The sequence below is a fragment of the Arthrobacter sp. P1_C12_2 genome (genome assembly GCF_056406415.1).
The window spans coordinates 56298-113968 of the sequence record NZ_JBFUAF010000006.1; the positions used below are offsets into that span (position 1 = coordinate 56298).

Annotated in this window: 44 protein-coding genes, 2 tRNA genes, 1 pseudogene and 1 riboswitch (1 of these 48 only partly in view); of the genes and pseudogenes, 30 read left to right on the plus strand and 17 right to left on the minus strand. The window is 68.5% G+C overall.

The annotated features are described in order from the left end of the window. Positions 1 to 36: 36 nt before the first annotated feature. From AC1DZQ_RS08425 to AC1DZQ_RS08435, 3 genes are all read right to left on the minus strand, one after another. Positions 37 to 909, minus strand: coding sequence for a DNA-methyltransferase (locus AC1DZQ_RS08425; RefSeq protein WP_223913905.1), 873 nt, complete (start codon positions 907 to 909; stop codon positions 37 to 39). 8 nt (positions 910 to 917) lie between these two features. Then, positions 918 to 2681: a DEAD/DEAH box helicase gene (locus AC1DZQ_RS08430; protein ID WP_476963092.1), complete on the minus strand. Its 1764-nt coding sequence runs from the start codon at positions 2679 to 2681 to the stop codon at positions 918 to 920. 328 nt (positions 2682 to 3009) lie between these two features. After that, positions 3010 to 4527, minus strand: a complete 1518-nt coding sequence (locus AC1DZQ_RS08435; protein WP_476963093.1) for an RNB domain-containing ribonuclease — start codon at positions 4525 to 4527, stop codon at positions 3010 to 3012. Positions 4528 to 4568: 41 nt separating this feature from the next. Between AC1DZQ_RS08435 and AC1DZQ_RS08440 the strand changes: the two genes are divergently transcribed. Next, positions 4569 to 5240: a ferritin-like fold-containing protein gene (locus tag AC1DZQ_RS08440; RefSeq protein ID WP_476963094.1), complete on the plus strand. Its 672-nt coding sequence runs from the start codon at positions 4569 to 4571 to the stop codon at positions 5238 to 5240. 19 nt (positions 5241 to 5259) lie between these two features. Here AC1DZQ_RS08440 and thiE read toward each other — a convergent pair whose 3' ends face one another. Further along, the gene (gene thiE / locus AC1DZQ_RS08445) at positions 5260 to 5955 is read right to left on the minus strand and encodes a thiamine phosphate synthase (RefSeq protein ID WP_476963095.1); all 696 of its coding nucleotides are present in this window, start codon (positions 5953 to 5955) and stop codon (positions 5260 to 5262) included. Between the two features lie 26 nt (positions 5956 to 5981). Next, positions 5982 to 6102: riboswitch (TPP riboswitch) on the plus strand. Between thiE and thiO the strand changes: the two genes are divergently transcribed. From thiO to AC1DZQ_RS08465, 4 genes are all read left to right on the plus strand, one after another. Beyond that, positions 6096 to 7409 carry a glycine oxidase ThiO gene (gene thiO, locus AC1DZQ_RS08450; RefSeq protein ID WP_476963096.1) on the plus strand — a complete coding sequence of 438 codons (1314 nt, stop codon included), beginning with the start codon at positions 6096 to 6098 and terminating at the stop codon, positions 7407 to 7409. Its footprint overlaps the riboswitch before it by 7 nt. Then, positions 7406 to 7642, plus strand: a complete 237-nt coding sequence (gene thiS, locus AC1DZQ_RS08455; protein ID WP_476963097.1) for a sulfur carrier protein ThiS — start codon at positions 7406 to 7408, stop codon at positions 7640 to 7642. The genes thiO and thiS overlap by 4 nt, the downstream gene beginning before the upstream one ends. A gap of 5 nt (positions 7643 to 7647) precedes the next feature. Then, positions 7648 to 8472: a thiazole synthase gene (locus AC1DZQ_RS08460; protein ID WP_476963098.1), complete on the plus strand. Its 825-nt coding sequence runs from the start codon at positions 7648 to 7650 to the stop codon at positions 8470 to 8472. A 58-nt stretch (positions 8473 to 8530) separates the two neighbouring features. After that, positions 8531 to 9202 carry a 4a-hydroxytetrahydrobiopterin dehydratase gene (locus tag AC1DZQ_RS08465; RefSeq protein ID WP_476963099.1) on the plus strand — a complete coding sequence of 224 codons (672 nt, stop codon included), beginning with the start codon at positions 8531 to 8533 and terminating at the stop codon, positions 9200 to 9202. Between the two features lie 27 nt (positions 9203 to 9229). On the opposite strand, the gene AC1DZQ_RS08470 is transcribed toward AC1DZQ_RS08465, so the two are convergent. From AC1DZQ_RS08470 to AC1DZQ_RS08480, 3 genes are all read right to left on the minus strand, one after another. Further along, complete coding sequence (locus AC1DZQ_RS08470) at positions 9230 to 9532, minus strand: hypothetical protein (protein WP_476963100.1); 303 nt, start codon at positions 9530 to 9532, stop codon at positions 9230 to 9232. 61 nt (positions 9533 to 9593) lie between these two features. Continuing rightward, positions 9594 to 9818 (minus strand): DUF3107 domain-containing protein, encoded by a 225-nt coding sequence (locus AC1DZQ_RS08475; protein WP_476963101.1) that lies wholly within the window; start codon positions 9816 to 9818, stop codon positions 9594 to 9596. A gap of 62 nt (positions 9819 to 9880) precedes the next feature. Next, complete coding sequence (locus AC1DZQ_RS08480) at positions 9881 to 10594, minus strand: TetR/AcrR family transcriptional regulator (protein ID WP_476963102.1); 714 nt, start codon at positions 10592 to 10594, stop codon at positions 9881 to 9883. 88 nt (positions 10595 to 10682) lie between these two features. Between AC1DZQ_RS08480 and moeB the strand changes: the two genes are divergently transcribed. Then, positions 10683 to 11906 carry a molybdopterin-synthase adenylyltransferase MoeB gene (gene moeB, locus AC1DZQ_RS08485; RefSeq protein WP_476963103.1) on the plus strand — a complete coding sequence of 408 codons (1224 nt, stop codon included), beginning with the start codon at positions 10683 to 10685 and terminating at the stop codon, positions 11904 to 11906. Between the two features lie 102 nt (positions 11907 to 12008). Further along, positions 12009 to 13046 carry an SDR family NAD(P)-dependent oxidoreductase gene (locus tag AC1DZQ_RS08490; RefSeq protein ID WP_476963104.1) on the plus strand — a complete coding sequence of 346 codons (1038 nt, stop codon included), beginning with the start codon at positions 12009 to 12011 and terminating at the stop codon, positions 13044 to 13046. Between the two features lie 34 nt (positions 13047 to 13080). Here AC1DZQ_RS08490 and AC1DZQ_RS08495 read toward each other — a convergent pair whose 3' ends face one another. Then, entirely contained in the window at positions 13081 to 14451 is a 1371-nt protein-coding gene (locus AC1DZQ_RS08495; protein WP_476963105.1) for a glutamyl-tRNA reductase, read from the minus strand. 170 nt (positions 14452 to 14621) lie between these two features. Between AC1DZQ_RS08495 and hemE the strand changes: the two genes are divergently transcribed. From hemE to hemL, 10 genes are all read left to right on the plus strand, one after another. Next, positions 14622 to 15791 carry a uroporphyrinogen decarboxylase gene (gene hemE / locus AC1DZQ_RS08500; protein WP_476963106.1) on the plus strand — a complete coding sequence of 390 codons (1170 nt, stop codon included), beginning with the start codon at positions 14622 to 14624 and terminating at the stop codon, positions 15789 to 15791. 4 nt (positions 15792 to 15795) lie between these two features. Continuing rightward, positions 15796 to 17289, plus strand: a complete 1494-nt coding sequence (hemG, locus tag AC1DZQ_RS08505; protein ID WP_476963107.1) for a protoporphyrinogen oxidase — start codon at positions 15796 to 15798, stop codon at positions 17287 to 17289. Positions 17290 to 17564: 275 nt separating this feature from the next. After that, the gene (locus AC1DZQ_RS08510; RefSeq protein ID WP_476963108.1) at positions 17565 to 18335 is read left to right on the plus strand and encodes a hypothetical protein; all 771 of its coding nucleotides are present in this window, start codon (positions 17565 to 17567) and stop codon (positions 18333 to 18335) included. A 145-nt stretch (positions 18336 to 18480) separates the two neighbouring features. Continuing rightward, complete coding sequence (gene hemQ, locus AC1DZQ_RS08515) at positions 18481 to 19227, plus strand: hydrogen peroxide-dependent heme synthase (RefSeq protein WP_476963109.1); 747 nt, start codon at positions 18481 to 18483, stop codon at positions 19225 to 19227. Next, a complete protein-coding gene (locus AC1DZQ_RS08520; RefSeq protein WP_476963110.1) occupies positions 19224 to 20516 on the plus strand; it encodes a ferrochelatase in 1293 nt (430 codons plus the stop codon). The genes hemQ and AC1DZQ_RS08520 overlap by 4 nt, the downstream gene beginning before the upstream one ends. Continuing rightward, positions 20513 to 21511, plus strand: a complete 999-nt coding sequence (gene hemC / locus AC1DZQ_RS08525) for a hydroxymethylbilane synthase (RefSeq protein WP_476963111.1) — start codon at positions 20513 to 20515, stop codon at positions 21509 to 21511. Before AC1DZQ_RS08520 ends, hemC begins: the two co-directional genes overlap by 4 nt. A gap of 20 nt (positions 21512 to 21531) precedes the next feature. Beyond that, positions 21532 to 22485: a uroporphyrinogen-III synthase gene (locus AC1DZQ_RS08530; RefSeq protein ID WP_476963112.1), complete on the plus strand. Its 954-nt coding sequence runs from the start codon at positions 21532 to 21534 to the stop codon at positions 22483 to 22485. Further along, entirely contained in the window at positions 22482 to 23465 is a 984-nt protein-coding gene (gene hemB / locus AC1DZQ_RS08535) for a porphobilinogen synthase (RefSeq protein ID WP_476963113.1), read from the plus strand. Before AC1DZQ_RS08530 ends, hemB begins: the two co-directional genes overlap by 4 nt. After that, a complete protein-coding gene (locus AC1DZQ_RS08540) occupies positions 23462 to 24550 on the plus strand; it encodes an LLM class flavin-dependent oxidoreductase (RefSeq protein ID WP_476963114.1) in 1089 nt (362 codons plus the stop codon). Before hemB ends, AC1DZQ_RS08540 begins: the two co-directional genes overlap by 4 nt. Before the next feature lie 29 nt (positions 24551 to 24579). Further along, complete coding sequence (hemL, locus tag AC1DZQ_RS08545; protein WP_476963115.1) at positions 24580 to 25911, plus strand: glutamate-1-semialdehyde 2,1-aminomutase; 1332 nt, start codon at positions 24580 to 24582, stop codon at positions 25909 to 25911. Positions 25912 to 25990: 79 nt separating this feature from the next. Here the strand turns inward: hemL and AC1DZQ_RS08550 are convergent, their stop codons facing one another. The 4 genes from AC1DZQ_RS08550 to AC1DZQ_RS08565 all read right to left on the minus strand — a co-directional run bounded on the left by AC1DZQ_RS08550 (position 25991) and on the right by AC1DZQ_RS08565 (position 29548). Next, on the minus strand, positions 25991 to 26728 hold the full coding sequence (locus AC1DZQ_RS08550; RefSeq protein ID WP_476963116.1) for an amino acid ABC transporter ATP-binding protein: 738 nt from the start codon (positions 26726 to 26728) through the stop codon (positions 25991 to 25993). Then, entirely contained in the window at positions 26725 to 27489 is a 765-nt protein-coding gene (locus AC1DZQ_RS08555) for an amino acid ABC transporter permease (protein ID WP_476963117.1), read from the minus strand. Before AC1DZQ_RS08555 ends, AC1DZQ_RS08550 begins: the two co-directional genes overlap by 4 nt. A 3-nt stretch (positions 27490 to 27492) precedes the next feature. After that, positions 27493 to 28428 carry an ABC transporter substrate-binding protein gene (locus AC1DZQ_RS08560; RefSeq protein ID WP_476963222.1) on the minus strand — a complete coding sequence of 312 codons (936 nt, stop codon included), beginning with the start codon at positions 28426 to 28428 and terminating at the stop codon, positions 27493 to 27495. Between the two features lie 409 nt (positions 28429 to 28837). Continuing rightward, positions 28838 to 29548 carry an exonuclease domain-containing protein gene (locus AC1DZQ_RS08565; RefSeq protein ID WP_476963118.1) on the minus strand — a complete coding sequence of 237 codons (711 nt, stop codon included), beginning with the start codon at positions 29546 to 29548 and terminating at the stop codon, positions 28838 to 28840. A 97-nt stretch (positions 29549 to 29645) separates the two neighbouring features. Between AC1DZQ_RS08565 and AC1DZQ_RS08570 the strand changes: the two genes are divergently transcribed. From AC1DZQ_RS08570 to AC1DZQ_RS08580, 3 genes are all read left to right on the plus strand, one after another. Continuing rightward, positions 29646 to 30062, plus strand: a complete 417-nt coding sequence (locus AC1DZQ_RS08570) for an MGMT family protein (RefSeq protein ID WP_476963119.1) — start codon at positions 29646 to 29648, stop codon at positions 30060 to 30062. A gap of 83 nt (positions 30063 to 30145) precedes the next feature. Beyond that, a complete protein-coding gene (locus AC1DZQ_RS08575; RefSeq protein WP_476963223.1) occupies positions 30146 to 33415 on the plus strand; it encodes an ATP-dependent helicase in 3270 nt (1089 codons plus the stop codon). Continuing rightward, positions 33412 to 37032, plus strand: a complete 3621-nt coding sequence (locus AC1DZQ_RS08580; protein ID WP_476963120.1) for an ATP-dependent helicase — start codon at positions 33412 to 33414, stop codon at positions 37030 to 37032. Before AC1DZQ_RS08575 ends, AC1DZQ_RS08580 begins: the two co-directional genes overlap by 4 nt. A 500-nt stretch (positions 37033 to 37532) precedes the next feature. On the opposite strand, the pseudogene AC1DZQ_RS08585 reads toward AC1DZQ_RS08580, so the two are convergent. After that, a pseudogene (locus AC1DZQ_RS08585) lies at positions 37533 to 38471 on the minus strand (macrolide 2'-phosphotransferase); the annotation flags it as partial. A gap of 337 nt (positions 38472 to 38808) precedes the next feature. Between AC1DZQ_RS08585 and nudC the strand changes: the two are divergent. The 3 genes from nudC (at position 38809) to AC1DZQ_RS08600 (ending at position 42694) form a co-directional block, all read left to right on the plus strand. Continuing rightward, the gene (gene nudC, locus AC1DZQ_RS08590; RefSeq protein WP_476963224.1) at positions 38809 to 39786 is read left to right on the plus strand and encodes an NAD(+) diphosphatase; all 978 of its coding nucleotides are present in this window, start codon (positions 38809 to 38811) and stop codon (positions 39784 to 39786) included. 161 nt (positions 39787 to 39947) lie between these two features. After that, the gene (locus AC1DZQ_RS08595; RefSeq protein WP_476963225.1) at positions 39948 to 42050 is read left to right on the plus strand and encodes an ATP-dependent DNA helicase UvrD2; all 2103 of its coding nucleotides are present in this window, start codon (positions 39948 to 39950) and stop codon (positions 42048 to 42050) included. Next, positions 42050 to 42694: a M48 metallopeptidase family protein gene (locus tag AC1DZQ_RS08600; RefSeq protein WP_476963121.1), complete on the plus strand. Its 645-nt coding sequence runs from the start codon at positions 42050 to 42052 to the stop codon at positions 42692 to 42694. The genes AC1DZQ_RS08595 and AC1DZQ_RS08600 overlap by 1 nt, the downstream gene beginning before the upstream one ends. Before the next feature lie 7 nt (positions 42695 to 42701). Here the strand turns inward: AC1DZQ_RS08600 and AC1DZQ_RS08605 are convergent, their stop codons facing one another. Then, positions 42702 to 44207 carry a zinc-dependent metalloprotease gene (locus AC1DZQ_RS08605; protein ID WP_476963122.1) on the minus strand — a complete coding sequence of 502 codons (1506 nt, stop codon included), beginning with the start codon at positions 44205 to 44207 and terminating at the stop codon, positions 42702 to 42704. 256 nt (positions 44208 to 44463) lie between these two features. On the opposite strand from AC1DZQ_RS08605, the gene AC1DZQ_RS08610 reads away from it, so the two are divergent. The 4 genes from AC1DZQ_RS08610 to AC1DZQ_RS08625 all read left to right on the plus strand — a co-directional run bounded on the left by AC1DZQ_RS08610 (position 44464) and on the right by AC1DZQ_RS08625 (position 49654). Next, positions 44464 to 45612 carry a YlbL family protein gene (locus AC1DZQ_RS08610; protein WP_476963123.1) on the plus strand — a complete coding sequence of 383 codons (1149 nt, stop codon included), beginning with the start codon at positions 44464 to 44466 and terminating at the stop codon, positions 45610 to 45612. Between the two features lie 214 nt (positions 45613 to 45826). After that, complete coding sequence (locus AC1DZQ_RS08615) at positions 45827 to 48838, plus strand: UPF0182 family membrane protein (protein WP_476963124.1); 3012 nt, start codon at positions 45827 to 45829, stop codon at positions 48836 to 48838. A 236-nt stretch (positions 48839 to 49074) separates the two neighbouring features. Continuing rightward, positions 49075 to 49148 (plus strand) — tRNA-Met (locus AC1DZQ_RS08620). A 432-nt stretch (positions 49149 to 49580) separates the two neighbouring features. Continuing rightward, positions 49581 to 49654 (plus strand) — tRNA-Met (locus tag AC1DZQ_RS08625). A 94-nt stretch (positions 49655 to 49748) separates the two neighbouring features. Here the strand turns inward: AC1DZQ_RS08625 and AC1DZQ_RS08630 are convergent. The 3 genes from AC1DZQ_RS08630 to AC1DZQ_RS08640 form a co-directional block, all read right to left on the minus strand. Then, positions 49749 to 51173, minus strand: coding sequence for a cryptochrome/photolyase family protein (locus AC1DZQ_RS08630; protein ID WP_476963125.1), 1425 nt, complete (start codon positions 51171 to 51173; stop codon positions 49749 to 49751). Between the two features lie 195 nt (positions 51174 to 51368). Beyond that, the gene (locus AC1DZQ_RS08635) at positions 51369 to 52160 is read right to left on the minus strand and encodes a PspA/IM30 family protein (RefSeq protein WP_476963126.1); all 792 of its coding nucleotides are present in this window, start codon (positions 52158 to 52160) and stop codon (positions 51369 to 51371) included. Between the two features lie 143 nt (positions 52161 to 52303). After that, positions 52304 to 54358: a TPM domain-containing protein gene (locus AC1DZQ_RS08640; protein WP_476963127.1), complete on the minus strand. Its 2055-nt coding sequence runs from the start codon at positions 54356 to 54358 to the stop codon at positions 52304 to 52306. Positions 54359 to 54655: 297 nt separating this feature from the next. Here AC1DZQ_RS08640 and AC1DZQ_RS08645 point away from each other — a divergent pair, with 297 nt between their 5' ends. From AC1DZQ_RS08645 to AC1DZQ_RS08655, 3 genes are all read left to right on the plus strand, one after another. Next, entirely contained in the window at positions 54656 to 56401 is a 1746-nt protein-coding gene (locus AC1DZQ_RS08645) for a S1C family serine protease (RefSeq protein ID WP_476963128.1), read from the plus strand. A gap of 273 nt (positions 56402 to 56674) precedes the next feature. Next, a complete protein-coding gene (locus AC1DZQ_RS08650) occupies positions 56675 to 57475 on the plus strand; it encodes an electron transfer flavoprotein subunit beta/FixA family protein (RefSeq protein WP_476963226.1) in 801 nt (266 codons plus the stop codon). 16 nt (positions 57476 to 57491) lie between these two features. Continuing rightward, positions 57492 to 57671, plus strand: partial view of an electron transfer flavoprotein subunit alpha/FixB family protein gene (locus AC1DZQ_RS08655; RefSeq protein ID WP_476963129.1) — the start only. Its footprint extends 771 nt past the window's final position; 180 of the gene's 951 nt are visible here — the first part of the coding sequence; its start codon is at positions 57492 to 57494; its stop codon lies off the right edge, out of view.

Genomic DNA, 57671 nt, shown 5'->3' on the forward strand with positions numbered 1-57671 from the left:
GCAACGGGCGGGCGGCGCAACGGGCGGGGCGGCGGGTCAGAGCGTCGGGAACGACGTGAACTGCGCTTGCGCGGCCAGGCGCTTGGCCATGACGTCAATGGCCGGCTGGTTCTGGTCCACGCACACGAACCTGCGGTCGAGTTTCGCGGCCACGGAGCCGAGCGTGCCGGAACCGGCGAAGAAGTCCAGGCACCAGTCGCCCGGCCGGCTCGAGGCCGCAACCACGCGGCGGATGAGCCCCTCCGGCTTCTGCGTCGGGTACCCGGTCTTCTCCTTGCCGGTCGGCGAAACGATCGTGTGCCACCACACGTCCGTGGGCAGCTTGCCGAGCTCTCGCTTGGCGGGAGTGACGAGTCCGGGCGCCATGTAGGGCTCACGGTCCACCTCGGCGCTGTCGAAGTGGTACTTCGCCGGGTTCTTGACGTAGACAAGGATGTTGTCGTGCTTGGTGGGCCAGCGGTACTTGGCCCGTGCACCGTAGTCGTACGCCCAGATGATCTCGTTCAGGAAGCATTCGCGGCCGAAGATCGCGTCCAGCATGACCTTTGCGTAGTGCACCTCGCGGTAGTCCAGGTGCAGGTACAGGGTGCCGTCGTCGGCCAGGAGCCGCCAGGCCTCAACGAGCCGGGGCTCGAGGAAGGACCAGTAGTCGCTGAACGCGTCGTCGTACTTGTGCAGCGCGCCCTTGATGGTGTCGTAGGACCGGCCCTTGAACCCGACGCGGTCACCCTCGCCGCCGGCGTTGAGCACCATCCTGGTTTCCTGGCGCCGCTGGACCCGGCCGGTGTTGAAGGGCGGGTCCACGTAAATCAGTGTGAAGGCGCCGTCCGGCAGCGTGGGGAGGTATTCCGCGTTGTCCGCGTGAACCACCAGGTTGCTGCCGTCCGGCGCCCAGACGGTGTCAGTCATGGAGGGGATTAGGCCTCGGCGCCGCTCGGCTGTGTGTCGCCGCCGGCCACTACCTCGCCGTTGCGCCGGCGGGTGCGGGTCCGGCGCCGGGCACGGGTCGCCCGGTCCACCTCTGTGGGGGCCTTCGCGGGTGCGGCGGCAGCAGCTTCCGGCCCCTGTCCGCTGGCGGTGGACGCCGTGGCGGCGTCGGCCTCAGCGGGACGGCGACGGCGGTCGCCGGAGCGTCCGCCGGCTTCGGCGCCGCTGCGGCGCGAGTCACGGCCGCCGGTGCGGCTGCCCTCGCGGGCGCCGTCACGGCCACCGGTCCGGCTGCCTTCGCGGGCGCCGTCGCGGCCGCCGGTGCGGCTGCCCTCGCGGGCGCCGTCCTTTGCGCCGGTGCGGGAGTTCTTCTTGCCGGTCTCGCCGAGGTCCTCGAGGACCTCCGCGTCGACGCCGGCCAGCACACGCTTGTCGCGCGGGAGCCGGCCCTTGGTGCCCTCGGGGATGTCGAGTTCCTCGAACAGGTGGGGCGAGGACGAGTAAGTTTCCACGGGCTCGGGGTAGCTCAGGCCAAGGGCCTTGTTGATGAGCCCCCAGCGCGGCATGTCGTCCCAGTCAACAAAGGTCACGGCGGTGCCCTTATTGCCGGCACGGCCGGTGCGGCCCACCCGGTGCAGGTAGATTTTCTCGTCTTCGACGCACTGGTAGTTGATCACGTGGGTGACGTCGTCGACGTCGATGCCACGGGCGGCGACGTCGGTAGCCACGAGGACGTCCACCTTGTTATTGCGGAAGGCGCGCAGTGCCTGTTCGCGGGCGCCCTGGCCGAGGTCGCCGTGGATGGCGGCCGCGGCGAAACCGCGGTCCACGAGTTCCTCGGCCACCTTCGCGGCGGTGCGCTTGGTCTTGGTGAAGATGATGGTGCGGCCGCGGCCCCGGGCTTGCAGGATGCGGGCTACGACTTCCACCTTGTCCATGCTGTGGGCACGGTAGATCAGCTGGCGGATGTCGCGCTTGGTCAAGCCTTCGTCGTCCGGGTCCGCAGCGCGGATGTGGGTCGGCTGGGTCATGTAGCGGCGGGCCATGGCGATGACCGGGCCGGGCATGGTCGCGGAGAACAGGAGGGTCTGGCGGACCGCGGGCGTGCCGGCGATCAGGGTTTCCACGTCCGGCAGGAACCCGAGGTCCAGCATCTCGTCGGCCTCGTCGAGGATGACCATCTTGACGTTCTTCAGGCTCAGGTGCTTCTGCTTGTAGAGGTCGATCAGGCGGCCCGGGGTGCCGACGACGACTTCGACGCCGTTCTGCAGCGCCTCGACCTGCGGCTCGTAGGCGCGGCCGCCGTAAATGGTGGCGACGCGGGCGTTGCGCTTCTTGGCGGCGTTCTCGAGGTCCTTGGCCACCTGGACAGCGAGTTCGCGGGTGGGCACGATCACCAGGGCCTGCGGGGCGCCGGGAACGGCCAGCTTGTCGAAACCGGCGTCGTCACGGCCGACGACGCGCTGCAGCGCCGGGATGCCGAAGCCGAGGGTTTTGCCCGTGCCGGTCTTGGCCTGGCCGATGATGTCATGGCCCGCCAGTGCGACCGGCAGCGTCATGGCCTGGATCGGGAAGGGGTGGGTGATGCCGGCGTCGGCCAGGGACTCCACGATGTCCGCGCGGACATTGAAGTCGGCAAAGGTTTTTTCGGCAATCTCGTGCGGCTTTTCGTCCGAGATGATGGTCTCTTCAGGCTCGATGGTCTCCGTGCCGGACTCATCGGTCAGAAGCTGGTGCGTGTGCAATTCACTCACAGGGGAGTTTCCTTATTCATTTTGGGCTGCGCTGCTTGCTCAACGGGGCCGGCCATGGTGGCCGTTCCGGAGCACGCTCAGGCGCGCAAGCATTTCCAGTGGAAGCCGATCGCGGGCTATCTAAATGCTGGCACTGGGACCAGCGGGTGTATCTCAAGATCGCGTAGGGGCGGGCTTGTTGAATTCGAAAATCATGGAAATCAACGACCGGGCATCCATATCTACCTCTCCAGTCTAGCTGTACAAGGCCCGGTTCCCCGACTCGACCCGTGATCGCGCCCCGGGAGCGTGCCGGCCGCGGACCGATAGCGGTCCGTCGTCGTGACCGTCAGCCTACGAGCTCCAACTGGATTTCGCGTGTGGCGATGTCCGAGGACACCACCCGGACCCGGACCTGGGTGCCCGGTTCCAGTTCGCCTGGGCATCGTGCGGTCACGGCGGGCTCGGCGATCTGGACGATCCCGGACGGGCCGTTCCCGTTGCCGTTGGCCTTGCCACCGTTCCCGTTCCCGTTCCCGTTTCCGTTGCTGGTGCCGTTGGCGCTGGTGTTCCTGGCCGGCTTGGGACCGGAGATGACGACGGCGTCGAATTCCTGGCCGACGTGGTTGACGAGCAGTGCCGCCTCCACGGTGTCCAGCGACAGCCGCTCCAGTTTCGCGGCCAGCTGGTCCGAGGTGCCCATGATGGCCGGGAGGGACGGCAGTGCCGCCCGGGCCCACGCCGGAACTTCGGTGCCGTTGCTCAGGGCCTCGCAGATCACCAGCACGAAGCGGTCCACCAGCCGCCGCAGCGGCGCCGTGGAATGGGCGTACGCGGCGCCGATGGCGGACTGGACAGCGGCTCCGGGCACCGTGCCGTCGAAGTACGTGTACCCGGCACCGCGGAAGAGCATCCCGGCCGAATGCACAATGGCCAGCTGCCGGGGGTCTGTCGGGTCCAGGGTCCGCAGGTACTCGCCGTAGCGCATTTCCCCGTCCCAGGGCTTGCCGAGGGCGTGGGTCTGGCGGTGGAAGTGCCGCAGCGACGCCTCGTCCGGGGCGGGCATGGTGCGCAGGATGCCGACCTTGCCCTGGAGCATGAGCGCGGCGGCGGCCATCCCGGTCATGAGTGAAATCTGGGCGTTCCAGTCCTCCACCGGCAGCGCCGGGGCCGCCACGATCCGGTAGCCGCCGTCGGGCAGTTGCTGGATCTCCTGTTCCGGCATATTCAGGCTCGCGCCGCCGCGCAGGCGTTCCAGTTCTACCCGCTTGATGCCTACTTCTTTCAACAGCTGCAGCACGGGCGCCGCGGTGCTGGCGTCGAGCTCGGCCTGGACGCCCTTGTAGTTGAGCTTCGCGCGGCTGCGGACCTGTGCCCGGCGCACGAGGACTGAGGTGACCTCGGCCGCGGCGTCGAGCTCGAACTCCCAGACGAACGCCGCGCACAGCTGCCCGGCGAGCAGGCTGCCGGCGGCCTCGCTGATGATCTCCGGATGCAGCGGAATCCTGCCGTCCGGGGTGTAGAAGGTCTGGCCGCGGCGGCGGGTCTCGGCGTCGAGCGCCCCGCCCGGGGCGACAAATGAGGGGACATCGGCGATCGCGTAGAAGACCTTGTAGCCCCCGTCGCCCCGTTCGATAAACAGGGCCTGGTCGAGGTCGGTGGACGATGCCGGATCGATGGTCACGAACTCGACATGCGTCAGGTCAAGGTCCGGGAGCTTGTGCTCGGCGACCGCCGCCTCCGCGTCGCGCAGCACGTCCTCCGGGAACGGGCCGGGCAGTTCCAGCGTGGTGCGCAACGCCTTGAGAGCCCCGGCAAGCTGGTTCTGCTGCTCGTGGACACTGGGGGTCAGACGATGATGGGACACGAAAATCAGGGTAGCCCGATTTCCGCTATTAGTCTTGGATGATGAGCGCAACTGCGGACGATCCGGCCCTCTACAACAGTTTTCTTTCGGAGCTGCTGGGAGTCTTGGCGTACGGCGAGCTTTCCGCCTTCGAGCGGCTGTCCTCGAGTGCCCGGTATTCGCCCACGCTGCATGACCGTGAGGTGCTGGGCAGAATGGCGGTGGTCGAGTTCCAGCATTACGAACTCGTCCGGGCCCGGCTCGAGCACATGGGCCTGGACACGGAGGCCGCCATGCTGCCGTTCCAGCCCTCGGTGGACCACTTCCACGAGCGCACGCGCCCGGCGGACTGGTACGAGGCGCTCATGAAGGCCTACGTGATTGACACAGTCGCCGCGGACTTTTACGGCGTCGTTGGCCGGTACGTGGACGCCGGAACCCGGGAGCTGATCGGGCAGGTCCGCTCCACCGGCGAGTCCACGGCCGTGCTGCAGGAGCGCCTCAAGGCGGCCCTGGCCGATGACCCCCGGCTGGCGTCGCGCCTCGCGCTGTGGGCCAGGCGCCTGCTGGGCGAGGTCCTGAACCACGCCCAGCGGGTCAGCGCTGAGCACGCGTTCCTCGGCGGCCTGTCCGGGCTGGACGACGCCGGCGCCCGGGAGATGATAAACGGCCTGGCGGCCGAGCTCGCAGCGAACCACGCGCGCCGGATGGCAGAGCTGGGTCTCGCCGGATAGGTTCAGGCCGGGAACCTGCCTAGGATTCTGCGGCGTCCAGCGCCGCCAGCAGTGCACCTGCGGCGTGGGCCGGATCAGCGGCGTCGGTGATCGCCCGGACCACCACGATCCGCCGGGCGCCGGCGTCGACTACCTGCTCCACGTTGCTGAGGTCGATCCCGCCGATCGCGAACCACGGCATGACGCCGTCGACCTTACCGGTTCCCTCCGTGTCCGCCCGGCCGATCGCCTGGGCGGCGTAGCGCACCAAGTCGAGGCCGACGGCGGCGCGTCCCGGCTTGGTGGGCGTCGCCCACACGGGGCCTACACAGAAATAGTCGAGTCCTTTGCGGCCGGGCGAGGCAGCAATGGCGGCGTCCACCTGTTTCGGGCTGTGGGTGGACAGGCCGATAACGGCATCTTTGCCCAGGAAGCCGCGGGCGGCGTCGAGCGAGATGTCCTTCTGGCCGACATGAAACACAGGAGCCCCGGACAAGGAGGCGATGTCCGCCCGGTCATTGACGGCCCACAGCCGTCCGTGACGCAGCGCTGCGGCGTGCAGGACCTCCAACAGTTCCAGTTCCTCGGACGCCTCGAGCGACTTGTCGCGCAACTGGATGATGTCCACGCCGCCGGCGAAGGCGGCGTCCACGAAGTCCTCGAAGTCGCCGCGGTCCCTGCGGGCGTCGGTGCAGAGGTAGAGGCGGGCGGTGGTGTGGAGGGGGTCCTGGCTCATGGGACCAGCCTAGTTCCTCTAAACTGGGCGCATACCGCGGGAGCCCGCAGCAGCCATGTCGCCGCTGCACGGCTGAGAGGGCGTCAGAGCCGACCGCTTGACCTGATCCGGCTAGTACCGGCGTAGGGAAGGAATTTTTCATGGGCACACGAGCCGGCCGTTCAGCCGAAGCCGCAAATGACGCCGCCGCCCAGGTTTGTGACACCGGGCCTGATTCTGCAGAGACAATCACCGCGGGGGATATCAGTGCCGACGTGGCCGTGATCGGCGGCGGCGTGATCGGCCATGGCATCGCATTCGAGGCCAGCCGGGCAGGCCGCTCCGTGGTCTTGATTGATGATGCTCCCGGCAGCGGAGCCAGCTGGGCCGCGGCCGGCATGCTGGCCCCCGTGAGTGAGCTGCACTACCAGGAGGAGCAGCTCCTGGAACTGATGCTTGAGGCCTCCCGGCTGTGGCCAGGATTCGCTGCCGCAATCGACGCCGGTGCCGGCGGCACGGAATCCCCGCTGGGTACCGGCTATTTGACGACGGCGACCCTCGCGGTCGGGGCCGACGCGGCGGACCGGCGCGCGCTCGCGGACCTGAGGGACGTCCAGCTGGCCTGTGGCCTCAGCGTGGAACCACTGACAGTGCGCGAGGCACGCGGCCGGGAACCCCTGCTGAGCCCCGGCATCTCGTGCGCCTTCGACATCCCGGCCGACCACCAGGTGGACCCCCGCCTGCTGATCGCCCGGCTCGCCGGCGTCCTCGGCGCGGAGAGCGGCGGCAGCTTCGTCCGGCGCCGCGCGGCAGGCCTGCTGTGGCAGGACGGACAGGTGGGGGGCGTTCGGCTGGCCGGCGGCGGTTCTGTGCGGGCTGCGGAAACCGTCGTCGCCAACGGGCTCGATGCCCCCGGGCTCGGGGAGCTGCCCGCCGGGCTGGCGCTGCCGCTGCGGCCCGTCTATGGCGACATCCTCCGGCTTCGCGTTCCCCCGCATCTGCAACCGCTGCTCACGGCCACCGTTCGGGGCATGGTGCGCGGTGTCCCCGTGTACATCGTCCCCCGCCAGGACGGGACCGTGGTGATCGGAGCCACCCAGCGCGAGGACGGACCATCGGATCCGCACGCGGTGTCCGCCGGCGGCATCTACCAGCTGCTGCGGGACGCCCAGCAGCTGGTGCCCGCGGTCGCCGAGCTGGAGCTGGTGGAAGCCACGGCCCGGGCCCGGCCCGGCACACCGGACAACGCCCCCCTGCTGGGGCGGGTGGCACGACCGGACGGCGGGGACGTCCCGGGACTGATCATCGCCACAGGTTTCTTCCGGCACGGCGTCCTGCTGACCCCCGCGGCGGCCGCAGTGTGCCGGCAACTCATGGACGGGACTCCGGACCCGCGCTGGTCCGGGTTCCGCCCCGACCGTTTTTCCCGCATCCCGGATTTGTCCGGGGACAGCCCCAAGAAGGAAGCAGCATGAACATCAGACTGAACGGAACGGAGCAGAGCGTCGCGGACGGCGCCTCCGTCAGCACACTGGTCAGCCAGCTCACGGGGCGGAGCATCGGCGCCGACGGCCGGGCCGCCGACGGGCGGAAGCTCGGTGTGGCTGTGGCCCGCAACGCCGAAGTGGTGCCGCGCAGCCAGTGGCACGCCACGGCGCTCGCCGACGGCGACGACGTCGAACTTGTTACGGCAGTCCAGGGAGGATGACCAGCATGAATGAGACGACGTTCGCAGGAACACCGGCCGTACCGGTGACCGGTGCGGTGGCCGATCCGTTCGTGGTCGACGGCGTGAGGCTCGGCTCCCGCCTCATCATGGGAACCGGCGGTGCGCCGAGCCTGGACGGGCTCGGCGCGGCACTTGTGGCCTCCGGGACGGAGCTGACCACAGTGGCGATGCGGCGCTATTCGCCGGCGGAGACGGGATCGCTGTTCCAGCTGCTCGAGGACCGCCAGATCCGGGTGCTGCCCAACACGGCAGGCTGCTTCACCGCCAAGGACGCCGTCCTCACCGCCGAGCTGGCCCGGGAGGCCCTGGAAACGGACTGGGTCAAGCTCGAAGTCATTGCCGACGAGCACACTTTGCTGCCCGACGCCGTCGAACTCGTGGACGCCACCGAACAGCTCGTGGGCCGTGGCTTTAAGGTCTTCGCCTACACCAACGACGACCCCGTGCTGGCCCTCCGGCTCGAAAACCTCGGCGCGACGGCGGTGATGCCGCTGGGCGCCCCGATCGGCACCGGACTGGGCATCCTGAACCCGCACAACATCGAGCTGATCGTCTCGCGCGCGTCCGTGCCCGTGGTCCTGGATGCCGGGATCGGCACGGCCTCGGACGCGGCCCTGGCGATGGAACTCGGCTGCGACGCCGTGCTGCTGGCTACGGCCGTGACCCGGGCACAGAATCCCGTGCTCATGGGGGAGGCCTTCAAACACGCCGTCATCGCCGGTAGGCTGGCAAAAAAGGCTGGCAGGATTCCGCGCCGCGAGCACGCCTTGGCGTCCTCGGCGATGGAAGGCCGGGCCGAATTCCTCTGAGTCCGGCCGCTCCGGGTAGGCCGCCGGTCTTGTCGGTCAACCAGTCAAGGAGACTGTCATGGCAGCCACGGATGACGTCCTCACCCGCCCCCAGCTCGACGAAGCGCTGGCGGGCCTGCCGGACTGGCGGTACCGCCTCGGCGGGCTGGTGACCGTGTACAAGGCGCCGACGGCGGCCGCGGCACTGGAGCTGATCGCCGCCGTCGGGCGCCTCGCCGAAGAGCAGAACCACCACCCGGACCTGGACTGGCGCTACAACCGGGTCTTTCTTCGCTACAGTTCCCATGACGCCGGCGCCGAGGTGACGTCGCGGGACGTCAAAGCGGCGACGGCGGCCGGCGAGGCTGCCGCCGCAGTCGCTGCCACCGCGCAACCGGGGCTGTACCGGACCGTGGAAATAGCCATCGATTCGGACTATCCCGCCGGGATTTCGGAGGTCTGGCGGGTGGCCCTCGGTTACCGTGAGGGCAGGTTCGGGGATCTCACGGACCCCTACGGCCGCGGCCCCTCGCTCTGGTTCCAGGAAACTTCCACCCCGAACGCCAACCGCATCCACCTGGACATCCACCGGAGCAAGGCCGAATCCGGCCCCGTGCTGGAGAAGACCGCGGCTACCGGGGCCTTAATGAACCGTGACCACGCACCCAATTGGGTGGTGGTCACGGATGCGCAGGGAAACCGGCTGTGCCTGTGTACCGAGGACGGCCACGGACCGGACCTGCCTGGGTAAGGCAGCCCCCTGCCGGGCGATGCCCGGCTAGAGCTTCAGGATGGTGGTGAGCCGCTCGGTGTCCTGCCGGGTCCGGGTCTTGCCGAGGTACACCGCGGCCGCGATAGAAGCCGCAGTGCCCAGGACCATCGGCAGGATCCACGGGATCCAGGTCAGGCCCGGCTGGTAGCCGAACCCGGCCGCAATGAAGATGATCCAGCTCAGCATGCCGATGGTCGCAGCGACTCCCGCCGGGACGGCGACGCCGTACTTCTGGTGCCGCTTGTCGTTGGCCCACACGACGAAACCCGCGGCAACGGTCACCAAGGCGACCACAATCAGGGAAAGCATTCAGGACACCTCGCGCTGGTCAAGAAACGGTAGTGGAGAAACGGTCGTGAGAAGAGCGGGGCTAGAGGGCGCCGAAGCCGACGCGGCGGGCCTCTTCTGCTCCGATTTCCACGTAGCCCAGGACATTGGCGGGGATGATCACCAGGCGGCCCTTGTCGTCCGTCAGCCGCAGTTCGCTGCCCTTGGCGATCGCCTCGCCGACTACCTTGGCGACGGCGTCGGCGTCCTGGGCTGATTCGAGGACAATTTCGCGGCCAATGTTCTGAATACCAATCTTTACTTCCACAGCAAGGCCTCCCAGCCAATCAACGTCCAAAAAAATGTCTAAGGTCAATCTCTAGTTGTAGTCTAGGTCTCTTTGGGGAAGCGGGAGATTCCGCGCCAAGCTAAACGGTAGATGAGGTCGCTGGCTACATCGAGATCCAGGTTCCCGTCCGTTTCCAGCCAGTACCGGGCGCTTACATGGGCCATTCCGGCGAGTCCGCGGCCCAGCAGCTGAGCCTCCAGTTCAGGCAGCTTGGTGTCCTCGGCGATGACATGCGCGACGGCGTCGGCAAAGGTCTTGTTGAACGCTTCCAGCCGTGCACTGACGTCGGGATCGTTAATCAGGTCCGACTCGAAGACGAGCCGGTGCGCCTGGTCGTCGTGGGCGATGAAGCGGAAGTAGGCGCGCATGACGGCCTGGACGCGCTCGTCATTGTCTGTGGTGGAGTTCAGGGCGCCAAGCAGCAGGTCGATCAGCTTGCTGAGGTGGCTGTCCAGCAGTGCCAGGTAGAGGTCCCGCTTGGAGGGGAAGTGCTGGTACAACACCGGTTTGCTGACGTGGGCGGTCTCGGCGATCTCATCCATGGCGGCGCCGTGGTAGCCGTTCGCCACGAAAACTTCCTGCGCGGCCGCCAGCAGTTGTGCCCGGCGCTCGTCGCGGGGAAGGCGGGCCGAGCGCTGTCCGCTCCGCGTCTGCCCTGCCGGCGGCTTGCCGGTCTCGTCCCGCTCCAACGGTGCCTGATGAACCACTGTCGGCCTTCTTTCCCTTTTCACCCCATTGCGCGCAATGCCACGCATCTGAATTTGTACTGAACTACCTTGCACTCAATTACACCTTACGCGCGGGTAATATGACCTGGTGGTATCTTCGGGCATAGATTGAAGTATGGCTTCCAAGTTCACCGCCACCGGTGCCCCCGCAACCCCAAAGACGCAGCTGGATCCGCGGCCCGGACCGCTTGTTGACCCGGCAGCGGACCTCAGCCCGGACGAGGTGGAACGCTACTCGCGCCACTTGATCATTCCGGAGATCGGCGCGATCGGCCAACGACGCCTCAAGAACGCGAAAGTCCTGGTGATCGGGGCCGGTGGCCTCGGCTCCCCGGCCCTGCTCTATCTCGCCGCCGCCGGGGTCGGCACCCTCGGCATTGTCGACGACGACGACGTCGACCTCAGCAACCTCCAGCGCCAGATCATCCACGGCGTCGCCGATGTTGGCCGGCCCAAAATCGAGTCCGCCCGCGATGCCATTGCCGCCCTGAACCCGCTCGTGGACGTCCAGCTCCACAACGTCCGCCTCGATGCGTCCAACGCACTGGAACTCTTCGCCGGCTACGACCTGATCCTCGACGGCGCCGACAACTTTGCAACCCGCTACCTCGTCAACGATGCCGCCGCCATCCTCGGCAAGCCCTACGTCTGGGGATCGATTTTCCGTTTCGACGGCCAGGTCAGCGTCTTTTGGGAGCAGTTCGGGCCCACCTACCGGGACCTCTACCCGGAGGCGCCGCCGCCCGGATCCGTGCCGTCCTGCGGCGAAGGCGGCGTGTTTGGCATGCTGTGCGCCGCCGTCGGGGCGCTGATGGTGACCGAGGCCGTCAAGCTGATCACCGGCGTCGGCCGGTCCCTGCTGGGCCGGCTCGCGCTCTATGACGCGCTCGGCGGCACCTGGCGCGAGATCAAAGTGACCCGGGACCCGGCGGCAGCGCGGATCACGGAACTTACCGATTACGAGGCCTTCTGCGGGATCACCCCAACGGCGGATGCCGGTACCGAGCACACCGTGACGGCGACCCAGCTCGCCACCATGCTGGCCTCCCGCAAGGCCGGCCTCAAGGACTTCCGCCTCGTGGACGTGCGGGAGCAGGGAGAATACGAGATCGTCCGCATTGAGGGATCGGAGCTGATCCCGCAAGGCCGCATCCTTGCCGGCGAGGCGTGGCCTGACCTGCCCCAGGACGCCGAAATCGTCTTCCACTGCAAGGCCGGAACGCGATCCGCCGCCGTCCTGTCCGCGGCCCGCGCCGCCGGGTACGAGCGCGTCAGCCACCTTGAGGGCGGCATTCTCGCCTGGGTGCGGGACGTGGAACCCGGGAAACCGGTGTACTGAGGCCTCCTGGGCATCCGGCCGGTCACGTCGCGGCACCCGAAAGCGCCCTCCGCCGAGCGGCGCCCTCCAACGAAAGGCTTGGTCATGAGCAAGGAAAATGCCGTGAGCGAAAACAACACAGTGACGTCCCAGCGCAGGATTGGCTCCGGCTTCGGCCGGGACTCGACGGCGGCCGACGTCATTGCCGGCATCGACCTGACCGGGAAGACCGCGATCGTCACGGGCGGCTACTCGGGGCTGGGCCTGGAGACCGTGCGGGCGCTGGCCGCCGCCGGCGCCGCCGTCGTGGTGCCGGCCCGGCGGCCGGAGCATGCCCGTGACGTCCTGGCCGCGGCCGGGCTGACGCCGGCAACCACCGGCGGCGGCGTCAGCGTCACCGAACTGGAAGTTGCCGAATTGGATCTGGCGGACCTGGCCAGTGTGAAGGAGTTCGCCGCCGGCTTCCTGGCCGGCACGGCACCTGGCGCAAAACGCAGTCTGGACATCCTCATCAACAACGCCGCCATCATGGCAAGTCCGGAACAGAGGGTGGGACCCGGCTGGGAATCGCAGTTCGCCACGAACCACCTGGGCCATTTTGCCCTGACCAACCTGCTGTGGCCGGCGCTTGCCGCGGCGCATGGAGCCCGCGTTGTCTCGCTGTCCTCCACCGGCCACAAGCTCTCGGGGATTCGCTTCGATGACATCAATTTCGACGCCGGCTACGACAAGTGGCGGGCCTACGGCCAGGCCAAGACGGCGAACGCGCTCTTCGCCGTCCAGCTCGACTCCCTGGGCCGCGACTTTGGCGTGCGCGCTTTCGCCGTACATCCCGGCGGGATCATGACGGAACTGCAGCGGCACCTGCCGCGGGAGGAGATGATCGCCGCGGGCTGGATGAACGAGGACGGCAAGCTCGACCCGCGCTTCAAAACACCGGCGCAGGGCGCCGCCACGTCGGTCTGGGCCGCGACGGCGCCGACGCTCGAGGGAATGGGCGGCGTCTACTGCGAGGACTGCGACATCGCCGAAGCCACGGTGCCCGGATCGCCGGAAGCGAGGATCAGGGGCGTGGATGCCCATGCGGTGGACCGGGAGGCTGCCGCACGGCTGTGGCAGGTGTCGGCCGAAATGACCGGGATCAACGCTTTCCCCGGGTAAGCCGCGGACGGCTCGTGGACCTACGCGGAGTCAGCTACGCGGTTTCGCGGATCTCGCCCGCAGCGGGGCCGGGATCGCCGGGGTTGTGGACAGCGGCGTTGTGGTCCACGGGGCACGCGGCCGCGGAACCGGCGGCCGGTGCGCCCGCGGAGGGCTCCACCGTGATGCCGTACAGCGCCTCAAGACCGGCAATGTAGACGTCCTGCTGTCCGTTGGACGCCAGTTCGCGCGCCCGGACCGTGGGGACGTGCAGCAGTTGTTTCACCATGCGGCGCAGGGCAAATTCGACTTCCTCGGCGGCAGCCGTGCACCCGTGCCGGGCCCGGACCTTTTCCATTTCCGCATCCAGGACATTCATCGTGTGGCGGCGCAAGGCGACGATCGCGGAGTCCACGGACCGTGCCTCGCGCTCCTGCTCAAAGGCGCTGGCCGCCCCGGCCACGATGCTGCTGGCCTGCTCGAGCGACTCGGCTTGTTCCTGCGGTGCCGCCAGCCGGACCGATTCCAGCGTGAGCAGTTCGACGCCGTCGAGGTCGCCGACGGCGGGGTCGAAGTCATGGGTCAGGGCGAGGTCGATCGCGATCAGCGGCTGGGGCGAGTTGGCCCGGATCCGGGCGAGTTCGTCCGCTTCCACGCGGCTGTCGGAGCCGCTGCAGCCGATCATGACATCGGCCGCGGCCACTGCGGCCGGAAGGGTGTCCTCGTCCAGGGCCGTGCCGCCCCGGGTGGCGACGAAGCCGGCGGCGCGGCCGGAGGAGGAATAGACGTGGACGTCGGTGCAGCCGCGTTCGCGCAGCAGCGACATGGTGGCTCCGGCGTAGGCGCCGGTCCCGAAGACGACGGCTTTCTTGGCGGACCAGTCCGGGTTTTCGGACAGGTCCGTTGCGAGATCCAGCGCCACGGAGACGATGGAGAGGCCGCGCGAACCCAGCGCCGTCTGGGCGCCGACGTCCTTCGCGGTCTTGGAGGCGGCCTGGAACAGGCGGACCAGGCCGGAACTGGCGGTGCCCTCGTGCTGGGCCGTGATCAAGGCGCGGCGGACCTGCCCGGCAATTTCGCGTTCGCCTACCACGGCGGAGTCCAGTCCGGAGCTGACCGCGAAGAGGTGCTGGCTGACCTCGGCGCCGGTGCGGGTGCTGAAGGCGCGGGAGACGAGCTGATCGTTGAGTCCGCTGGTTCCGCTGATCTGGGTGATGAGGGCTGCCCGGGCCGCGGCGACCGCGTCAGGATGGGGGGCTTCACCGTAGATTTCAAAGCGGTTGCAGGTGGCAAGGACAACGGCACCCGCCACGGCCGGCGATCCGGCGAGGGCGGATGTGGCAAGCCCAGAAGCGCCGGTGCTCAACTGAGCAACGGTTTCGAGGTCGATGTCGGCGTGTGTAGCCACCAATGAAAAAAGAACCACAGCATCACCATCATAGCTTTTTCGCCCCMGTGTAGAACAACTGTCCGGGCGTGGGCTCGGGCACCCTGGCCTGTGATTCCCGCCACGACGCGGCACCCGTGGCCGGTGTGACAGCGGGCGTGACAGGCTGTCGTTATCTTTTGGGCACAAATTTGGGCACAATCGAAGTCATGACTCCAAGCGCTGCGGCACGTGCCGGCACCACCACCTTCAGTACGTCCGACAACGGCGTTGCCGGCAATGCAGCCAATGGCGGCGCCGCAGCAGAGGGCGCCCGCGGCCTCGATGCCGGGCACCCGCTGATGGACGGCCGCACCGCGGATTCGCCGCTGATTACCGCCTACCGCGGCGGCAAGCCCTCCCGCCGTCCGGTCTGGTTCATGCGCCAGGCCGGCCGCTCGCTGCCCGAATACCTCAAGATCCGTGAGGGCGTCGCGATGCTGGACTCGTGCCTGCGTCCCGAGCTGGCTTCCGAGATCACCCTGCAGCCTGTCCGCCGCCACGACGTCGATGCCGCCATCTTCTTCTCGGACATAGTCATCCCGCTCAAGCTCGCCGGCGTCGGCGTGGACATAGTGCCCGGCGTCGGACCCGTCCTGGACAAGCCGGTCCGCACGGCCGCGGACGTTGCCGCCTTGCCGCAGCTGACCTGGGAGGCCCTGGAGCCCATCCGCGAAGCCGTCCGGCTCACGGTGGCCGAGCTCGGCAGCACCCCGCTGATCGGCTTCGCCGGCGCGCCCTTTACCCTCGCCGCGTACATGGTGGAAGGCAAGCCTTCCCGCGACCACCTCGGCCCGCGCACCATGATGCACGCCGACCCGGAGACCTGGACTGCCCTGGCCAATTGGGCCGCCGATGCCTCGGGGATGTTCCTCCGCGCACAGCTGGAAGCCGGCGCCTCCGCCGGCCAGCTCTTCGACTCCTGGGCCGGTTCGCTGGGACTGGCCGACTACCAGCGCTTCGTTGCGCCGGCGTCGTCCCGTGCCCTGGACCATGTCCGGCACCTTGGCGCACCGCTGATCCACTTCGGCACCGGCACGTCGGAACTGCTCGTCGCGATGCGCGACGTCGGCGTCGACGTCGTGGGGGTCGACTACCGGCTGCCGCTGGACGAAGCCAACCGCCGGCTCGGCGGCACCGTTCCGCTGCAGGGCAACATCGACCCGGCCCTGCTCTCGGCCCCGTGGGAGGTCCTCGAAGCCCACGTCCGCGACGTGATCGCGGCCGGCTCCGCTGCGCCCGGGCACGTGCTGAACCTCGGCCACGGGGTACCGCCGGAGACGGATCCTGAGGTGCTCACGCGCGTGGTCGAACTCATCCACTCCATCGCTCCGGAGTAAGAGCGTGGACGCAGGCGCCGCCGGGACTCCCGTCAAAGGCACCGCGGTCGTGATCGGGGGCGGGATCTCCGGACTGCTTGCGGCACGGGAAATCGCCCGGGCCGGCGTCCGCACCACCGTCCTGGAGGCCAGCGAGGCCTGGGGCGGCTGCGTCGGCAGCCATGCCGTGGCCGGACTGACCCTGGACAGCGGGGCAGAGTCGTTCGCCACCCGCACCGCTGCCGTAGCCGATCTCGCCGCGGAGCTCGGCCTGGCCGGCGAGATCGTCGCGCCGAACCCCGGCGGCGCCTGGGTCCAGCTGCCTGACGGCCCCCGGGAACTGCCCAAGACCGGCGTGCTGGGCATCCCCGCCAGCCCGTGGGACCCGGAAGTCCGCCGATCGCTGGGCCTGCTGGGTTCCCTCCGCGCCTCCATCGACGCTGTGCTGCCGGCCTCGCTGGGCACCGGTGCCGGGGCCACCAGCGTGTCAGCCCTGGTCCGCCGGCGGATGGGCAGCCGGGTCCTGGACCGACTCGTGGCACCCGTTGTCGGCGGCGTCCACTCGGCCGACCCCGCAGCGCTCGACGTCGACATGGTGGCCCCCGGACTGCGGGCCGGCATCCGCCAGCACGGTTCCCTCGCCGCCGCCGTCGCGGCCCAGCGCAGGGGAGCGGCGGCCGCCACAGCCGGACCGGGCGGGCCCGCGAAGCCCCAGTCCGCAGGGCTCCAGAAAGCCGGCTCCGCCGTCGCCGGCCTGCGCGGCGGAATGCACACGCTCGTGGCCGCCCTGCTGGCCGATCTGCGCCTACGCGGCGTCACCCTGCTCAGCGCCACGCCCGCCAGGTCAGTGCGGCGCACAGCCGACGGCTGGCGCGTGGCCACGGACCAGGCCACTTTCGACGCCGGGCTCCTCGTGGTTGCGGTCGAAGGTCCCGCTGCCGTCGGGCTGCTCGAGGAATCCCTGCCGGAACTTGCCGGCCTCCGCCCCGACGCCGGACCCGACGTCAGCCTGGTCACGCTCGTGGTGGACCTCCCGGCCCTTGACGCGGCCCCCCGCGGCACCGGCGTGCTAGTGGCGCCGCAGAGCCCGGGCGTGCAGGCCAAGGCGCTGACGCACGCCACGGCCAAATGGGCCTGGCTGGCGGAGCAGGCGGGCCCGGGACGGCATGTGCTCCGGCTCTCCTACGGGCGCGGTGCCGCTCCCTCGCCGGAGTGCCACGGCGGGGGACAGGCCGCAGCGCCGCGCTCCAACGATGAACTGTTCCACGCAGCGCTGGCTGACGCCTCGGCCCTGCTGGCCGTTCCCGTCAGCGCCGGAGACGTGGCGACCTGGGACGTGGTCCGCTGGGCCGGGGCGCTCCCGTTTGCGTCCCTGGGCCACAGGCAGCGCGTCGCGGCCGTCCGGAGCATCTGTGCCACGGACGGAACGCTCGCCGTCGTGGGCGGCTGGCTGTCCGGTAATGGCCTGGCCGCGATCGTGGCCGACACCCCGCAGCAGGTCCGCGCGCTGTTGTCCTGAAGGCAGCATCCTTCAACGCGGCCGCCCTGAAGGCTGCTGCCTTGGATGCCCCTGCCCTGAACACGCCTGCCTCAGTTCGGCTGCCCTGAGCACCGTCCCTCGAGCCCCAAAAGCACCCTCAGTCACACGAATCACAACGGCTCCAAGGGCACCCTGAACCCCCCTGGTCCCGTGGGTTTCCTGCCGGAATTCCGCGGTTTTTGCAAGTTTTTCCTCCCGGTCGATTCCGGCTAGGGTCGATGACCATGGTTATTTTCAGGTCCAAGGTGTCCACAATGAAAGACGGGTGCCACCGTGGCCTTCGACGCGGTGCGGTGGCAGTCGCCCTCGGCGCGGTACTGGCTGCTACCGCAGGGGTTCCGGCTTCACATGCGGCCACAGGGTTGTCCGCGGCGGCGTCCACCGCGCCGTCGTCGCAGGGCTCGCTGACCCTCGGCCTCGATGACGTGCTGAACAGCCTGCTGGGCTCCTCGACGACGCCGAGCCCCTCGCCGTCCGCCGGATCGGATGAGTCCACCCCGTCGCATGGCAGCAGCCCGGAACCCAGCGACCCCGAGCCCGATGATCCCGAACCCACGGCACCGCACACCAGCACCCCGCCGTCCAGCACCCCCTCCGCGAAAGTTGCACCGCCCGCCGGCACGCCGTCCGCCGCTCCGGCGCCGGGAGCGCCCGCCGCAGGCGGTTCTGCTCCGGCACTGCCGGCCACCGGGCAGGCTCCCGGCCAGCCGGCCCCGGGCAGCACGGGCGCCGACCCGGCCGCCGAGCCCCAACCCGGAACCGCTGGGCCGGCCGCTGGCAACGGCACCGGCACGCAGTCGTCGCTGTCGAAGCCCGCCGCGCCGCGGCCTTCCGCAGCCGGTTCAAACACGGCCACCCCGACCAATGCACCGGCCGCGGCCAAGGGCCATTCCGGCAACACCTCCCTGCAGGCCACGTCGGCGGTGGAACCGGCCGGGCCGTCCCCGCTGATCGGCTGGGGCATCTGCCTGGTGGCACTTTCGCTCGGCGCCGGCGTCGCGGTCCTCCGGATGCGCCGGAGCTGACAGGCCCCCACCAGCAGACCCGCCTGGCGCGGACCAGCCTCCCGCCCGGCGCGGACCGGCCTCCGAGTGTGAAATAAAGCACTTCTACGCGTTGTAGAAGTGCTTTTTTTCGACTTAGCTGGGGAGAGGGGGCAGACTGGTATGCATGAGCCACACTTCTGCCGAATCTGTCACTAAAACCGGAATGTCAGCCCCCGGAGAATCAGTCGCCGGAGCATCGGCGCCCGAAGATTCAACTGAGCAGTTCTTCACCCTGTGGACCGTTTTCAAGCGGTCAGCGGAAATCCTGCGCGGCGCCGATGCGGCCGAGGACTTCGACGCCTTGATGAAAAGCCTCGCCGACGCCGGGGTTGTCCACCGCGGCAGCTACGACGTCTCGGCAATGCGGGCCGACGCGGACATCATGGTCTGGCTGCATGGTCCCAGGCCGGAAGCGCTGCAGCGGGCAGTGCGGGACATCCGGCGCAGCAAGCTGTTCGCAGGCACCGAGATCGTCTGGTCCGCCATGGGCGTGCACCGCGAGGCCGAGTTCGCCAAGAACCACACCCCGGCGTTCTCCCGCGGCGTGGAACCGGCAGAGTGGCTCTGCGTCTACCCCTTCGTCCGCTCCTACGAGTGGTACCTCCTCCCGGACGCCGAGCGCGGCGCCATGCTCCGCGACCACGGCATGCTGGGCCGCGACTTCCCCCAGGTCATTTCCAACACGGTGTCCTCCTTCGCCCTGGGCGATTGGGAATGGATCCTCGGACTGGAAGCACCCGACCTCGTGGACCTCGTGGACCTGATGCGCCACCTCCGGGCCACCGAAGCCCGGCACCATGTCCGCGAGGAAATCCCGTTCTACACCGGCCGCCGCGTCACCGCCGCCGAGATTGCCGAGGTCCTTGCATGAGTCCGCTGGATCCCCAGGAATCCGCCGCCTCCGTAACTGCCGTGAACACCGTCACCGAGGCCGGCCGGATGGCCCCCAAGGAGTACGACGCCGTGCTCCTCGCCTCGTTCGGCGGACCCGAAGGCCAGGAGGACGTCATCCCGTTCCTCCGCAACGTCACCCGCGGCCGCGGCATCCCCGACGAACGGCTCGAAGAGGTCTCGCACCACTACCGCGCCAACGGCGGCATCAGCCCCATCAACGGACAGAACCGTGAGCTCAAGGCCGGCCTCGAGGCCGAACTTGCCGCCCGCGGCATCGGGCTGCCGGTCTTCTGGGGCAACCGCAACTGGGACCCCTACATCCCGCAGACCCTGCAGGAGATCTACGACGCCGGCCACCGCAAGGTTCTCATGCTCACCACGAGCGCCTACTCCTGCTACTCCAGCTGCCGCCAGTACCGCGAGGACATCGGCATGGCGCTGACGGAAACCGGGCTCGACGGCAAGCTCGAGGTCGACAAGGTGCGCCAGTACTTCGACCACCCCGGCTTCGTGGAGCCCTTCATCGAGGGCACCGCCGCCGGCCTCGCCGACGTCCGCGCCCAGCTGGCCGCAGCCGGTTCCCCGGACGCCCCCGTGCACATCCTGTTCGCGACGCACTCCATCCCGACCCGGGACGCGGAGGCCGCCGGGCGGTCCGGGGACGAGCCCCGCACGTTCGAGGAAGACTCCGCCTACGCCGCGCAGCACCTCGCCTCCGGCACCGAGATCATCCGCCGGGTGGAAGCCGCGACGGGTCTGACCGCACCCTGGTCCCTCGTCTACCAGTCCCGCTCCGGCGCCCCGCATGTGCCTTGGCTCGAGCCGGACATCAACGACGCCATCGAGGAGCTCGCCGGCCAGGGCATCAAGGGCATCGTGATTGTGCCGCTGGGCTTTGTCAGCGACCACATGGAAGTGGTCTGGGACCTGGACACCGAGGCGCTCGAGACCTGCGCCCGGCTGGACCTGGCCGCCACCCGCGTTCCCACGCCCGGAACGCACCGCAAGTTTGTCGCCGGGCTCGTGGACCTCATCTGCGAGCGGACCGTCGCGAACAACATCACCGAGCGTCCGCACCTGACCAAGCTCGGTCCCTGGTACGACGTCTGCCGCCCCGGCTGCTGCGCGAACTTCCGCGGCGAAAAGCCCACCATCGCCGGAGCCGACACCACCGTCGGGACCGGACACGATCCCTACCCGGCCGCGCCCGTTTCTGCACGCACGGCTGCGGGCACGGCTGCTGTGGCGGGCCGGGGGACCCCATGACCGTCCGGATCGGCACCCGCGCCAGCAAACTGGCCCTGACCCAGACCCAGCAGACGGCCGACCAGCTGGCCGCCGTCGGCGGGTTCCCTGTCGAGCTCGTCCACATCCGGACCGACGGCGATGTCCTCAAAGGCTCGCTGTCCCAGATGGGCGGCACCGGCGTCTTCGTCGCCGCACTGCGCGACGCCCTGCTGCAGGGCACCTGCGATATCGCCGTGCATTCGCTCAAGGACCTCCCGACCGGCCCGGCCCTCGGCCTGAGCCTCGCGGCCACACCCAAACGAGTCGACGTCCGGGACGTGCTGTGCGCCCGCGATGGGCTGAAGCTCGCCGACCTGCCGGTCGGCGCGAGCGTCGGCACCGGCTCCCCGCGTCGCGCGGCCCAGCTCCGCGCCGTGCGTCCGGACCTGGACATCCGCGACATCCGCGGCAACGTGGACACCCGTCTGGGACGCGTCCCCGGACTGTCGGGCAACACCACCGACGCCGTCGTTGCGGGCAAGTCCGGCGACCTCGACGCCGTCATCCTCGCCGCCGCCGGACTGCACCGGATCGGCCGGCTCGACGTGGTCAGCGAGTACCTCGAGACGGACATCATGCTGCCTGCCGCCGGGCAGGGTGCCCTGGCGATCGAATGCCGCACCGCCGACGCTCCCCGCCGGGCCGGGTCCACGGAAGGCTCCCAGGGCGTGCTGGCGCAGGCCCTCGCGGCCCTCGATGATCAGGACACCCGGCTCGCCGTCACGGCCGAACGCGCTTTGTTGGCCCGTCTGGAGGCCGGATGCGCCGCCCCCGTGGGCGCCTACGCCTACCGCAAGGGCAGCATGCTGTACCTCGAAGCGGTGGTCTGCGCGGTCGACGGCACGGCAACCGTCCGCGACAAGAAGGCCACCGACGGCCTCACCGAGGTCGGGGCAACGCTGCTCGGAATCGAGCTGGCGGAAGTCCTGCTGGCCCGCGGCGCCGCCGACATCGCGGACCTCGCGGCTTCCTGAACCGCGGATTCCACCACTTCATGGGACGGCACAGCGACCATAACCACACGGGCGGGCCAGCCGGCATGAGGGTGCCGGACGGCGCCCGCGTGCTGGTGGCCCGCAGCCCGGACCGGGCGGGGGAGCTCGTCACGGCCCTCCGCCGTGTCGGTGCCGAGCCCTTGCTGTTGCCGCTGATCGACTTCGAGCAGGCGAGGGACCAGCACTCGCTCGACGTCGCGTTCGACGCCCTCGGCGCCGGGGCCTACACCTGGCTCGTGATCAGCAGCGTGACCACCGTCCAGGCTCTTGAGGCAAAGGCGGCCGAACGCGGCGCCTCCCTCAGCAGCTGGCTGCCCGGCAGCATCCTCGTGGCCACGATCGGCCCGGCGACCCGCAGTTTCCTGGAATCCCGGGGCATCAGCGTCGATCTTGCACCCACGGGCCAGCAATCCGGAACGGGCCTGCTCGACATCTGGCCACCGAACCAGGGCAGCGTGCTCCTGCCCCAGGCGGACATTGCCGACCCTCGGCTACGCAGGGGCCTCGAGGCCCGCGGTGCCGCCGTCCAGGCTGTCACCGCCTACAACACCGTCGACTACCCGGCCGATCCGCGCCGGGTCCTGCCCGCCTCCCCGCCGGTCCCGCCGCAAGGGACCGGTCCAGCAGGGCAGCACGCACCGCCGCCCGCCGTGCTCACCGCGGCCGAGGCGAAAGCGGAAATCGGTGCCGGCCGGCTGCACGCCGTCGTCGCCGCCTCGCCCAGCGCCGCCCGCCGCATCCACGCGGACCTCGCCCCGCTGGGCGACTGCCGTTTCGTCGCCATTGGACGCTCGACGGCGGCCGAGGCGGCCGCCCTCGGACTCACCGTCGACGCCGTCGCCGAAGAGCCGACGGCGTCCGGCCTGGTTGCCGCCGTCGTCCGGTCCCTTGACCGCCAACACACTCCACCTCATCCGTCAGTCGCAGAGCCCTCAGCAAAGGACACCATATGAGCTTCCCGACCCACCGCCCACGCCGGCTCCGCACCACCCCGGCCATGCGCCGGCTGACGGCCGAACACCGGCTCTCAGCCTCGGAGCTCATTCTGCCGGCCTTCATCCGCGAAGGCCTGACCGAGCCCAACCCGATCGCTTCGATGCCCGGCGTGCAGCAGCACACCACCGATTCGCTCAGGCGCGCCGCGGCGGAGGCCGTGCAGCTGGGCGTCGGCGGCATCGTGCTCTTCGGCGTCCCCGCGGTCCGGGACGCGCGCGGGACGGCGTCCCTGGACCCGGACGGCGTGCTGAACAAGGCCATCCGGGACGTCCGAGCCGAGGTCGGCGACGAACTCGTGGTCATGAGCGACGTGTGCCTCGACGAATTCACCGACCACGGCCACTGCGGCGTCCTGGACGCCAACGGCTACGTGGACAACGATGCGACCCTGGAGATCTACGGCCAGATGGCTGTCGCGCAGGCCGAGGCCGGCGCCCACGTCCTGGGCCCCTCGGGCATGATGGACGGCCAGGTCGCCGTGATCCGGCAGGCCTTGGAGGACGCCGGGCACGCCAACACCGCCATCGTGGCCTACGCCGCGAAATATGCCTCCGCGTTCTACGGCCCGTTCCGCGAGGCCGTCGACTCGCAGCTGACCGGCGACCGCCGCACGTACCAGATGGACGCCGCCAACCGCCGGGAAGCGATCCTCGAGGTCGACCTGGACCTGGCCGAAGGCGCCGACATGGTCATGGTGAAGCCTGCCATGAGCTACCTGGACATCCTCGCCGACGTCGCCGCCATGAGCCAGGTTCCCGTGGCCGCCTACCAGATTTCCGGCGAGTACTCGATGATCGAGGCCGCCGCCGCGAACGGCTGGATCGACCGCCGGGCCGCCATCACCGAGTCCGTCCTGGGCATCAAACGCGCCGGCGCCAACATGGTGCTGACCTACTGGGCGAGCGAGCTCGCCGGCTGGCTGAAGGAAACCCGATGAGCGCGGCCCCCGAGCCCCGGATATCGTTCCCCACGGCACCGGTCGGGCCCGACCGCATCCTTCTGGGCCTGAACACCTTCGGTGACGTCGGCGTCTTCCCGGACGGCCACCCCGTCCCGCACGCCCAGGTGCTGCGGCAGCTCCTGGAACAGGCCGAACTCGCGGACCAAGTCGGCCTGCACGCCTTCGCGGTGGGGGAGCACCACCGCCGTGACTTCGCGGTCTCCGCCCCGGAAGTCTTCCTGGCCGCGGCGGCCGCCCGGACCAAGAACATCCGGCTCGGCTCCGCCGTGACAGTGCTCAGCTCCGATGACCCAATCCGGGTCTTCCAGCGCTTCGCCACCGTGGATGCCATCTCCGGCGGCCGGGCCGAGGTCATGCTGGGCCGCGGGTCCTTCATCGAATCCTTCCCGCTGTTCGGCCTCGACCTGGCAGACTACGAGGTCCTCTTCGAGGAAAAGCTCGAGCTCTTCGACAAGGTCCGGGCGCAGAAACCGGTCCACTGGGAGGGGCGCACCCGGCCGGCCATCAGCGGCCTGAGCGTCTATCCGCCGCTGGAACACCACCTTCTGCCGACCTGGATCGGCGTGGGCGGCACCCCAGAGTCGGTGTTGCGCTGCGCCGAGTACGGCTACCCGATCATCTTCGCGATCATCGGCGGCCAGCCGCGGTCCTTCGCGCCCCTGGCCAACCTCTACCGCGAGGCCATGGCCAAGTACGGGCACCCGATGCAACAAATGGCCACGCATTCACCCGGCCACGTTGCCGCCACGGATGAGGAAGCCCGCGAGGAGTTCTTCCCGCACTGGCTCGAGCAGCGGAACCGGATCGGGGCCGAACGCGGCTGGGGACCGGCCAGCCGGGGCGAGTTCGACGCGATGTGCACCCCCGAGGGGGCCCTCTATGTCGGCTCGCCCGAAACCGTGGCCGCGAAGATCGCCCTGCTCAAGAAGAACCTGGGCGTGGACCGCTTTGACCTCAAGTACAGCAACGGCACCCTGCCGCACCCGGCCATGATGCGCTCCATCGAACTGTTCGGCACCGACGTGGCGCCCCGCGTGGCCGCGCTGCTGGCCGCGCACTGACCCGGCCGCGAACTGAAAGAATAGGAACCATGACTTCCAGCATGCCTCGCAACGAGGAACTCTTTGATCGTGCCCGCCAGCTGATGCCGGGCGGCGTGAACTCACCCGTGCGCGCCTTCGGCTCCGTGGGCGGGACGCCGCGGTTCATGGTGTCCGCCAAGGGTGCCTACCTGACCGACGCCGACGGTGCCAACTACGTCGACCTCGTCTGCTCCTGGGGCCCGGCGCTGCTGGGGCACGCCCATCCGGCGGTCCTCGCCGCCGTACACGCCGCCGTCGACCGCGGACTGTCCTTCGGCGCTTCCACGCCGGACGAGGCCAACCTCGCCGCCATCGTCAAGGAGCGCGTCCCGGCCGCCGAGCGCGTCCGGATGGTCTCCACCGGCACCGAGGCGACCATGACGGCCGTCCGGCTGGCCCGCGGCTTCACGGGCCGGAACCTCATCATCAAGTTCGCCGGCTGCTACCACGGCCACCTCGACGGCCTCCTCGCCGCCGCAGGCTCCGGCCTGGCGACCCTCGCGCTGCCCGGCTCGGCCGGCGTCACCGCCGCGACTGCTGCCGAGACGCTCGTGTTGCCCTACAACGACCTCGGCGCCGTCGAGGCCGCCTTCGCCAAGCACGGTGACAGCATTGCCGCCGTCATCACCGAAGCCGCTCCCGCCAACATGGGCGTGGTCACCCCCGGCGACGGCTTCAACGCCGGCCTGTCACGGATCACCCGCGAGCACGGCGCCCTGCTGATCCTCGACGAGGTCCTGACGGGCTTCCGCACCGGCTACTCCGGCTACTGGGGCCTGACCGGGGGTGCGGCCGATGCCGCCGAGCCGTGGACCCCGGACCTGCTGACGTTCGGGAAGGTGATTGGCGGCGGCATGCCGACGGCGGCCCTCGCCGGACGCGCTGAGGTCATGGATTACCTGGCGCCCCTGGGCCCGGTCTACCAGGCCGGGACATTGAGCGGTAACCCGGTGGCCATGGCCGCCGGGGTCGCGACCCTCACGCACGCCACCCCCGAGGTCTATTCGTTCGTGGACGCCCGCTCGCTGGAACTCTCCGCGGCGCTGTCCTCCGCACTCGACGCGGCCGGCGTGGACCATTCCATCCAGCGCGCCGGCAACCTGTTCTCGGTGGCCTTCGGCACGGGCGCCCGGGGCGTCCACAACTACGAGGACGCCCAGGGCCAGGAAGTGTTCCGCTACGCCCCGTTCTTCCACTCCATGCTGGACTCCGGCGTCTACCTGCCGCCGTCGGTCTTCGAAGCCTGGTTCCTCTCCGCCGCGCACGACGACACTGCAATGAACCGGATCTTCGATGCCCTGCCGGCCGCGGCGAAGGCGGCAGCCGCCGCGAAGGCCTAGGCTGCAGTCCTTAAACGACTGATGGCACCCGCAGCGGCGGGTGCCATCAGTCGTTAAGGCGGCCGTAGCGGCCGGGGATCTAGAGAACGTCGGAGAGGAACCCCTGCAGCCGTTCGGTCTCCGGGCTCGTAAAGATCTGTTCCGGCGGACCGGACTCCACCACGATGCCGCCGTCCATGAACGTGACGGTGTCCGAGACATTGCGGGAGAAGCCCATCTCGTGAGTCACCACCACCATGGTCATGCCGCCCTTGGCGAGATCGGCCATCAGCGCCAGAACGCCCTTGACGAGCTCCGGATCGAGGGCAGAGGTGGCCTCATCGAAGAACATCACCTCCGGCTTCATGGCCAGGGCGCGCGCAATGGCGACACGCTGCTGCTGGCCACCGGAGAGGTTGGCGGGGCGAGCGTCGGCCTTGTGCTTCAGCCCCACCAGGTCGAGCTGCTCGAGCGCTTCGGCCCGGGCCTGCTCGGCCGGCAGCTTGCGCAGCTTCCGCAGGGCGAGCGAGACGTTGTCCACCACGGTCTTGTGCGGGAACAGGTTGAACTGCTGGAACACCATGCCGATCCGCTGGCGCAGCTCGTCCGGGTTGTCCTTCAGGACCGAGCGGCCATCCAGCAGGATGTCGCCCTGATCCGGTTCGATCAGACGGTTCATGACCCGCAGAAGCGTGGACTTGCCCGAACCGGAGGGGCCAATCACCGAGGCGGTGGTGCCCTTCTCGACGTGCAGGTCGATGCCGCGGAGGACGTGGTTCGAGCCGAAGGACAGGTGCAGGTTCTTGCCGGTCAGCGAACCGGAGGCGAACTCGCTCATGGCTGTGCTCCCTTCCCGATCAGGGCCGCGGCGTCGTCAGGCTGACGTTTCTCCGGACGGCCGGTGCGCAGGCGGTTGTCGATGTAGTTGACCAAGTGGGTGAGCGGAACGGTCAGCAGCAGGTACATGAAGGCTGCGGCAACCAGCGGCGAAAGGTTCCCCGTGTTGGCCGCAGCGTCGTTACCGATGCGGAAGATCTCGCGCTCGCTGGCGAACAGGCCCAGTAGGTAGATCAGGGACGAGTCCTTGATCAGCGAAATGAACTGGTTGACCAGGGCCGGGAGCACGCGGCGGATGCCCTGCGGAATCACCACGAGGCGCATGGAGGAGCCATAGCTGAAACCCAGGGCCCGGGACGCCTCCAACTGGCCCTTTTCCACGCTCTGGATGCCTGAGCGGAAGATCTCGCCGATATAGGCCCCTGCCATAAGCGTCAGGGCGAAGATGGCGAGCGGGAACGGGTTCGTGGATCCGGTCGTTACCCGGACCAAGGGTCCGAGCCCGAGGCCGATGAGGAGGATGATCACAATAGCCGGGACTCCGCGGAAGATGTCCGTGTAGATCCGGGAGAGCCAACGCAGCGGCGTCAAGCGGGACGTGCCCATGATGGCCAGGATCATGCCCAGGATGCACCCGAGCACGCCCGAGGAGATCGCCAGGATCAGGGTGTTGGGCAGGCCGACCGTAATCATTTTCGGTAGGACGGCCGCCATCGCCTCCCAGTCAAAGAAGGTATTGACGAGTTGATCGAGTGCATCCATGGGCTAGGACTTCGGAACAGTGACGGCCTTGGATCCTGGGGACCACGTGGCCGGGGTCTCGCGGTCCGGGTACCATTCCTTGGTCAGCTTGGACCAGGTGCCGTCGGCAATCACGGCGTCGAGGCCGGAGTTCAGCGCGTCGATGAGCGGCTGGTTTTCCTTGTTCACGGCGTACGCGGTGAAGTTCTGGGTGTTCACAACCGACTCGGCGATGACCGTGCCGTCGCCTTCCTTGACCTGGCCGGTGGCCTGCTGGGACGGAGCGACCCAGGCGTCAACCTGTCCGTTCTTCAGGTTGGCGTAGGCGGTGTTGTAGTCCTCGAAGCGGACGGGCTCGATCTGGAGGGTGTTGGTGACGTAGTCATCCTGCACGGTGCCCTGGACCACGGCGATGCGGGTGTCCTTGGTCAGGTCCTTGAATCCCTTGATGTTGGAGTCCTTCTTGGCCACGACTGCCATGTAGCCGAAGTCGTAGCCGTTGGTGAACCCTACGGTCTTGCGGCGGGCGTCGGTGGTGGAAATCGAGGAGGAACCGAGGTCGAACTGCTTGTTCTGGACCTGGGCGAGCAGCGACGCGAAGCCGGTCGCCTTGAACTCCACCTTGAGGCCCAGCTTGTCCGCGATGGCACGCAGGAGCTCGTTGTCGTAGCCGGTGAATTTGCCGGACTGGTCGATGTAAATGTTCGGCGGGGCGTCAGAAAGGGTGCCCACCGTGAGCGTTCCATCGCTGATGAGACCGAGCTTGGACTTGTCGATCTTGTCCAAGGGAGTGACGTCCTTGGTGGTGTATTTGTCCAGGGATTTCTGGTCGCTGCCCTGGAGGGCATCCGTCGATGACGCCGTTGACTGTGCCGACCCGCCGCCGCACGCTGCAAGGGAGACCGCCACGGCGATGGCCACGGGAACGGTTGTCAGCCACTTCAAGGCTTTGCTTTTCATCACGCAATCACTTTCGTCTGAAATTCAGTGGGTCGCGGGAGGCTCATTGGGCCCCCGGCCGCTGGTTTGGGCGCCGGGTGGAGCAGACACGCCGCGAAAGATAATTGTGTCATCCGACGTGGGCGCCCATTCAATCCGAACAAATCAGGGCAGGCGGTGGCGTAATACGAACTATCTTCAGGATCCTGTGTGATCGACAGTGATCCTGATAGCGCCGGCGAGGCGGGGCGGAATCATCGGCGCCAGAGCGGGCGGCAGCTGGAAGCCCCGGGCAGTGTGAGCTCCGTCGCAATCACTGGAATTGCGCCCAGCGGGGGACTAGTTAAGCCGTTCGCCGGGGAACGTTTCGTTTTAAGAAGTGCTCCCGCACCGGCTTCCGGAGGTCCAGAAGCCCCGGCGTGCCGAATTCCTAGAAGTCGCCGCGGCTGGCGTCCTCGGGAGGCAGGACGGGCCAGTCGCCTTCGATCACGGCCGCCGGCTTCGTCTTGCGCAGGTAGCTTTGGAAATCCGCGGCCTGAGCCGAGGCCCATTCGACCTGGAGCTGGTGCAGATTGCCCGCCGGCATCCTGAGCTTGGGGAATTTTCCGGCCATGGCATCGAGCATCCGAAGGGTTGCCAGCGCATCGGCCGCGGAGGTGTGCGCGTTGTCCAGATTGACGCCGTACTCCTCACACAGGGCGGTGAGGGTGCGCTTGCCCTTGCGGTACCGGTCCACCTGTTTGTTCATGATGTACGGATCCAGCACGGGGAAGCGGCTCAACTGCGGGACGCCATAGCGGGCCGACTCGGCGGCGAGCACAGTGAAGTCGTAGCTGGCGTTGAAGGCGATGACCGGCACACCCGTGTCGAAGAGCTCCTGGAGCACGGCGGCGACCTCCCGCGTCACTTCCGCGGCGGGGCGGCCTTCGCTGCGGGCCTTCTCGGTGGTGACGCCGTGGATGTCGCTTGCCTCGGTGGGAATCTCAACGCCGGGGTCGGCGAGCCACTCGTGTTCCTGGACGATCCCGCCGTCAGCGTCCACCACGGTAATGGATGCTGTGACGATCCGCGCCGCGCGGGAGTTCCGCCCGGTGGTTTCAAGGTCGAAGGCTGCGCGGGGAAGGCTGTTCCAAGTGCTCATGCTTCAACGCTACCTGCTGCCTCCGACAGTTCTTGACCGCCGTGCCCGCGTGCCGTCCGGGCACGGTGACGAGGTCCGGAACGGCTAGGCTGGACCGATGCGGATGGAGTATGTGGAGGCGGTGCTGGAGCTCGTGGCGTTGATCCCGGCCGGCGCGGCGGTGGCCTATGGCGACGTTGCGGAACTCCTCGGCTCCGGCGGCCCGCGCCAGGTCGGTTCGGTCATGAGCCGCCATGGCAGCAGCGTGCCCTGGTGGCGCGTCCTGAAGTCCAGCGGGGACGCCCCGCCCGGCCTCGAGCACGAGGCCTTGGCGCTCTATCTGCAGGAGGGGACACCGCTGCTGGGCCGATACGACGACTTTCTCCGGACCGGCGAGGGACGCTGGCGCGTTGACCTGGCCTCCGGCCGATGGGCGCCCACCGACGCCGACTTCGACCGGATCGATGCCATCGCGGAGCGGCTCGAGCGGGAGTCGCATAAGTTGTCGGTACCCGATGATGAAATGACTGTGTGAGTACCCCCAGCCACCTCGAACCAAGCCCGCAACGGTCCGGGTCCCGTTCCCTTCCCGGGGCGGGACGCGCAACGGGAGCAGGGTTGCGCCTGTTGCCGCCCCGGACCCACCACAGCGCAGTCCCGGTGCTGTCGCCGGACCAGCTCGCCGCCGTCGAGGTCCCGCCCGGCTCCGGCCCCGTCCTGGTGCCCGGCGCACCCGGCACCGGTAAGTCGACGGTCCTTGTCGAGGCCGCCGTCCGCCGCACCCTGCGGGATGGCCTCGATCCGGAGCGGATGCTCATCCTGGCACCCGGACGGCTCGCCGCGGATACGCTCCGCGACCGCTTCACGGCCCGCCTTGACCGCAGCCTGAGCACGACGCCGGCGCGGACCTGGGCGTCGTATGCCTTCGACCTGATCCGCCGTGCCAAGGCCGAAGGCCTCCTGCCGCTCCCGCGCCAGCCGAAGTTGCTCTCGGGTCCGGAACAGGACCTGATCATCAAGGAACTGCTGGAGGGCCACGCGCTGCCGGGCCTCGAACTGCCGTGGCCCGAGGACCTGGACGCCGCCCTGCAGACCCGCGGTTTCCGGCAGGAAGTGCGCCAGCTCTTTGACCGGATCATCGAATCCGGGCGGACGGCCGAGGACCTTGTGGCCCTGGCCCGGCAGTGCAACCGGGCGGACTGGATTCCGGCGGCCGCTCTGTACTCCGAGTACCGCGACGTCCTGGACCTGCGCATGCCCGAGGCCTTCGACCCCGCCGGCATCATCACTGCCGCGCGCCAGATCTTCCAGGACTCACCCGATTTCCTCGCCGCTGAGCGCGACCGCCTGCAACTGATTCTCGTGGACGACATCCAGGAAGCGAACCCGGCGGTCTTCGAATTGCTGGCAGACATCGCCGCCGGCAAGGACGCCATCATCACAGCCTCGCCGGACACCGTGGTTCAGGGCTTCCGCGGGGCACGCCCCGATCTCGTGGCGGAGCTTCCCCGCCTCCTGGCTCCTGACGGAGAGATCCTGGAACGTCCGCTGTGGACGGCGCATCGGCACGCCCCGGCCGTGGCTGAGGCATGGCTGTCGGTGGCCGGGCGCATCGCCCGCAGGTCCGGCGGGCAGTCCGCCCGCCGGCTCGAACAGTCCGAACCGGTCCCGACGCCGGAAGGAACCGGCGCCGGCCGGCCGGGGAGTGTCGAGGCCCACCTGCTGCCGTCCCCGGTCCACGAGTTACGGTACGTGGCGCAGCGGATCCTCGAAGCCCAGCTGAACGACGCGCGGGAACTCGGGGACATCGCCGTGATCGTGCGTAATGGCGGCCAGCTCAGTCAGCTGCAGCGGTACCTGGCCGGCCAGGGGATTCCGGTCCGTATTCCCGTCGCCGAATCCGCGGTCCGGGACGAGGTCGCGGTCCGCCCCCTGCTCGATGCCTATGCGGTGGCCCTGGACCCTGCCGTGCTCACTCCCGAGTCAGCCGTGTCCTTGCTGACATCCCGGATAGGCGGCGCCACGTCGATTGAACTGCGGAGGCTGCGGCAGTCGCTGCGTCGGGAGGAACTCCTGGGTGGCGGCGGACGGACCAGCGACGCCCTCCTGGTCGAAGCTCTGCTGGAGCCCGGAGCGTTGGCAACGCTGGGCATCGAGGGCCACTCGGCCCGCCGGATTGCCCGGATGATCGCAGCGGGACGGGACGCCGCCGAGGCCCCCGGAGGTAACGCCGAGACGGTGCTCTGGGCGCTCTGGCATTCCACCGGCCTGGCCTCCCGCTGGACCGACGCCGCCCTCGCCGGAGGATCGGCCGGTGCCCGGGCCGACCGTGACCTCGATGCCATGATGGCGCTGTTCCATACGGCGGAACGCTTTGTGGACCAGCTGCCCGGCTCAGGCCCGGAGCAGTTCCTTGAATACCTGCTGAGCCAGGAACTTCCCATGGATACCCTGGCCGCCCGGGCCCAACTGGAAGACGCGGTGGAGCTCATGACCCCTGCCAGCGCGGCCGGCCGGGAGTGGCCGGTGGTGATTGTGCCGGGACTTCAGGAGGGCGTGTGGCCGAATACCCGGCTGCGCGGCGAGCTGCTCGGCAGCACGTTGTTCGCCGACGCCGTCGAGCACGGCGTGGAGTATGCCCTGCGACTGGATCCGCTCAGCCGGCTGCGCGAAATCCGCTACGACGAGCTCCGGAGCTTTTCCACCGCGGTGTCCCGCGCCCGGGAGGTGCTGATCTGCACGGCCGTGTCCTCGGAAGATGAGCAGCCGTCCTCGTTCCTGGACTATGTGGCGCCGCTGCAGCCGGGGGAGGACCGTCGGGGCTTTACCCCGGTCGAGCGTCCGCTGACGCTCCGGGCGCTGGTCGCGGAACTGCGCCAGTACGCCCAACTTGACCCGAAGGCTGCCGAATCGGCCGAAGCCGCGGCCGTGCTGGGAGGCCTGGCCGCCGCTCAGCCGCCGGTTCCGGGCGCGCACCCCGCGAGCTGGTGGGGGCTGGCCGAATTGTCCTCGGAGGAGCCGGTTGTTCCGCCGGGCGGCACCGTGTTCGTCTCGCCGTCGAAGGTCGAAACCGTGCAGAAATCGCCGCTGGACTGGTTCGTCCAGGCCGCCGGCGGAGAAGCCGCAACCGATTTTGCCCGCAGCCTGGGAACGCTGGTCCACGCCATCGCGCAGGACCTCCCGGACGCCTCGGGAAGCGAATACGTTGCCGAACTCGTCCGGCGCTGGCCCACACTGGGGATGAAGGACAACTGGGAAGGCAAACTGGACTTCCAGCGTGCCGAGTCCATGGTCCGCAAGCTCGCCCAGTATGTCCTCGTGATGCGCAGCGAGGGCCGGAGCCTGATCGGCGTCGAACAGGACTTTGAGGTAAAGCTGCCGGACGTTCCGGCGGAGACCGCTGCCGGACCCGGTTCAGAGCCCGGCGACGGCGGGAGCATCGGTCCGGCGCGGGCCGCCGTGCTCCGGGGCCAGGTCGACAGGCTCGAGATCGACGCCGAGGGCAGGCTGGTGATCATCGACCTCAAGACCGGCAAGCGCCAGCCCGGCAAAGCGGATCTGGACCGTCACCCGCAGCTCGGCGCCTATCAGGCCGCCGTGCTGGCCGGAGGCTTTGCCGGTCCCGACGACGGGCCGCCGCCGCTGCCGGGCGGGGCCGTCCTGGCCCAGCTGGGCACTACAACCAAGAGCCCCGGCATCCAAGCCCAGGCCCCACTGGATCCGCAGGACAACTGGGCGCTGGAGATGGTCGGCGACGCGGCCCGCGTGATGTCCGGCAGCGCTTTCCAGGCCCGCCACGATCCGTCCAAGGGAGGCCACGGCGGCCACGGCTGCCGGCTTCCTGAAGTGTGCCCGCTGTGCGTGCGGGGAAAGCAGGTTACTGAATGAGCCCCGAGGCGCCGGTAGCCGGCCTGACCGACCCGCATCCGGCACCGGGTCCCCTTCCCGCGCCGCGGTTCAGCCCGGAAGAGCTGTCCGCACTGCTGGGGGAGGGGAACAGCCCCACCACCGAACAGTCCCTGATCATTTCCTCGCCCCTCACGCCGCGGCTCGTGATCGCGGGGGCAGGGTCGGGGAAGACTGCCACCATGGCGGACCGGGTGGTGTGGCTCGTTGCCAACGGCTGGGTCCGGCCGGAGGAAGTCCTCGGCGTTACCTTCACCCGTAAGGCCGCCGGTGAACTTGCCTCGCGGATCCGGGCCAAGCTGGCCGCGCTGGCGCGCATCGCGGCGGCCGACACCGGGAACACGCTCTTCCCAGCCGGGCTGCTGAGCACGGATGCGCTCGAACCCAAGGTCTCCACCTACCACTCGTACGCGAGCGGCATTGTGTCCGACTATGGCCTCCGCCTCGGCGTCGAACGCGACGTCGTGTTGCTCGGCGGCGCCCAGTCGTTCCAGCTCGCCAGCGAGGTGGTGGAAGCCTTTGACGGGGACTACGAACACTTCCGGTCCGCCAAATCGACGCTCGTCAAGGCCGTGATCCAACTGGCAGGAGAGTGCTCGGAGCACCTGCAGGACCCGGCCCAGGTCCGTGGCTGGCTGCTGGAACGGGTCGCCGAGTTCGAGTCGCTCCCGTACGTCGCGGAAGCGAAGAAGAACCCCACCCAGGCTGCGGGAGAGCTCAGCGCGATGCTGCGCACCCGGGCCAGCGTCGCGGACATGGTGGGCCGCTATTCGGCGGCGAAGCGCGCCCGCGGGGCCCTGGACTTTGGCGACCTCGTGGCCCTGGCGGCGCGGGTGGCCAACGAGATTCCGGTCGCCGCCCAAACGGAGCGTCAGCGCTACAAGGTAGTGCTGCTCGATGAGTTCCAGGACACCTCGCACGCCCAGTTGGTGCTGTTCTCCCGGCTCTTCGGCGACGGCCATGCCGTCACCGCCGTGGGGGATCCGAACCAGTCCATCTACGGATTCCGGGGAGCGTCCGCCGGGCAACTTTTCCACTTCGTCCGCGAATTCCCGATCCTCGTCGGCGGCGAAGGCGCCGCCTACGGCAGCGACGGGGACCAGGGAAACGGGCGGGACCAGGGAAGCGGGCCGGCCCGGCGCTTTGCCGTGGCGCCGACCTCGTATTTGACCACAGCGTGGCGCAACGGGCGCAACATCCTTGCCACCGCCAACCTCATTTCGGCGCCGCTGAGCAAGGCGGCGGCGAACGTCGGGGCCGCCGGGGCCCGGGAAAGCCCCGACGCCGTCGAGGTACCGCCCTTGCAGCCCAGCCCGGCCGCCGTGGACGGCAGGGTGGTGATGGGACGGTTCGCCACGGACGAGGCCGAGGCCGCGGCGATCGCCGGTGACGTGCTGAAATTCCGCGTGACTGACTTCGACGCCGCGCGCTCCGCTGACCCGGTTCCGCCGGCCATGGCAGTCCTCTGCCGGCGACGGGCACAGATGGAATGCATTCGCCGCGAGTTCGAAGTCCGGGGCATTCCCTATGAAATCGTTGGGCTCGGCGGGCTGCTGGACACGCCGGAAATCATCGATCTTGTCGCTACGCTCCGGGTCCTGGCCGACCCGGGCCGCTCGGACTCCCTCATGCGCCTGCTGGCCGGCGCGCGGTGGCGGATCGGCCCGGCGGACCTGATGGCCCTGCGGGACTGGTCCAGTTTCCTGGCCCGCCGTCGGGGCCGCCCCGGCGGCCTGGACGTCGACGACGCCGGGCGTGGCGCTGAAGATATGACCGACGACGCAGTGATTGAAGGCGACATCACGGATTCGGCCAGCCTGGTCGAGGCCCTGGACTGGCTGCCCCGAGACGGCTGGACCTCGGCGCACGGACGCAGGCTGAGCCCGGAGGCCCGGGGCCGCCTGCAGCGGCTCTCGGACGAGCTCCGGCAGTTGCGCAGCTACATGGGGGATGACCTCACCACCTTGCTGGGCGAGGTCGAACGGGCGATGCTCCTGGACATCGAAGTTGCGGCACGGCCCGGGATCAGCATCCACCAGGCCCGCCGCAACCTGGACGCCTTCCAGGATGCAGCGGCCGGGTTCCTGCACACCTCCCAGCGGGTGGACGTCCTGGCGTTCCTCGCATGGCTGGAAGCCGCGGCGGCCGAGGAAAACGGTCTCGATGCCGCAGCGCCGGAGGTGAACCACGAGGCCGTGCAGCTCCTGACCGTGCATGCCTCCAAGGGGCTGGAATGGGATGTCGTGTTCGTTCCGGGGCTCAATTCCGGGGCGTTCCCCAGCAGCCGGGACTCGCGGTGGAGCAGCGGCAGTGCGGCGTTGCCGTGGCCGTTGCGCGGCGATCGCACCGATTTGCCCCAATGGGACCTGGACCAGCCGGACCAGAAAGGCTGGCTTGACGCCGAGAAGGAGTTCAAGTCTGCCGTTCAGGCGCACGGCGAAGCGGAGGAACGGCGCCTGGCCTACGTGGCCTACACCCGTGCCAAACACGTGCTCTGGATTTCAAGTGCCGCGTGGGTGGGGTCGCGGGCCGGTTTGGCCGAGATGTCTCCCTTTCTTGCCGGGCTTGAGGGCCTCACCGCGGACGGCGCAGCCGAAATCCACCCGCTGTCTGTCAGCGAGGAGGCGCTGCCGGACGAAAGCCCCCTGACCTCTGAACTCGAAGTCGCCGCGTGGCCCTATGATCCCTTGGAGGGCCCGCATGACCCCCGGACGGGGAAACGGCTGCGGCTTGTCCCGGGCCGGCGGGCAGCCATGGAATCCGCCGCGGCCCGCGTCCTGAAGGCAATGGACGCCCAGCCGGACCCTGGCCTGGCCGGGTACCCGGTCAACGACCCGGGTAGGGATCCGGCTGCGGCCCCCGTGCACCCCGGCGTGGCGGACGGGCGACGGCCCGTCCTGCGCGGTCCTGCGGCCGGGTGGGCGAGGGAGGCAGCCACCTTGCTGGAACGCCGCTCCCGGCGTTCGGTGGTCCAGGACGTGCATCTGCCGGGCCATATCTCGGCGTCGACTCTGGTGGACCTGGAAGATGACGCAGCCTCCGTCGTGGCCCGCCTGCGCAGGCCGGTCCCGCGCGAACCGGGGATGTCGGCCCGCAAGGGCACGGCCTTCCACGCCTGGGTGGAGGAATACTTCGGCGCCGCCGGGATGCTGGACCTGGGTGAGGCTGCCGGCGCTGACGACCACATCGACGAGGCCTACGGGCTGGATTCCATGGTGGAAACTTTCCGCCAGTCCGAGTGGGCCCACCGCGCCCCCGCCCACGTCGAGGTCCCGGTGGAGACACGGATCGGCGACGTCGTGGTCCGGGGCAGGATCGACGCCGTGTTCCGCGATGCCGACGGCCGCTGGGACCTTGTGGACTGGAAGACCGGCCGCCGCCCCTCGGCGTCCCAGCTGAAGGTGAAGGCAGTCCAGCTCGCCGTGTACCGCCTGGCCTGGGCCCGGCTCAAAGGGGTCCCGTTGGAGGAGGTCCGGGCCGCTTTCTACTACGTGGCCGACAACCAAGTGGTCCGCCCGCACGACCTCGGATCAGCGGACAAGCTTGAGGAAATCGTGGCAGCGGCGCTCGGGAGGACAGCGACAGCGAGCGGCGCCTAGCGGGACGCGGCGTCGACCACCGTGATGGCGGCGGTCGCCGTGTTGTCACCGGACCCGGGCACCGCAGCGGAATCCGAAAGTATTGCGGACTCGGGCTGCACCGCGGAATCGGGCTGTACAGCGGAATCAGGCTGTACGACGGCGATCGATTGCGTTGACGTGTCGGCGGCGGCGGGAACCGCGGTCTCGGCGTCGCTTTGCCCGGCCTCATCGGCGTCCGAGTCCGGGGCCGTTGCCTGCGGGTCGTCCTGCGAGACATCAGCCTCGGAGGCCTTGGGGGAACCGGGAGCTTCGGAGACGTCGCCAGCCCCACCGGCACCCGGCTCGGCACCCGCGCTGGCGCCCGCGTCGGCGGGTGTGTCCGTGGCTGCGACAGGCTCCGCGACAGCCCCAGATGCGTCAGCATCCCTTTCCCGGGGGATAGGCGTGACGTGCACAGCGGGCTTGGCACTGATGCCGGCAGTGTCAGCCGGCGCGGTGCCGAGGACCGGCTGCGGCAGCGGTTCCACGCTGATCGGCTGGCCGCCGTGTTCCGCGACGTCCTCGGCCAGTGTGGCGAGCATGGACTCTGCCTCGTTGATCATGTCCTGGTTGCCCGCGGCCATGCCCTTGACCAGGTACTGTGCCAGGGCAAATTCGGCGGACAGCGCGGCCCGCCGCAACAGGTGGGCATCGGGAACATCGCGCCGGCTGGAGGTGTAGTGGTCCAGGACCGCGTTCACAAAGTCTTGTTCGTTCGAGGCGACCAGCCAGGCCATGTCGTCCGCCGGGTCGCCGATGCGCAGGTCGGTCCAGCCCGTCACTGCGGTCACACGCTCGCCCTCGACCAGAATGTTGTCCTCGTGGAGGTCGCCATGAACGACGCAGGGATTGAAGCGCCAGAGGGAGACGTCTTCCATGGCGTGTTCCCAGCGACGCAGCAGCAGCGGCGGGATTTTTCCGGTCGTGGCGGCCTGGTCTAGTTCATTGAGGCGCCGCTGGCGGAATTCGTTGGGCGTGTAGCTGGGCAGATCGGCATTGCTCACGATTGACCGCGGGAGGTCGTGGATCGCAGCCAACGCCGCCCCGATTTCGCGGGCCAGGGCAGGAGAGCCGCTGCTGAGCTCGTCCAGGGAGCGGGGGGCGCCGGCCAGGTGCGAGTAGACGAACGTGCTGAGCTGGCCTTGCCGGACAGTTCCCGCCACCGTGGGCATGAGGAACGGCAGTTCGGCCCGGATGCCGGGAGCGAAGGCCCGCAGCACCAGGAATTCGGTTTCCAGCCGGGCGCTGGCTTCGGCATGCCGGGGGGAGCGGACGCGCCAACGCTTGCCCTCGGAGTCCAGCAGCAGGGCTGCGTCGAAGTCCGCCGGATCGTCGGGCGCAGAGCTGACGGCGGTCGGGGTCAGGCCGGGTACCGCCGCCGTTGCTACAGCTGCCAGTTCGATTGGTTTCCTTCTCACCCTTCCACGGTAGGTTGAGCGGCGCCCAAGACGGCGATGCACTCCGGCGAGTCTTGAGATCGGGGCTAAATCAGGGGCAAATCGGCGCTGAGTCCGGGGCAAACGGCCTGTGGCGCACACGCCGTGGAGCGCGCGGCGGCATGGGCGGCAAATGTCAATTGTCTGCCCGAGTCAGTACGGTGGGTATATGAGTCTTGCGGAGTCACCGGTACCTTCATCGGCACCGTCATCGGCAGCGTCCCCGACAGTGTCGCCGACATCACTGAATACCCCCTCCGAATCCTCGGCATCCGAAGGTGCGGCACCGCACGGGCAGCTTCTGCCGGCAAACCACCTCATGGAGACGGTCCTTCCTGTCCGCCCGGCCCTGATCGACCGCGGATCCGCTGCGCGGGTGAAACCCGGAATGCTCGCGGAGCTGGTCGGTTCAGGTTCGGCGCAGGCCGTGGTGCTCTCCGGCCGGCAGGCCCTTGTCAGCGGCAACAGCCTCGTGCTCCTGAACGCGGCCGAGCTCGCCGGGCACCTGGCAAACACCCCGTACGCTCCGGAACACGTGATCTACCTCGGTTCCGCCCTGGCAGGTTCGGACCTCGACGCCGGCACCGAGCTGGTCCTCTTCGTCCTCCCGCTTCAGTTTGAAGTCCAGGCCGAGGAGTTCGAGGCCCACGTGGCCGGCATTCCCGGCGATGCGCAGTGGGCGGGTTTCCGCGACGTCGCGGCGCGCCTGAACGCCACGGATACGGCGCTGTTCATCGAAGCCAGCGCCATAGCCAACTGGCACGCTACCCACACGCATTGCCCGCGCTGCGGCACTGCAACGCAGCCGGAAGCCGGCGGCTGGGTCCGGCGCTGCCCGGCTGATAACTCCGAGCACTTCCCCCGGACGGATCCGGCCATCATTGTGACCGTGGTGGGCCCCGACGGGAGACTGCTGCTCGGCGGAGGCGGCCCGCTGGACGCCCGGAACTATTCCACCCTCGCCGGCTTCGTCGAGCCGGGGGAGTCGCTTGAACAGGCCGTACAGCGTGAGATCGGCGAGGAAGTCGGGGTCCGCGTCACCGCCTCCCAGTACCTCGGATCGCAGTCCTGGCCGTTCCCCGCCTCCCTGATGCTCGGTTTCACGGCCACGACGCCGGACACCGAAGCCCGGCCCGACGGCGTCGAGGTCACCAGGGCGCGCTGGTTCAGCCGGAGCGAACTGCAGGAAGCCGTCCTTAGCGGCGAGATCGTCATTTCCAGCAGGCTCTCCATCGCCCGGTCCCTCATTGAACACTGGTACGGCGGCGTCATTCAGGACGCCGCGGACAGCGCCTGACCAGGCCCGCCCTCTTCCGCAGGACACCGACTACCGACTGAGCAGCAAAAGTGACCACAGAGAAATTGAACTTCAGCACCATCCCCGGCGGGGAGCCATCCGACGGCACGACATCCGGCGATGCCCCATCCGGTGATGCCCTCGAACCGGACTCCCGCTCGCTGGAGGAACGGATCCTCGGCGGCCTCGACGCCGAGCAGCGCGAGGTCGCCAGCACCCTTCAGGGGCCCATGTGTGTCCTGGCCGGTGCCGGCACTGGCAAGACCCGAGCCATCACCCACCGGATCGCCTACGGGGTGCACTCAGGGGTGTACAGCCCGCAACGGCTCCTGGCCGTCACCTTCACGGCCCGGGCTGCCGCCGAGATGCGCAGCCGGCTCCGTGACCTCGGTGTCGGCAACGTCCAGGCCCGCACCTTTCACGCCGCGGCGCTGCGCCAGTTGCAGTTTTTCTGGCCGCAGGCGGTGGGCGGCACCTTGCCCAACCTGCTGGACCACAAGGCGCAGATGATTGCCGAGGCCGCGCGGCGGCTCCGGCTCAGCACGGACCGCGCCTCCATCCGCGACCTCGCCTCCGAAATCGAGTGGGCCAAGGTATCCATGCTGACCCCGGCGAACTATCTGGAAAACGCCCAGGGCCGCGGCAACCCGGGCGGCTTTGACCTGACGGCCGTGGCGCGGGTCTTCCAGTCCTACGAGGACGTCAAGACCGACCGCAACGTCATCGACTTCGAGGACGTGCTGCTGATCACCGTAGGTATCCTGCAGGAGGACCCGAAAGTGGCGGCGACCGTCCGGGAACAGTACCGGCACTTCGTCGTCGACGAGTATCAGGACGTCTCGCCGCTGCAGCAGCGGCTCCTGGAGCTGTGGCTCGGCGGACGCGACGAGCTCTGCGTCGTGGGCGACGCCAGTCAGACCATCTACTCCTTCACCGGTGCCTCCCCAAAGCACCTGCTCGGCTTCAAAGCCATGTATCCCGAGGCGCACGTCGTCAAGCTGATCCGGGACTACCGATCCACGCCCCAGGTTGTCAGGCTCGCCAACGACCTCCTCGGCGGCCGGCGCAGCGGCGGCCCGGTGGCGGACGCCGCCTGGGCCACGCCATTGCAGCTCGTGGCGCAGCGGCCGGCAGGCCCGGTGCCGCGGTTCACCGAGTGTTCGGATGACGAGGCGGAGGCCGCCACGGTCGCCGCGCGGATCCGCGAACTCCTCGACGCCGGAACTCCGGCGAGCCAGGTCGCCGTGCTCTTCCGCACCAACGGGCAGTCCGAAGCCTACGAACAGGCGCTGGCCTCCGCAGGGATCGGCTACCAGCTGCGCGGCGGTGAGCGGTTCTTCGCGCGCAAGGAGGTCCGGGACGCCATCCTGCAGCTCCGGGCCGCCACCCGGGCAGTGGCCGAAACCGCCACGCCCGAGCCGCTCGGGCAGCTGGTCCGGGACATCGTCGCCTCTCTGGGCTACACGGACGCGGCGCCGCACAGCGGGGGCGCGACCCGGGAGCGCTGGGAATCGCTGGCCGCGCTCGTGGCGCTGGCCGACGAACTCGTGATCAGCAGGGGACCGCAATTCGCGCTCCCGGACTTCGTCAACGAGCTCCAGGAACGGTCCCTGGCCCAGCACGCACCCACCGTCCAGGGCGTCACCCTGGCATCGCTGCACGCCGCCAAGGGCCTGGAATGGGACGCCGTGTTCCTGGTCGGGCTCAGCGAGGGCCTCGTGCCGATCTCGTTCGCGGACACCCCGGAAGCGGTGGACGAGGAACGCCGGCTCCTGTACGTCGGAATCACCCGTGCCCGCGAACACCTGTCCCTGTCCTGGTCCACTGCCCGGACACCGGGCGGACGGGCCAACCGCAAACCCTCACGCTTCCTGGACGGCCTGCGCCCCGACTCGGTGGCCAGCTCCCAGCTCCGGGGCAAGGGGCCGGCGCCGCGCCGGAAGGCGGCCGTCCCGGCGTCGTGCCGGGTCTGCGGCAGCATGCTCTCCAGCGGCGCGGAGCGCAAGGTGGGCCGCTGCAACCAATGCCCGCCCAGCTACGAGGAACAGACGTTCGACGCGCTCAGGCAATGGCGGAAGGACGTGGCCCTGGAGGCGGACGTCCCGGCTTTTGTCGTGTTCACCGATGCCACCCTGACCGCCATCGCGGAGGCACGCCCCGCATCGCTGGAGCAGTTGGCCAAACTCGCCGGCGTGGGTCCGTCCAAACTGGAGAAGTACGGCGAGGCCGTCCTGGCGGTCCTGGTCGAAAGCACGGTGGAGTGATGTCCAGGGCAGGGATGTCCGGGGCTGTTCCGGCGGTCACACCGCTGACCACCACCGACGGCGCCCCGGTGGTCGTGCGCCGGTCTGCCCGCCGACGACGCACGGTCGCCGCGTTCTGGGAGGACGGCACCGCCGTCGTCGCCATCCCGGCCTCCTTCAGCAGGGCCCAGGAACGGGAGTGGGTCCACCGCATGCTGGAAAAACTCCGGCGCCAGGGGGACCGGGCTGCGCCTGGTTCCGGCCGGCGGCGCCCCCGCAGCGATGCCGACCTTGCCGCCCACGCCGCCGAACTGTCGGCGAAGTACCTGGGCGGCAGGGCGGTGCCCTCCTCGGTCCGCTGGGTCACAAATCAGAATTCGCGCTGGGGTTCGGCGACGCCGTCCGAAGGAACCATCCGGCTCTCGGCGAAGCTGCAGCCCATGCCGCAATGGGTGATCGACTACGTGCTGCTCCACGAACTTGCCCACCTCCTGGTGGCCGGCCACGATGCCGCCTTTTGGCGGCTGCTGGCGGCGTACCCGGAGACGGAGCGCGCCAAGGCCTTCCTGGACGGGGTCTCGTTCGCGACCTCACGCGGCCTGGCGCCCGACGGCGGGTACGACGAAGCCCCGGACGGAACCGAAGTCCCGGCCGGGGCCCACTAGCGTTCGGCTAGGCCTTGGGGGTGCCGCCGTCGTCCGGTCCGCCGTCCTGACGGTCGTCGTCGTTGGCTGCCCGTTCCTGGCCGGTGCCCTCGGAATCCGCAGTGTCCTCTGCGGTGTCCGCTGACTCCGCGGTGCCCTCGGTGTCCGTGGCGTCGGTGCCAGCCGGCTCGTCGAAGCCTCCGCTCAGCAGCTTCTGCAGGGCGTCATCCACTTCGCTGTCGCTGGCTTCTGCGAGTTTCCGGCGTTCGCTGAAGCCCTGCGGATCCTCCAGGTCCTCTGCCGTGGGCAGCAGGTCCGGATGCTGCCAGACGGCGTCGCGGCCCTCCACGCCACGCTCCTCCTTGAGCAAAGCCCAGAGCGTGGCGGCCTCGCGGAGCCGGCGCGGCCGCAGTTCGAGGCCCACCAGGGAGGAGAACGCATGCTCCGCGGGACCGCCGGTGGCCCGGCGCCGCCGGACGGTTTCGCGCAACGCAGCGGCGGAGGGCAGCAGCTTCTCGGTCGCGCCCCAGGTGAGTTCGTCCACCCAGCCCTCCACCAGGGCCAGCGCCGTCTCCAGCTTTTCGAGGGCCTGCTCCTGGGCGGGCGTGCGCTGCGGCATGAAGACACCCTGCGAAAGCGCCTCCTGGATGCCCTCGGGGTTGCTGGGGTCGATCTCGCGGGCGAGTTCTTCGATCTTTGACGTGTCGATGTGGATACCGCGGGCGTAGGCCTCGATCGCGCCGAGCAGGTGCCCGCGCAGCCAGGGGACCTGGACAAATAGGCGGGCGTGCGCCGCCTCGCGGACGGCCAGGAACAGGCGGATGTCGTTCTCCGGCAGGCTGAGGCCCTCACCGAACTTCGCCACGTTGGCCGGCAGGAGCGCCATTTCAAGGTCTGCCAGGGGCACACCGATGTCCGTCGAGCTGACCACTTCGGCCGAGAGCGCGCCGATCGCCTGGCCGAGCTGCATGCCGAAGATCGCCCCGCCCATGTTCTGGATCATCGAGGAGGCGCCGCCCATCATGGACTTCATTTCCTCGGGCATCTGTTCGGTCATGGCGGCGGAGAGCCCATTGGCAATGCTGTTGGCCACGGGCTCGGTCAGCCGCTTCCATGTTCCGAGGGTTTCCTCGACCCACTCGGCGCGGGACCACGCCCGGCCGATCAGTCCCGTGGCCGGAAGCCCGGTGACCTGGTCGAGCCAGAGTTCGGCCAGCCGGAGGGCCTCATCGACCTCGCGCGACTGCTGGGCGGTGACCGAGGGATCGGATCCGCTGGCGGCGACCCGTCGGGCGTTCTCATGCGCCAACTGCCAGTTGACGGGCCCCTCCGAGGGGGCGCTCATCATCGCCTGCACTTGGGAGAACATCTGGGCCAGGAGGTTTGGATCGTCCGGGAGGCCGGCTGCCTTGGCGAGTTCGGCGGGGTCGATATTGCCCATGCCCTGCCCGCCCATCAGGTTCTTGAGCATTTCGGCCAAGGGATCCTTGGGTTCCTCGTCGCCATTGGACGGATTGAGTGGGTTGGAGGTCATGATCCCGCCGATCGTCGGTGTGGCTGCTTCTCAACTTTCACGGTACCCCTGTGCAAGAGTGGCTGTCTGCCGAAACCGCGCCACGTTCGCTGTAGGCAAAGAGCGGTCCGGGGTCCCAAGCGCGTAGGCTTGGAAGTTGGAATATTTGCACGCGGCAGCCTCGGGTTGGGCTGCGGCCCTGGTGCGTGGTCGCGGTGTCCTCCAGGCTTGTCTGGCGGGGCCGCAGCCCCTCGTGCCGGCACGGAGAGGTCGTTCAATGACAATCACCCACGGTGAGCCGCCCGCCAGCGACCCAGCGGCCGGCCCTGCCCGGGGCAGAAGGGCGCGACTGGCTGGCGCCGGCGTGCGGCGCCCGCGCAGCAACCGGTCATCGGCCATGCTGGTCTCGGGGCTGCTGGCCGCGGCCCTGGGCATCACTGCGGTGAGCCTGCCGGTGCCCTACGTGATCGAGTCTCCCGGTCCCACCTTCAACACCATCGGCCAGGACAACGGCAAACCGGTCATCAGCGTCAGCGGCCATGAGTCGTTTCCTGCCAAGGGCAACCTGGACCTGACCACTGTTTATGTCGACGGCGGTCCCAACGGTCCCGTCAGCGTCTTCGAGGCGTTCTCGGCATGGCTCAACGGGACCAAGGCCGTCTACCCCCAGGAGCTGCTGTTCCCGACCGGCGTCACCAAGGAGCAGTCCCAGCAGGAGAGCGCCACCGCGATGACCACCTCCCAGGAGAACGCCGTCGCCTCGGCACTGAAGGAACTGGACATTCCGTTCGGGCAGAAAATGCAGGTCGCCGGCCTCCCGGACGACTCCGCCTCGAAAGGACTGCTGCAGACAGGGGACGTTCTTGTCTCCATCAATGACAAGCCCATCACCGCGCTCGCGGTGGTCCAGGCCGAACTGGCCGCCGGCAACGGCAAACCCGCCAAGGTCATCGTCGAACGCGCCGGCGCCCGGGTGCCCGTCACCATCACCCCGGCCAAAAACAGTGCGGGCCGCTACATCCTCGGCGTCATGCTGCAGTACAAGTTCACCTTCCCGTTTGATGTCACCATCTCGCTCGACAAGGTCGGCGGACCCAGTGCGGGCATGATGTTCGCGCTTGGCATCATTGACACCGTCACCCCGGGGGACCTGACCGGCGGCAAACACATCGCCGGGACCGGAACCATCACCCCGGACGGTGCCGTGGGACCCATCGGCGGGATCGCCCAGAAAATGCAGGGGGCGCGGTCCGGCGGGGCCACCTTGTTCCTGGCCCCGGCGGCCAATTGCGAAGACGTCCTGGGCCACGTCCCCGACGGCCTGCAGGTTGTCCGGGTGGAGAACCTCACCGAGGCCCGCAAAGCAGTTGAACTGGCCGCGTCAGGCGGCGACACATCAGGCCTGCCGGTCTGCACCAACAACTAGACTGGCCGCGGAACTAAGCGCCGGCCCCACTCGTGGCACTAATGACGGCCGCGCCGTTCCGGCAGGACCCTGCTGCAGGGCCCTGACGGAACGGCGGTGACGGCCGTTACAATGCATCAACCCTGCAACACCGGCACTTGGTCGCCAGACTGAGTCACAGCAGCGACTAATAACTAAAAACCAGCAGTAGACGACCAGCTATGAGGTACCGAGTTTGTCCCGTCCCGCCAGCACTGTCCCGCCCGGAAGACCCCAGACACGACGCGGCGCCCTGACGCCGACGCTGATCATCGTGGCCCTGATCGTGGTCGGATTCATTTTCTTCGCCAATGTCTGGACGGATGTCCTCTGGTACCAGCAGCTGGGCTACTTCGAAGTGTTCCTGACCGAGAACCTTGCCAGGATCGGGATCTTCCTGACAGGTTTCGCCATCATGTTCACGGCCGTCTTCTTCGCCATCCGGATTGCCTACCATGCGCGGCCGGTGTACGCCCCCGACTCTGAAATCCGGGACAACCTCAACCGCTACCAGGCCCAGCTCGAACCCATCCGGCGCGTCGTGATGGTGGGGCTTCCCATCCTCTTTGGCCTGTTCGCCGGCAGCGCCGCGGCCAGCCAATGGCAGAAAGTGCTCCTGTTCTTCAACCAGGAGGCTTTCGGCCAGAACGATCCGCAGTTCGGCTTGGACATCAGCTTCTACCTCATGACACTTCCGTTCCTCGGCTTCGTCACCGGGTTCCTCATCAGTGTCACGGTGATTGCTGGCCTTGCCGGCATTCTCACCCACTACCTCTACGGCAGCATCCGGATCATGGAACGCGGGATCTTCACCAGCCGCGCCGCCCAGATCCACCTGGCCGTCACGGGCGCCGCCTTCCTGATCCTGATGGGCATCAACTTTTGGCTGGACCGCTACTCCACGGTGCAGAATAACGGCGGGCGCTGGGCCGGTGCGCTTTACACGGACGTGAACGCCGTCATTCCGACCAAGGCCATCCTGGCCGTGGCCGCGGCCATCGTCGCCGTGCTGTTCATCGTCGCCGCGGTGATCGGCAAGTGGCGGCTGCCGGTGATCGGCACCGCCATGCTCATCATCACGGCCATCCTGGCCGGCGGCGTCTACCCGTGGGTGATCCAGCAGTTCCAGGTCCGGCCCTCGGAGCAGACGCTGGAGAACGAATTCATCAAACGGAACATCGCGATGACCCGTGCCGCCTACGGCCTGGATAAGGTCCAGGAAAAACGGTACAACGCCACCACCAACGCCACCACCGGCGCGCTGGCCCCGGATGCGCAGACCACCGCCAACATCCGGCTGCTGGACCCGAACCTGATCTCGGATGCGTTCTCGCAGCTTGAGCAGTACCGGCCCTATTACCAGTTCCCCAGCGCCCTGAACGTGGACCGCTACGAGATTGACGGCAAGATCCAGGACACAGTCATCGCCGTCCGCGAACTCAACCCGGACGGGCTGGCCACGAACCAGCAGTCCTGGCTGAACCGGCACGTGGTGTACACACACGGCTATGGCGTCGTCGCCGCCAAGGGCAACAAGTTCACCGTGGACGGCAAGCCGGACTTCCTGCAGGCGGGCATCCCGTCCACCGGCGCGCTCGGCAATGATTCGACCTATCAGCCCCGCGTCTACTTCGGTCAGGACTCGCCCGACTACTCGATCGTGGGCGCCCCGGACGGTGCGCCGCACCGCGAGCAGGACCGGCCCGCGGCCAAGGAAGGCGACGGCGAAACCCAGTACACCTTCACCGGCAACGGCGGCCCGAACGTCGGCAGCTTCTTCAACAAGATCCTCTACGCGATCAAGTTCCAGTCCTCGGACCTGCTGCTTTCCGACGGCGTAAACGCCGAGTCCCAGATCCTCTACGACCGCAACCCGCGAGACCGCATCGAAAAGGTGGCGCCCTACCTTACCGTTGACGGCAATCCCTACCCCGCCGTCGTCGATGGCAGGGTGAAGTGGATCGTGGACGGGTACACCACGAGCCCGTACTTCCCGTACTCCCAGCAGGAGCAGCTCTCCGCCGCCACGGCCGACTCACAGACCGCCGCCAACCGGACGGTAGCCCTGCCGAACAGCTCAGTGAACTACATCCGCAACTCGGTCAAGGCCACTGTGGATGCCTATGACGGTTCCGTGACGCTGTACGCCTGGGACGACCAGGATCCGGTACTGAAAGCCTGGCAGAAGATCTTCCCGACGTCGGTGAAGCCGTATTCGGAGATGTCCGGTGCGCTCATGAGCCACGTGCGGTATCCGGAGGACCTGTTCAAGGTCCAACGCGAGCTTCTCGGCCGCTACCACGTGACCAACCCGGACAGCTTCTACACCAACATTGACGCCTGGTCCGTTCCCAACGACCCCACCGTCAAGGACGAAGTCAAACAGCCGCCCTACTACATGTCACTGAAGATGCCCGACCAGGACAAGCCGGCGTTCCAGCTGACCTCGTCGTTCATCCCGCAGGTGGTCAACGGCAACGCCCGCAACGTGCTCTACGGCTTCCTGGCCGCAGACTCCGACGCCGGCAACCAGAAGGGCGTCAAGGCGGACAGCTACGGCCAGCTCAGGCTGCTGCAGATCCCGCCGGAAACCCAGGTACCCGGCCCCGGCCAGGCGCAGAACAAGTTCAACTCCGACCCCACCGTCTCGCAGGCCCTCAACCTGCTGCGCCAGGGTGCGTCGGCGGTGCTCAACGGCAACCTTCTGACCCTGCCTGTCGGCGGCGGTATGGCGTACGTCCAGCCCGTGTATCTGCGGTCCACGGGTGAAACCTCCTACCCGACGCTGCAGCGGGTCCTGGTGGCCTTCGGCGACAAGATCGGGTTCGCGCCCACGCTGGACGAGGCGTTGAACCAGCTGTTCGGCGGAAATTCGGGGGCCGCGGCAGGAGACTCGGCGAACAAGGGACAAACGCCGGCCGCGCCAGGGGGTGCAACACCGCCGCCTGGCACCACCGACGCGAAGGCGGACCTGAAGGCCGCCCTGGACGAGGCCAATGCCGCGATCAAGGCCGGCCAGGACGCCCTCGCGAAGGGCGACTTCGCGGCCTATGGCGAGCAGCAAAAGAAGCTGAACGCTGCCTTGCAGAAGGCGCTCGAGGCCGAAGCAAAGCTGGAAACCCCGGCGGCACCGGCGGGCACCGCCACACCTTCGCCCACACCGTCGGCCACACCGTCGGCGACACCGTCGGCGACGGCGGGCGGCTAACGCTGCGCTAGCAACCAACGTTGAGCCAGGGCCACGCACAGGCTGTGCGCGGTCGACAGGCCGGGTTTGTCCTCTCCGGAGAGGCAAGCCCGGCCTGTGGCGTCGACGGGCCCGCCTCGGTCTGCTCCGCGCCGGGGCCCCAGCGGGGCGGGCCGGAAGCCCGCGGGCAGCGAGATGCACATCACGCCACCTCGATTTGGCCTCAAGTTCACCGGCAGGTAGAGTTGATCTTGCGACGCGGGGTGGAGCAGTTCGGTAGCTCGCTGGGCTCATAACCCAGAGGTCACAGGTTCAAATCCTGTCCCCGCAACTGGAGAAAAGGTCCGGAACACTGGAAACAGTGTTCCGGACCTTTTGCTTTAAGCCCTTGGGGGCGGCCCGGAAACGGCCCCTGGCCTCGCCGGCGGATGCGGTCCGGGGGCACTTTGACACGGACACGCCGCGGACACCGGACCCGAGGGCTGAAATCGAGTCCAAAGGCGCCCCGGACAGTGAACGGCGGTGTCCGGAATTCCCTTCGATGCGGGGTGGACGCAACGTCTGCTGAGCGGTTGTTCGGAGCCGTCTTTGGCTGGTGTCTCCCATACACACGTTTTGTCCTAAAACCCCGGAAACCCTGGACCGACACAGTGGAACTGGACCCGGACACGGACGCGGACGCGACCGCAAGCGTCCTGGACGGGACCGGGTTTGGGGCCGTGGTCAGGGCGGCACGGAAACTAGGGTAGAGTTGATCAAGCGACGCGGGGTGGAGCAGTTCGGTAGCTCGCTGGGCTCATAACCCAGAGGTCACAGGTTCAAATCCTGTCCCCGCAACTGGAGAAAAGGTCCGGAACACTGGAAACAGTGTTCCGGACCTTTTGCTTTGAGCTCTCGGTGGCAGCCCTCTGCGAGCGGCGCCACCCGGTCCTCAGCCGTCCTTGAGCCGCTGATACGTCGCCAGCGCCCGCGCCCGGGACTCGCCAAGGTCCACGATCGGTGCCGGGTAGCCGGTGATGGCGCTGTCGGCCTTCCAAGGCTCGTGGACGGCCTTGTCGTCCAGCACGGCGAGCTCAGGGATGTACTCGCGCAGGTACCGCCCGGCAGCGTCGAACTTTTTGCTCTGCGTGATCGGGTTGAAGATCCGGAAATACGGCGAGGCGTCGGCCCCCGAGCCGGCGACCCACTGCCAGTTGGCCGGGTTGCTCGCGGCATCGGCGTCTACCAGCGTGTCCCAGAACCAGGCCTCGCCCAGCCGCCAGTCGGCCAGCAGGTTCTTCACCAGGAAGGACGCGGCCGCCATCCGCACGCGGTTGTGCATCCAGCCGGTCTGCCAGAGCTGGCGCATGCCCGCGTCCACCATCGGGTAGCCCGTGCGGCCCTGCTGCCAGGCCTCGAGCTCGTCACCTGACGCCGGCTGCCACTCGAAGCGGTCGAATTCCGGCCGGTAGTTCCGTGTCGCCAGATCCGGATTCTCGTACAGCAGCTGCCAGCAGAATTCCCGCCAGCCAAGTTCGGAACGGAAGATCCCGACGTCGGCCGGCGCCCCCGGCGCAAAGCTGTGCCGCAGCGCGTGCCAGATCCGGAAAGGGCTGATTTCGCCAAAGCGCAGATGCGGGGAGAGCCGGCTGGTACCTTCGACGCCCGGGACGTCGCGGCCGGTGCCGTATTCCGCCGCCGGGCCGTCCACAAAATCCTCGAGGCGGCTGAGAGCGCCGGCTTCTCCCGGTGTCCAGGTCCCGGCCAGCCCGGAGCTCCAGTCGGGGTCACGGGGGAGCAGGCCCCAGGCCTCAAGCGTTTCGCTAGCCGGAAGGCCGCCGCTGCGGGTGCGTGCCGGGGCCGGCAGCCGGTCCGGGGCCGCCAGCGGCTGCCGGGGCTCGGCACCGGCCAGGCAGGCCTTCCAGAACGGCGTGAAGACCTTGTAGGGCCCCCCGCTGCCGGTGCGCACGGTCCACGGCTCGAACATGAGGTTTGCCTGGAAGCTCGTGGCGCTGAGGCCCTCCCCGGTGGCCCAGCTCTTCAGGCCGGCGTCGACGGCGCGTTCAGGGCCGCCGTAGCGGCGGTTCCACAGCAGGGTGTCTGCCGACGTTTCCACCGCGAGGTCCTGGATGATCCGGGCGGCCGGGCCGCGGCGGAGCACCAGCCGCGAGCCCGTGGCCTCCAGCGCGGCGGCCAGCCCGGCCAGGGAATGGTGGAGCCACCACTTCACCGCGCCGCCCAGGGGCCGGATGCCGGGCGACTCCTCGTCCAGGACATAGACGACGGTCAGGGGTAGGTGCAGCGCAGCGGCCTCCGCCAGTGCCGGATTGTCATCCAGCCGGAGGTCGTCACGGAGCCAGACAAGGGTCGCAGACATGGATCCACGGTACACGCGCGGCCGCCGGCCGGCCGCCGGTACGGCGAAATACAGGGAAAATGCAGGGCACAACAAAGGCCGGGCTCCGGCGGGCGATCCTGAGTTGTCAGGCTCACCCGCCGGAGTCCGGCCCTGGGTCCGGACCTTGCATCTGAAGGGTGCATCTTGTCCGGCGGAAGCTGCCGGACGGGCGGGTCAGAGCTTGTCGAAGTCGGCCTCGTCTACCGTGGAACCGGAATCCTCTTTCCGTTCGCCGGTGCCGATTGCGGCGGGGGAGCCGCCGGACTTCAGCGCTGCCAGCCGGGCTTCGATCTCGGTCTGCTCGCCAAGATCTTCCAGCGAATTGAACTGGGCGTCCAGGCTCGACTCGGCGAGCTCCTGCTGGCCGCGGACCTTGGCTTCCTCGCGGCGGATCTTCTGTTCGAAGCGGCCCACCTCGGAGGTGGGGTCCATGATGTTGATGCTCTTGAGGGCGTCGTGGACCTGGCTCTGGGCCGCCACGGTCTTGGACCGGGCCACCAGCTCATTGCGCTTGCTGGTCAGTTCGTTGAGCTTGCCCTTCATCTGGTCAAGGCCGTGCTTGAGCTTGTCCACCACCTCGGTCTGGGACGCGATGCTCGGCTCGGCGGCCCTGGCCTCGTTCTCGGAGCCCATCTGGCGCTGCAGTGCAACCTTGGCCAGGTTGTCGAACTTCTCGGCATCGCCGACGTCGCCCTTGGCCCGGTATTCGTCGGCCTTGCGCGACGCGGCGAGGGCCTTTTTGCCCCAGTCCTGGGCGTTGCGGACGTCCTCGTTGTAGTCGTCCTGGAGCATGCGCAGGTTGCCGATGGTCTGGGCCACGGCGGACTCCGCCTCCGCGATGTTGTTCGTGTAGTCACGGACCATCTGGTCCAGCATTTTCTGCGGATCCTCGGCCTGGTCCAGCAGCGAATTGATGTTTGCCTTCGCCAGCTGCGCCATGCGGCCGAAAATGGACTGCTTAACCATGGTGTTACCTTTCGTCCTGCTCCGTTGTCTCACTGATTCCAGTGATCGATGATGTATCGCATCTATCCGCTGTCCGGTCCGTTGCGGCCGGCGCGTGGTCTGTACTGTTTCCCGTCACCGTTTCCCGTCCGGGGGCCAACAGGCTAGAAACTTCCGGAGTCTCCGCCACCGAAGTCTCCGCCGCCGCCAAAGTCGCCGCCACCCCAGCCGCCGCCGGAATCGTCGCCGCCCCAGCTGCCGCCGCCGCCGCCCCAGCCTCCGCCGCCCCCGCCGTGGAGGATCGAGTTGATGAGGATTCCGCCAAGGATCGCGCCGCCGAGCCCGCCTCCGCCGCTGCCGCCGAACATCCCGCCCCGGCCGTAGCCCTGGCCTTGGTTGGCGTAACCGCCGAACTGGTCGACGTCGGACTGGGCCAGCTGCGCGGACTGTGCCGCCAGCGCGTAGGCCTGCTGCGCGTACTGCAAAGCCGTGACGGGGTCGGTGCGGGAGATGGAGAGCGCATAGTCCAGGTTCCGCTGGGCTTCCGCCAGGCGTGTGCGGGCATCGGTGCCCACGCCTCCGCGGCGGGCGGTGATGTAGTCCGACGTCGCGCTGATCTGGGCCTGGGCCGACATGATGCTCTGCTGCAGTGAGGCCTGGGCCCGGCGCGCCTGATCCTGCTGGTCGCGGATCCCACTCAGGGACTGGTCGAGTGTCTGGTGCGCCGTGACCACCCGTTCCAGCGTCGCGATCGGATCAATCTTGCCGCCCTGGATTTCCGCCTTGACCTGGGCAAGCGCGGCTTCCGCCGCGGCCACGGGGCCGGCAAGTTCCGGATGGGCGCCGGACTGGATCATCGCCTTCGCCTGCGCCAGGTCCTGGGCGGTATCAACGACGGCGGACTCCAGGCCGCTGCGTGCCTCGTCGAGGCTGCCGGCCACCTTCGTGATGGCGCCAATCAGCACGTTCGTCTGGTGCAGGCTTTCCTCGGCGGCGCGGACGGCGACCGCGGCTAGGCTGCTCTCGCCCGCGGCGAGCTTTTCCTGCGCCGCCGTGGAGGCGTTCTGTACGAATTTGAGGCGTTCCTTGGCCTGTTTGATGTTGTCCGCCACCTGGACCAGGGCGCTCTCGGCGTACTTGGCGCGCAGATCGGTCAGGGACTGTTCGGCGCTGGCTAGCTTTGCCTCGGCGTCCGCGGCGCCTGCGCCGACGGCGGCGAGGGCCTGCGGGGCGTTCTTCTCCAGCTCCCGGAGCGAATCGAAATCAGCCTTCTGTTCCTGCAGCGATGCCAGCGCGGCTTCGGAGCGGCCGATGATTTCAACCAGCCAGCTCCGTTGCTGCTCCTCGGTATCGGGAATGTGGTCGTCGAGCTGCTGCTGCAGCTTGAACGACTCCGTCATGTGGCCCTTGGCCTCCTGCAGCGCTTTGGTGAAATTGCCCACCGCGGAGTCTCCGTATTGGGCCTGGGCGAAGCCCAGTTCCTGCTCGCTGGACTTGATGGCGTCGTCGGCCTCGATCAGCAGCGAATCGCTCTTGCGCCGCAGCTCCGCCACGCTGAGCCCGGCCAGCGGGTCCGGCTGCGAGCCTTGGGCCCCGGCTGACGCCCCCGAAGTTTGCAGAGCCTTCTTCCGGCGGTTGCGGAGGTACAGGTACGCTCCCGCTCCCCCCACAGCCACGACGCCGACTCCCACGAGGACGGCGCTGCCCGCTCCGGCGCCGGAGGGCACCGTTCCGCTGCCGCCGCCCGCCGCGTCGCCCACCGCGGCGGCCGTATCAATGGCCGCCTGCGCGAAGTCGCGCTTCCCGCCGGCCAGGTTGGGCACGATGGCGTTCTGGACGATGTTGGACGTCTTGGAGTAGATCGGGCTGGCCTTGGCGGGGGAGAAGTAGTAGTGCCCGTCGTCGGACATGGTGAGGATGACGTCGGCCTTGCCCATGCCCTTGTTGGTCGCGACGGCCTGGGCCCACGCCTCGGGGGCGGCCGGATTCTCGAATGTCTTCGCCGTGATGACGTAGAGGTTGTACTTGTGGTCCTTCAGGAGCTTCTGGATGGCGTCCTGGACCTCGGCCTTGCGGCTCCCGAGCACGTTGGCGCTGTCCACGATGTTCTGCCCGGACGGAATGGTTACCGGATCTTCGGCGAGCGCCGGAGCGGCGGGAAGCGCCAGCAGTCCGACGACGCCGAGAACGGCGAGGAGACGTTTATAGGTAGACCGCATGTGCAACCCTTCAGCACTTCTGCAACCAGTTCGGGACGAACCGGTCGTCACAGAATGCAGCAGCGCCCCCACGCAGATGTAAAGCCGCAGGTCGCTGTGGCGATTCCATTTGATTCTATGGTGCACCCAAAAGGCAGTCCACCTAGGGGAATATGCCACCAGCGAAACGGGCTTAAACTGGGAAACACGGGCCCGCAGGCCGCAAACTGTCCGTTCAGGAACCTCCCAGCAAATGTCCGCTCTAGTGTCAGCCGGAGCGTTCATAGTTATAGGCAGACGAGGACGAAAGGAAGTCTCATGACTGAGAACCCAGTGCCGGGTGTGTCACCGGAGCCGACACAACAGAACCAGGAACCGGCGGGAGTGCAGGAGGGCTCGCCGGAGCAGCCGCATGCCGGCCGCACGCCTGAGGCGGCACCGGGAAGCCCGGCACCGGGAAGCCCGGCATCCGAAAGCACGGCGTCCGGAAGCCCAGTATCCGGAAGCCCGGCGCCCGAGAACCCGACCCTCCGGTTGGACCGCGCCGAGGACGGCGCGCCGCGTCCGGTCTACCAGCAGCAGCCCTCCGCCGCGGACACCCAGCAGATAGGCGCTCCGGCCCAGCACGCAGGCCCGTACGGCGGATCCCCCCAGCCGGGCCAGGGCCAGCCCGCCCAGCCCGGCCACCCGCCCTACGGCCAGTCCCAGTATGGCCAGCCGCAGCAAGCCCAGTATGGCCAGTCCCAGTACGGCAGCGCCCCTTACGGTGCCCACTCCGGCGGCCAGCCGCCGTCGGGTCCGTCCTACCCGTCCGGCTCGAGCTTTGCGAACGACCCCGCGCACGCACCCAAGCGCAAGGCGGCGTTCGGCGTCCCGACCCTTGTCGCCAGCATCGTGGCCGCCGGCCTGATCGGCGGCGGCGTGGTGGCCGGCAGCAACGCGCTGCTGATCGACCGTTCCTCCACGGCCGCCTCGAGCAACACGACCCAGGCCGGCCCGGTGATTGTCAATAACAGGGAAGACGTCAACGCCATCACCGCTGCCGCCCTCAAGGCTTCCCCCAGCGTGGTGACCATCAAGGCAACCAGCGGAAGCGACGGCGGTACCGGCAGCGGGATCATCCTCGACACCCAGGGCCACGTGCTGACCAACACCCACGTGGTGACCCTCGACGGCAAGGCCGCGAACGCCACCATGGAGGTCCGGACGAGCGACGGCAAGGTCTACTCCGCGAAGATCGTCGGTACCGACCCGCTGTCCGACCTCGCCGTGATCAAGATCGACAACCCCTCGGGACTAGTCCCGGCAACGCTCGGTGACTCGGGCAAGCTGAACGTCGGCGACACCGCCGTCGCCATCGGATCGCCGCTGGGACTCACCGGGACAGTCACGGACGGCATCGTTTCGACGCTGAACCGGACCATCAGTGTGGCATCCTCGGCTGCGCCGAAGGACGGTGCGGACAACTCCCAGGGCGGGGACCAGGGCTTCCAGTTCGCGCCCCCCGGCGGCGGCGAGACCCCGAGTACGGCGGATCAGGGATCCATCTCGATCAACGTCATCCAGACGGACGCGGCCATTAACCCGGGCAACTCCGGCGGCGCGCTGGTGAACACCAAGGGCGAAATCATCGGTGTCAACGTCGCGATCGCCTCCGCCGGCGGCGACGCGGCCAGCGGAAGCAGCAGCGGCAACATCGGCGTGGGCTTCAGCATCCCCATCAACAACGCCAAGCGCGTCGCCCAGGAGATCATCAGCAGCGGCAAGGCCACACACGGGCAGTTCGGCGTCAGCGTGAAGCCCAAGGCCGCAGGCTCGTCCTCCTCCGGGTTCTCGGTGGGCGCGGAGGTCGCGACCGTCGAGTCCGGCTCGGCCGCAGACAAGGCCGGCATCAAGGTTGGCGACGTCGTGACCAAGTTCCAGAATCTGACCATCAGCGATCCCAACCAGCTGACCGCGGCCGTGCGGGAACAAGCCGCCGGGGCCACGGTCAAGGTGACGGTGCTGCGCGGCGGCCAGCTCAAGGACGTCGACGTGACTCTCGGAACCGCAGCAGAGCAGTAACAAACAGCGCAGTAACCAAACAGAGCACTAACAAAACAGCGCATTAGCGAGTCAGCGCAGCAGCAGGAAGGCCGGGCGGCACCGAAAGGTGCGGCCCGGCCTTGTCTGTTCCGTGCCAGTTCACTGACACAGGCGTTAACCCTGGCCGCGCTGCCCGGCGGCTATATGGTTAGCTAGGAACAGCCCGGCTGCCGGGCGTTCCGTGGCCATGACCCCGTCAGGGGCGGCTGTCCACCCGCATGGAAGGCTGCTGTAGACACAGTGGAAGAAACTCTGAAAATCATTGTGCTGGTCAAGCACGTCCCGGATGCGCAGTTCGACCGCCACCTCACCGGTGCGGCCAACACGGTGGACCGCTCCGAAAGCATCCTGTCCGAACTGGATGAATACGCCCTGGAAGCGGCGCTGCAGCTGACCGAGGCCCGCGGCGGGGAAGCGGCCGGCAACAAGGTCATCGCCTTGAGCATGGGGCCGGCCGGGGCAGTCAATGCGGTGAAGAAGTCCCTCCAGATCGGCGCCACGGAAGGCGTGCACCTCAGCGATGAGGCCCTGGCCGGTTCTGATGCCGCGGCCACGTCGCTGGCGCTGGCCGCCGCGATCCGCCACCTGGGCGCAGACGTCCCCGCGGACCTCATCCTCACCGGCATGTCCTCCACGGACGGCGAGACCTCGCTGGTCCCGGCACAGCTCGCTGAGCGGCTGGGCCTCCCGCAGGTAACTTTTGCCGCGTCGCTGGAGCTCGACGCCGGCAAGCTCACCGCCCGCCGCGACGGCGACACGCACGCGGACACCATTGAGGCCGGACTGCCGGCCGTCGTTTCCGTCACCGACCAGATCAATGATCCGCGGTACCCCAACTTCAAGGGCATCATGGCGGCCAAGAAGAAAACCGTCACCACCCTGAGCCTTGCCGACATCGGCGTCGATCCGGCCCAGGTGGGCAAGTCCGGTTCCTGGACCGTTGTCGAGACCGCAGAGGCCCGCCCGCCGCGCACGGCCGGCACCATCATCACCGACGAAGGCGACGCCGGCATCCAGCTGGTCGAGTTCCTGGCCGCCCAGAAGCTGCTCTAAAGGGGATTATCCGAACATGGCAAAAGTACTCGTTTTCATCGACAACCCCGGTGCGGCGCTAAAGAAGTCGAGCCTGGAACTGCTCACGATCGCCCGCTCCCTGGGCGAGACCGTCGCCGCCGTCAACGGCGAACTGCACGACGACGCCGCCTCGACCCTGGCCGCCTACGGCACCGGGGCACTGTACCGCCCGTCC

What these genes read in the sequence shown, in the direction of transcription:
- AC1DZQ_RS08425 (WP_223913905.1), bottom strand. Translation starts at nt 909, where the DNA reads ATGACTGACACCGTCTGGGCGCCGGACGGCAGCAACCTGGTGGTTCAC.
- AC1DZQ_RS08440 (WP_476963094.1), top strand. Translation starts at nt 4,569, where the DNA reads ATGAGCGCAACTGCGGACGATCCGGCCCTCTACAACAGTTTTCTTTCG.
- thiE (WP_476963095.1), bottom strand. Translation starts at nt 5,955, where the DNA reads ATGAGCCAGGACCCCCTCCACACCACCGCCCGCCTCTACCTCTGCACC.
- thiO (WP_476963096.1), top strand. Translation starts at nt 6,096, where the DNA reads ATGGGCACACGAGCCGGCCGTTCAGCCGAAGCCGCAAATGACGCCGCC.
- thiS (WP_476963097.1), top strand. Translation starts at nt 7,406, where the DNA reads ATGAACATCAGACTGAACGGAACGGAGCAGAGCGTCGCGGACGGCGCC.
- AC1DZQ_RS08460 (WP_476963098.1), top strand. Translation starts at nt 7,648, where the DNA reads ATGAATGAGACGACGTTCGCAGGAACACCGGCCGTACCGGTGACCGGT.
- AC1DZQ_RS08465 (WP_476963099.1), top strand. Translation starts at nt 8,531, where the DNA reads ATGGCAGCCACGGATGACGTCCTCACCCGCCCCCAGCTCGACGAAGCG.
- AC1DZQ_RS08470 (WP_476963100.1), bottom strand. Translation starts at nt 9,532, where the DNA reads ATGCTTTCCCTGATTGTGGTCGCCTTGGTGACCGTTGCCGCGGGTTTC.
- AC1DZQ_RS08480 (WP_476963102.1), bottom strand. Translation starts at nt 10,594, where the DNA reads ATGCGTGGCATTGCGCGCAATGGGGTGAAAAGGGAAAGAAGGCCGACA.
- moeB (WP_476963103.1), top strand. Translation starts at nt 10,683, where the DNA reads ATGGCTTCCAAGTTCACCGCCACCGGTGCCCCCGCAACCCCAAAGACG.
- hemE (WP_476963106.1), top strand. Translation starts at nt 14,622, where the DNA reads ATGACTCCAAGCGCTGCGGCACGTGCCGGCACCACCACCTTCAGTACG.
- AC1DZQ_RS08510 (WP_476963108.1), top strand. Translation starts at nt 17,565, where the DNA reads ATGAAAGACGGGTGCCACCGTGGCCTTCGACGCGGTGCGGTGGCAGTC.
- hemQ (WP_476963109.1), top strand. Translation starts at nt 18,481, where the DNA reads ATGAGCCACACTTCTGCCGAATCTGTCACTAAAACCGGAATGTCAGCC.
- AC1DZQ_RS08520 (WP_476963110.1), top strand. Translation starts at nt 19,224, where the DNA reads ATGAGTCCGCTGGATCCCCAGGAATCCGCCGCCTCCGTAACTGCCGTG.
- hemC (WP_476963111.1), top strand. Translation starts at nt 20,513, where the DNA reads ATGACCGTCCGGATCGGCACCCGCGCCAGCAAACTGGCCCTGACCCAG.
- AC1DZQ_RS08530 (WP_476963112.1), top strand. Translation starts at nt 21,532, where the DNA reads ATGGGACGGCACAGCGACCATAACCACACGGGCGGGCCAGCCGGCATG.
- hemB (WP_476963113.1), top strand. Translation starts at nt 22,482, where the DNA reads ATGAGCTTCCCGACCCACCGCCCACGCCGGCTCCGCACCACCCCGGCC.
- AC1DZQ_RS08540 (WP_476963114.1), top strand. Translation starts at nt 23,462, where the DNA reads ATGAGCGCGGCCCCCGAGCCCCGGATATCGTTCCCCACGGCACCGGTC.
- hemL (WP_476963115.1), top strand. Translation starts at nt 24,580, where the DNA reads ATGACTTCCAGCATGCCTCGCAACGAGGAACTCTTTGATCGTGCCCGC.
- AC1DZQ_RS08550 (WP_476963116.1), bottom strand. Translation starts at nt 26,728, where the DNA reads ATGAGCGAGTTCGCCTCCGGTTCGCTGACCGGCAAGAACCTGCACCTG.
- AC1DZQ_RS08555 (WP_476963117.1), bottom strand. Translation starts at nt 27,489, where the DNA reads ATGGATGCACTCGATCAACTCGTCAATACCTTCTTTGACTGGGAGGCG.
- AC1DZQ_RS08560 (WP_476963222.1), bottom strand. Translation starts at nt 28,428, where the DNA reads ATGAAAAGCAAAGCCTTGAAGTGGCTGACAACCGTTCCCGTGGCCATC.
- AC1DZQ_RS08565 (WP_476963118.1), bottom strand. Translation starts at nt 29,548, where the DNA reads ATGAGCACTTGGAACAGCCTTCCCCGCGCAGCCTTCGACCTTGAAACC.
- AC1DZQ_RS08570 (WP_476963119.1), top strand. Translation starts at nt 29,646, where the DNA reads ATGCGGATGGAGTATGTGGAGGCGGTGCTGGAGCTCGTGGCGTTGATC.
- AC1DZQ_RS08580 (WP_476963120.1), top strand. Translation starts at nt 33,412, where the DNA reads ATGAGCCCCGAGGCGCCGGTAGCCGGCCTGACCGACCCGCATCCGGCA.
- nudC (WP_476963224.1), top strand. Translation starts at nt 38,809, where the DNA reads ATGGAGACGGTCCTTCCTGTCCGCCCGGCCCTGATCGACCGCGGATCC.
- AC1DZQ_RS08600 (WP_476963121.1), top strand. Translation starts at nt 42,050, where the DNA reads ATGTCCAGGGCAGGGATGTCCGGGGCTGTTCCGGCGGTCACACCGCTG.
- AC1DZQ_RS08605 (WP_476963122.1), bottom strand. Translation starts at nt 44,207, where the DNA reads ATGACCTCCAACCCACTCAATCCGTCCAATGGCGACGAGGAACCCAAG.
- AC1DZQ_RS08610 (WP_476963123.1), top strand. Translation starts at nt 44,464, where the DNA reads ATGACAATCACCCACGGTGAGCCGCCCGCCAGCGACCCAGCGGCCGGC.
- AC1DZQ_RS08630 (WP_476963125.1), bottom strand. Translation starts at nt 51,173, where the DNA reads ATGTCTGCGACCCTTGTCTGGCTCCGTGACGACCTCCGGCTGGATGAC.
- AC1DZQ_RS08635 (WP_476963126.1), bottom strand. Translation starts at nt 52,160, where the DNA reads ATGGTTAAGCAGTCCATTTTCGGCCGCATGGCGCAGCTGGCGAAGGCA.
- AC1DZQ_RS08640 (WP_476963127.1), bottom strand. Translation starts at nt 54,358, where the DNA reads ATGCGGTCTACCTATAAACGTCTCCTCGCCGTTCTCGGCGTCGTCGGA.
- AC1DZQ_RS08645 (WP_476963128.1), top strand. Translation starts at nt 54,656, where the DNA reads ATGACTGAGAACCCAGTGCCGGGTGTGTCACCGGAGCCGACACAACAG.